Source organism: Mesorhizobium album (assembly GCF_033977205.1).
GTDB classification, from domain to species: Bacteria; Pseudomonadota; Alphaproteobacteria; order Rhizobiales; family Rhizobiaceae; genus Mesorhizobium; species Mesorhizobium album.
In genome coordinates, this window is sequence record NZ_JAVIIW010000042.1 from 1 (window position 1) to 57671 (window position 57671).

A 57671-nucleotide genomic window follows, 5' to 3' on the forward strand; every position below is an offset into this window, starting at 1 on the left:
ATCGCGGCCGGGGCTTTGGTGGTGTTGGCTTGCATGCTGACCTCCAGGTGATGTTTGGCGACTTCACTCTGGCAGAGCGCCGGTCGCCTTCCATCCCCATAGGATCTTCACAAGACTGGTCGTTAGACTTTTTGTGATTGAACGACTGCTTTGCCGAATTCGGTGGCCGCGAACTAACGGGCACCGCAGACCAAATGCAAGGTCCTGCTGATCCATGCTATAGTGCATGTGCATCATAGCATGCGTTACGGGTTAATTGGCCCTGAGCGGCAGCGACGGACGTTGCGGCGTGATCATTGAAGGGACTTATCGACTGGACACAATCAAACGCTCGTATTCCTGCAATCAGCGATAGGCGCCTGAAACGATTCAGCATTGCAGCGGATTCCTCTGCCCGATTTTTCGCCGCTAGAAGCAGTCGAGGGAGGAGAGAAGAATGCTACGGAAACAAGCGATGTTTGCGGTCGCGGCCGCAGTGACTCTGGCCATGGCGTCACACGGCGCCCACGCCGCCGCGAAGATCAAGATCGGCTTCCTGCCGGGTGTCGTCGATCCATTCTATCAGGTCATGCAGGTCGGAGTTGAGGCAGCCGCGAAAGATCTCGGGGTTGACGTCGTCACGCAGGTCCCGCCGACTTGGGGCGTCGATGTTCAGACGCCGATCCTCGATTCCATGGTTGCCCGCGGCGACCTGAACTACATCATTACCGCGCCGACCGACAAGGATCAGATGATCGGCCCATTGAAGGCGGCTGTCGACGCCGGCATCAAGGTCATCACCGTTGACACCTTTCTCGGGGATGGTGACTACGTCAACGGCCCGGTGAAGTTCCCGATCAGTTACATCGGTTCGGACAATACCGAGGGCGGCCGTATTTCGGCGCGCGGGCTCGCGAAGGCGATCGGCGGAAAAGGCACTGTCTACATCAATTCGACGAACCCCAACGTCAGCTCCGTTGAAGGCCGCGAGAAGGGCTTCAAGGAGGTGATGGACAAGGAGTACCCGAATATCAAGGTGCTCGGGCCGGACTACAATCTCGACGACCCCAACAAGGCCACGCAGCAGACCGCCGCGGTGCTCGAACGCGAACCCGCACTCGCTGGCGTGTTCGGCACCAACGTCTTCAGCGCGCAAGGGGCTGGCGCGGCAGTGGTAAATGCGGGGCTCGGCGGCCATGTCCAGGTCGTCGCTTATGACGCGACAAAGCTGGCCATCGAGTTGCTGAACAAGGGGGTGGTTACGCTGGTGCTGGCGCAGAAGCCCTACGACATGGGCTACATGGCGGTGCAATTTGCGGTGGCCGACGCGGCCGGGGTGACCAGCCTGCCACGGCGCGTCGAGACAGGCTTTGCCATCATTAACAAGGAGAACGTAACGGACCCCGCGATCTCTCGCTTCATCTATCAAGTTCCCGGGAAATAAACTGGCCTGGGTGAAGAGAGTCGAGGGTGCTCTTGCACGGCGCCCTCGATTTGATTTCGGTTCCTGTTCACTCCTCCATAGTTTCGAGGAAACCGGTACGTGGTCGATCGCGGGTCGAGAATTGTTTTGCCCGCCGGGGTGAAGCCAGCGGCGATCTGGACGCCTGCGCAGCGTTTCGCCCTGTTGGCCAGCCGCATCTGGGCGTGGCTCTTCCTTGCCCTTATGGTGCTTTTCTTCGTCGTCACAGTGCCGCTAGTCAGCGGCGGCGCGGTCCATTTCCTCACCATCCGCAATTCCCAGAACATTCTGGTCGCGATCGTTCCGGTGCTGCTGCTTGCGCTGGGCCAGACCTTCGTCATCATAGGCGCCGGCATCGATCTGTCGGTCGGATGGGTCATGAGTCTTGCCTCGGTCCTGTCGGCACTCGCTCTGCGTTGGGCGTTCGATAGCGGGATGCCGCTTTTTCCTTCGGTGCTGGTCGGGCTGATCGCGGGCGTGGGCGGCGCGGCGGTGGTCGGCTTCATCAACGGCGTCATCATCGCCAAGCTGAAGGTCCCGGCGTTCATCGTGACGCTCGGTACCTCGTTCATCGTGCGTGGCGTCGCCTACCTCATGTCCGAGAATACGACGGTGATCGGATTGCCGGCGGGAATTCGCGCTTATGGCAATGACGCGCTTCTATACTACATCTGGGGTGAAGGCGGCGGCTTCTATTTCCTCGAACGGCCGGATGTAAGCGGCGATCTGCTGCGCCGGATGGACACGATCCTGCCCTATCCGGTCATCGTGACCGCTTGCGTCGTCGCCTGCGCCGTCTTCCTCCTCCGCAAAACCCAGTTCGGTCGGCATACCTATGCCATCGGTGGCAGCATGCAAGCGGCCTTGCGTACCGGCATACCGGTCGATCGTCACATCATAAAGCTCTACATCCTTTCCGCCTCGACCGCGGGGATAGCCGGCTTCCTGTCGACGCTTCGGTTCACCGCCGGTTCCGCGGTCATCGGCGATCCCCTTCTTCTGTCCTCCATCGCGGCCGTGATCATCGGCGGCGTGAGCCTGTTCGGCGGCGCCGGAACCGTGATGGGGACAGTCATCGGGGCCCTCATCATCGCGGTCCTGACGACGGGGTTGGTGATGCTCAACGTGGAGGCCTTCTTTCAGTTCATCGTGGTCGGAACGGTCGTGATCGTCGCGGTGCTGATCGACCAGTCTCGCGACCTGATTGGCGGTCGTCACCGCAGGAGTGAAGAGACATGACCGAGCCGCTTCTCTCGCTCAGAAACATCACGAAGCGTTTCGGCGGCCTGGTGGCGGTGAACAATCTGAGCTGCGAGATCAATCGCGGCGAAGTCGTCGGCCTGCTCGGCGACAACGGGGCCGGAAAGTCGACACTGGTCAAATGCATATCTGGCGTCTACCACGCCGACGAAGGCGAGATGTTCTTTGAAGGCAAGCCCGCGCAGTTTGCGCATCCGATCGACGCCCGCCGCCACGGCGTCGAGACCATCTATCAGGACCTCGCGCTCGCCAACAATCTCGATGTGGGCGCCAATATCTTTCTGGGGCGCGAGGTGAAAAAGCGCCATTTCGGCGGGCTGATCAAGACGCTCGACGACCAGCAGATGCTGCGGGAATCACGCCGGACGCTCGAGTCGCTGCGGATCCACTTTCCGACCCTCACCGAGCCGATCGAGAACCTGTCCGGCGGCCAGCGCCAGGCGGTCGCCATCGCGCGGGCGGTCTATTGGGACGCCAAGCTGATGATCATGGACGAGCCGACCAACAATCTCGGCGTTCCCGAGCAGCAGAAGGTGCTCGAGTTGATCCGCCGGCTACGCGAGCACGGCGTGCCGGTAATCCTGATCACGCACACCTTGCCCGATGCGTTCGCAGTCACCGATCGCATTATCGTCATGCATCGCGGGCGCAAGGTGGCCGAGAAGGTAACCGCCGAAACGAACACGGAGGAACTCGTGCAGTACATGGTCGGCGCCCGCGACGATACCAAGAAGGGCGTCCTGAACCCGCAGAGGGAAATACCCTTGCCGTAGTGAGTTCGCGGTTCGGATGCAATCTCCAGAAGAAGGGCTTGCGGATTGATCGCGCCACCTCCTCTGCCGCCTGGTTTCCCAGCAATGCCCAGCAAATGTGCAATTTTTGCAGCGTGGCGAACGACCGCAAACGGCCCCCCAAAAAAGTTCCTTCGATCGTTCGTTTTCCTTCCGGCCTTGGTGGCCGAAGGAGAGACATCATCGGACTTTCACAGTACGTTCCCGGAGCGCATGAGCGACGCGCTTGGAATGCAGGAAGGAAGGTTGGAGCCAAACGAGCCCTAAAACGGCGCCCCAGCAGACGATAAACCAGCCGATGATCGAATGCGGCACGACAAAGCTCACCCCAATACCTCCAAGTGCGCCCTATAAAAGTGGAGAAGCGCCGTCAAATGGTGCCAAACTAAGATTCGATGTATTCGCTGTTTCCATTTTCCCTGTGTCTATTCTGCTTCCACTGCAGTGCATAGTCGACGAGCTGGGAGTCTGCTCGCCGGCCCGGCAGCGTCGGTCCGCCCCGTCGCGAGCAGGCAAAATTGGCTTGAACGTACGAGTTCGTACGTTATTCTTGCGATAGCCGCGCGAGATTCGCCGATACGCCGCAAATACCATAGCCAGCATTTTGGCTCACCTGTTTGGTCCGTTTAATGGAAGCATCCGCGATATCGCGCAAACGCCTTTCGCCTGAACGTACCCGGACCAATGACCCCGAGCGAACGAAGGCGGAGCTCCTGGCGGTGGCGACGGAGGAATTTGCCACAATCGGGTTCAGCGGCGCCCGCGTCGACGCCATCGCCGAGCGGACGCGCACTTCGAAACGTATGATCTACTATTATTTCGGCGGAAAGGAAGGACTCTATCTTGCCGTGCTCGAGAAGGCGTATGCCGATGTGCGAGCGATTGAGGAAGGTCTCAATCTGGATGCGTTCGAGCCCGAAGAGGCTCTGCGTCGTCTGATCGAGCAGACCTTCGAAAATGACGACACCCATGTCGATTTCGTGCGCCTCGTCGCGATCGAGAACATCCATCACGCCAAGCACCTCGCGAAGGCACCCTCGATCCGGCAGATCAATCTGCGGGCACTTCAGGTCATCGGCCGTATTTTGGCCCGAGGCCAGGCGACGGGCCTTTTCCGCGATGATCTGGAAGCGGTCGACGTGCACATGGCGATCAGCGCTCTCTGCTTCTTCCGTGTCGCCAATCAGTACACCTTCAGTGAGATTTTTGGCGTCGACCTCTCGGAACCAGGACGACGCGCTCGGCACAAGAAGATGATCGCCGATGCAGTGCTTGCGCTCGTTCGGAAATCGTAGCGAGAAAGCACCAGAGGCTGGCCTATCGCGCGCTGTAACGTGTCACACGCTTCGGCGCTCCGACTGGAGACGAGGGGCAGACCCCTCGTCTTGCATGACCGGCACGCCTACTTCCGGCCGAGCTCGCTCATCGGCGTCTTATAGGTCTCCCGCGCGGTGGCGGCCGACAGCGCCGCGACGATCGCCGTCACGCTGGTGAAGGCCGCGACGGGAATCCAGCCAGCCGGCCCATCGCTAAGCAGCGCCGCGCTGATGGTCGGCGCGAACCCGCCAAGGGCGAAGCCGATCTGCGTTCCGATCGCCATGCCGGAGAGCCGCACCCGGGTGTCGAACATCTCGCCATAGAGAGCGGGCCAGATGCCGTTCGAGGCGCTGTAGACGATGCCCGACAGGAGGATGCCGAGAGCGAAGATCAGCGGGACGTTACCCTGGCTGATTGCCCAAATGTACGGCCAGATTAGAACCGCGCAGCCGACCGCACCAAGGATGAAGATCGGCTTGCGTCCAATGCGGTCGGCAACAATCGCCCAGGCCGGAATCGCGGCCAGAGCCACCAGATTGGCAAGCACCAGAACCGTCAACATGGTCGCCCGATCGATATGCATAGTGTTGACGGCGTAGGAGAGCGTGAACACGCTGAAGATGGTGCTGACCACCGAGATGAGGGCGGCGAAGATGATGCGCAGGACCTCGGGCCAATAATCCTTAACGAGGGTCACGAACGGAAGCTTCGCGGTCTCGTGCTTCTTCGCCTCTTCGAGGAACACAGGCGTTTCCGGCAGCGTCCGCCTCACCCAATAGCCGACGGCAACGACGACGACGCTCAGGAAGAAGGGGATGCGCCACGCCCAGGACAGGAGATCGGCCTCGGGCAGCTTGGAGATCGGAATGAAGACGAATGTCGCCAGGATAAGGCCGGCCTGCGTCCCGCCCAGCGTGAAGCTGGTGAAGAAGGCCCGCCGGTTGGGCGGCGCATGCTCCAGCGTCATCGAATTCGCTCCGGCCTGTTCGCCGGCGGCCGAGATGCCCTGCAGCAGGCGCGCGGTGACGAGGAGGATCGGCGCCAGGATGCCCGCCTGGTCATAGGTCGGCAGGCAACCGATGATGAATGTCGAAAAGCCCATCAAAAGCAGCGTGAAGGTCAGAACCTTCTTGCGGCCGAACTTGTCGCCGATATGCCCGAGTGCGACGGCGCCGAAGGGCCTGGCGATATAGGCAACGCCGAAGGTCGCGAAGGACGCAATGGCGCCCGCCTGGGGATTGGCCGCCGAAAAGAAGATCTTCGGAAAGATCAGCGCCGCGGCGGTGCCGTAGACGAAGAAGTCATAGTACTCGACGGCGCTTCCGATCCAGCTCGCAAGCGCCGCCTTCGTCGGCGCTTTGACGCTGTTCGATTCCGGGCCGGCTCCCCGCGAGTCCGGTGAGTATTCACTAACAGTGGTCATTCAGGTCTCCTCCGTTGCACTGTTGTTGAGGTGATCGCGGGTCAGGCTGCGCTCCTCGCCGCAGTCGAGCCGAGTTCGGTAAAATGGCGCAGCATGCGCTCGGGGTCCGGCGCGACGCCGGTGAACAGGCGGAAGGCTTCGACCGCCTGGAAGACCGCCATGCCGCCGCCATCGAGAGTACGGCAGCCGAGCCGGCGCGCGCCGCGCAGCAACTCGGTTTCAAGCGGGAAATAGACGATTTCCGCCACCCAGAGCTCCGCCCGCAGCAGCTCTTGCGGCAAGGGCAGGCCGGGATACTTGGCCATGCCCGTGGGCGTGCAGTGGACGAGGCCATCGGCCGAGGCCATGTCGGCGGCGAGATTGCGGGACACGCGAACCCGGCACAGCGCGTTGCGGCCGAAGCGCTCGTTAAGCGAGGCCGCAACGGCCTCTGCCCGCGACGGATCGACGTCCGACAAGGTCAGTTCCTCGACGCCCAAGGTCATCAGAGCGTGGGCGACCGCCGCGCCGGCGCCGCCGGCGCCCAGTTGAACGACACGGCCAAGCGATGCGCCGGGCAGTCCGCGCCGGAAGCTTTCGGCGAAACCCCACCAGTCGGTGTTGTGGCCGAAGCGCTTTCCATCACGAAGGACGACGGTGTTGACCGCTCCGAGCGCCGCCGCGTCGGGCGAGAGTTCATCGAGATATGGGATGATCGCCTGCTTGCAAGGATGCGTCACATTGAGCCCGGCAAATCCCATCCGCTCGGCCGCCAGCAGCAGGTCGGGCAAGGCATCGGCGCCAAGGCCGAGCTGTTCGAGATCGATGCGCTGATAGATGAGCCGCAAGCCCTGCGCGTCTCCTTCCCGCTCGTGCATCGGCGGCGTCCGCGACGCCTGGATGCCGGAGCCGATCAGGCCGACGAGAAAGGAGGCTGGCCGTTTGTCCATCATGGGGCTGCCTTTGTGAGGAGTATGGCGAGGCGCCGAAGCGCCAGCGCGTAGCCTTCGATACCGCAGCCGCATATCACGCCCGTCGCGACTCGTGAGACGTAGCTGTGATGCCGGAAGGACTCGCGGCCGTGGATGTTGGTGATGTGCACCTCGATGACCGGACAGGCGCAGGTCGCGAGCGCGTCCATGAGGGCGATCGAGGTGTGTGTATAACCGGCCGGATTGATCACGAGCCCGACAGCACTCTCGCGGGCCTCGTGGATCCAGCCGATCAGCTCGTGCTCGGCGTTGCTCTGCCTGAAGTCGAGGGCGAAGCCCAGCTCGCTCGCGGCATGCCGGCACAGCGCCTCGATATCGGCGAGCGTCTCACGGCCATAGATCTCGGGTTGTCGTTTGCCGAGCAGATTGAGATTGGGCCCGTTGAGAACAACAAGCTGGCCCTTCACCGCGGCGCACGCCCGTCCGTCTCGGCAGCCGCACAGCGGCTTGCCCGCATGCAATCGCAATGCAGTCTTCCTCCCTGGATTTCCTCCGACCCGGCGTTGGATCGCCGGGCCAACTTTGCATTGACATAAAATGTACGAACTAGTACGTTCATGTCAAGAGGGATCGTTGACCTGCCCGACATCAAGACGACCGCGGGCGATCAACGCTCAAAAAATGGACGGGAGGAACTACGGATGCGCAAGTCGATCGCGACTGTGTCGTTGAGCGGCAGGCTGATCGAAAAGCTGGAGGCGATCGCAGCCGCGGGCTTCGACGGCGTCGAGATATTCGAGAACGATCTTCTCTTCCACGATGGGCCGGTCCGCGACGTGCGGCGCTATGCGGCCGATCTTGGGCTGACAATCGATCTGTTCCAGCCCTTCCGCGACTTCGAGGGGGTCAGCGACGAGCAGCACAAGCGCAATCTCGTCCGCGCCGAACGGAAATTCGATCTGATGGGCGAACTCGGCGCGCCGCTGATGCTCGTCTGCTCGAATGTCGGGACCGATGTCGCGGACGACGATGGGCGTGCCGCAGCGCAGCTTTTCGAGCTCGCCGAGCGGGCGGCGCGTCATCAGCTCAAGATCGGCTATGAGGCGCTGTCCTGGGGCACCCGGGTGCGCACCTTCGACCACGCCTGGCGCATCGTCGAGACGGTCAACCACCCTCATATCGGCCTCATTCTCGACAGCTTTCATACGCTTGCGCTGCCCGACGACTGGTCGTCGCTACGGAATTTGCCCGGCCAGCGGATCTTTTTCGTCCAGCTTGCCGACGCGCCGCGGCTTGGGATGACCCCGCTCACCTTGAGCCGGCATTTCCGCTCCTTCCCCGGCCAGGGCGACCTCGACGTCCCTGGTTTCCTGCAGGCTGTTCTGGCCACCGGCTATTCCGGCACGATCTCGCTTGAGATCTTCAGCGACGAGACGCGCTCCGCCCCGCCGCGTCTCACCGCGGAGGACGCGTTCCGCTCTCTGCGCTTTCTGGAAGAGCAGGCGCGCAAGCAGCCAGTACGCCAGGAGAACGCCTCGGAGGCGCGGCGCCGGCGCGTGGAGCTCTTCGATCCGCCGCCACCTCCCGTCATCAGCGGCGTCCGGTTCGTGGAATTCGCCGTCGACCAGCGCAGCGAAAGGCCCTTCGCAGCGCTCCTCGAACAATTGGGATTCCGGCATCTGGGCAGGCACCGTTCAAAAGAGGTTAGCCTGTTCGGCCAGGGTGACATTCGCATCGTCGTCAACCGCGAGCCGGATTCCTTCGCCGCCTCTTATTTCCTGGTGCATGGGCCCTCCGTTTGCGCGCTGGCCCTGGAAACGGACGATGCACTGGCGGCACTTGGTCGCGCCGAAGCCTATGGTGCTGCGCGCTTCGACGGCCGAGTCGGGCCGAATGAACTAGCCATCCCGGCCATCCGGTCGGACGCCGGCAGCGTGATCTATTTTACGGACCGCGAGATCGCCGCCGACTTCGAAACCGATTTCGAAATTGATCCGGACGCGGCAGCGCTGCCGGCTCTCCTTACGCGGATCGATCACATCGCGCAGGCGCTGCCTGACGGCCAGCTCGATCCAAGCGTGCTTTTCTACCGCGCGGTGCTTGGCCTTGAGCCCGAAGCGCCGGTCGTCCTGGCCGATCCCTATGGGCTGGTGCGCAGCAAGGCTGTGTCGAACCCCGAACGCACGTTGCGCATGCCGCTCAACATCTCGGAAAGCCGCAACACGGTCACTGCGCGCTCGGTTTCGAACTATGGCGGCGCTGGCGTCCATCACATCGCGCTTGCCACGAACGATATCTTTGCCGCCGCAACGAGCCTGAAAGCGCGTGGCGCCGTGATCTTGCCTATCCCGGTCAATTATTACGACGACATCCAGGCCCGCTTCGGTCTCGACGACGATCGTCTCGCCATGCTTCGTGACGCTAACATCCTCTACGATCGCGTCGGCGACGGCGAGTTCCTGCACTTCTACACGATGCCGTTCGAGGACCGCTTCTACTTCGAGATCGTGCAGCGGATCGGCGGCTACGACTCCTACGGCGCGCCGAATGCGCCAGTGCGCATGGCGGCCCTGGCGGCAGGCCGGATGAGCGCCAGAGACCTGGCAGAACTCTAGCGCCAGCACCCCGGCAGCGCGAGGGCCGCTGCCGGGGCTCAAACGACCGCGCCGCTTGTTCGGACGCAACGATTTGCCTGAGGGAGGCCACCCGCAATGAACCCCGTCGTCATCGCCGTCGCCATCACCGGTTCGGTGCCGCGCAAGAACGACAACCCGGCCGTTCCGATTACGCCGTCCGAGCAGATCGAGTCGACGCATCAGGCCTATGAGGCGGGTGCCACGCTCGCGCACATCCATGTGCGCAATGACGACGAAAGCTCGTCATCGGATCCAGAGCGTTTCGCCGCCGTGCAGGCCGGTATCATCAAACACTGCCCCGGCATGATCGTGCAGTTCTCGACCGGCGGGCGGGGGCGTGATCCAGGCGCGCGCGGCTCGGCGCTCTGTCTCAAGCCCGACATGGGCTCGCTTTCGACAGGCTCGGTGAATTTCCCGACCATCGTTTACGAAAACCATACGACGCTGGTGACCGACCTCGCGACGAAAATGCGCGACAACGGCATTCGGCCGGAGATCGAGATCTTCGACCTGTCGCATCTGCATGGTGCGCGCCGCCTCGTCGAGACCGGTCTGATGGATGATCATCCCCACGTCCAGTTCGTCATGGGCATACAGAACGCCATGCCGGCGGAGGAGCATCTGCTCGATCTCATGCTCGGCGAACTCCGCCGGATTCTGCCCAAGGCCACCTGGACAGCGGCTGGCATCGGCCGCTTTCAGGCTCCCGTCATGGAATGGGCACTCGAGCGCGGGGCTGATGCCGTCCGAACCGGACTCGAGGACAATATCCGCATCGCCAAGGAACGGCTCGCCGCCAGCAACGCCGAACTCGTCCAGATCGCCGCCGAAACCGTCGTACGCCATGGGCGGCGCCGGGCGACAGCGGCCGAAGCACGTCAACTGCTGGGCTTGCGCGAGACCCATCCGATGGCTCCCTCCGGCGCGGGCGCTCAGTCATGAGTTTCGCCGCGCTCGATTCAGCGCTGCTCGGACCGCTCTTCGCCACAGAGACGATGTGCGCCGTATTTTCGGACGAAGCACGGCTCGCGGCTTTGCTGCGCACCGAAGCGGCTCTCGCCCGCGCCCAGGCCGCAATCGGCCTCGTCCCACCGTCGCTCGCGCCGGCGATCGAGCGCATCGGCCCTGACGCATTCGACATGGACGACCTCGGCGAAAGGACCGCCATCTCCGGCGTCCCCATCATCCCCTTCGTGAAGGCGCTTCAGAGCAAGCTGCCCGACGACCTGGAGCCCTTCCTTCACAAGGGAGCAACGACGCAGGACATCGCCGATACCGGCCTCATGCTGCAGCTGCGCGAGGGGCTCGACCTCGTCGCAGCCGACATACGGGTAGTCCTCGACGCGCTCGCGCGCCTGGCACGGAGGCATCGCGATACGCCTTGCGCCGGCCGCACCTACGGCCAACACGCCGCGCCGATAACCTTCGGCTTCAAGGCCGCTATCTGGGCCGCTGGGATCGCCGATCTCGCCTCTGCGCTGCCCTACATTCGCCAGCGCATCTGCGTTGCCTCGCTTGCCGGACCCGTCGGGACCCTCACAGCCCTTGGCGAAAGAGGGCCAGAGGTTCTCACCGGTTTTGCCGAGGAGCTCGGCCTGGGCGCGCCGTCAGTCTCCTGGCATGTGCGCCGCGCACGGCTCGTTGAGACAGGGACATGGCTCGCAACGCTGCTCGGAGCGCTCGCCAAGATGGCGGCCGATGTCGTGCATCTGTCCTCAACCGAGGTTGGCGAGGTCGCCGAACCTCACATTGCCGGTCGCGGCGGGTCGTCCGCGATGCCGCACAAGCGAAATCCGGTCTCGTCGACGGTGATCCTGGCCGCCCATGCGGCCGCGAAGGGCCATGTGATCACTCTGCTGGACGCCATGGCTGCTCAGCACGAACGCCCTGCCGGGCTCTGGCATGCGGAGTGGCACGCGCTGCCGCCTCTATTCGGGCTCGCTTCCGGCGCCTTGCGTGAGGCCATTGCGATCGCGACAGGCCTGACCGTCGATGCTGAGCGCATGCGGTCAAATCTCGATCTCACACGCGGCCTTCTCTTTGCGGACGCCGCCGCATCCCGGCTTTCCGAGCGTCTCGGCCGCGAGGCGGCGCACGCGCTTGTGGAGCGAGCAGCAGAACGGGTGCGCGCAAAAGGCATCAGCCTGGGCGAGGCGCTTCGCGCCATGACGGAATTCCCCGACACCACCGATCTCGACGCCGCCTTCGATCTCACATCAGCGATCAGGTCGGCTGGACTCTGGACCAGCAACGCCCTGGCCGACCTCGAACGCCTCCAGGCCTCGGCTGAAATTGGAGCGACTTCAGCATGCCCATGATCAAGGCCAACGGCGTCCAGCTCTTCTACGAGCTCTCCGGTCCGACCGGCGCTCCGGTCGTTGCGTTCTCCAACTCGATCGGAACCTCGCTCACGATGTGGGACGCACTCGCGCCGGCATTGCGCGGCCGATACCGGATTCTGCGCTACGACACGCGTGGCCATGGGCGTTCACAAGTGGTGGATCAACCGATCACCATCAACGATCTCGCGAACGATTTGCTCGGACTGTTGGACGCGCTTGCAATCGAGCGCGCTCACATTGTCGGCCTGTCACTCGGCGGAATGACGGCCAAGGCGCTTGCAAGCAGCGCCCCGGATCGAGTGCTGAGCTTGACCCTGATGGCAACAGCCGCATGCGTGCCCAACCCTGACGGCTTCAGGGAGCGCGCCGCTTTGGTGCGGAGCGAGGGCCTGGCGCCTCTTGTCGACACGATGAGACAGCTTTGGTTCACGCCCGAGTTTCTGACCTCGGCGCCCGGCACGGCCGCGCCCATTCTGGAGGCGTTCGCCGGTCTTGACCCGGCAGGCTATGCCGCGTGTTGCGACGCCATCAGCCGAATGGACCTGCGACCATCGCTCGGTCACATCCGTGCGCCCACCCTGATCATAGCCGGACGCGACGATCAGGCGACGCCGGTAGGCTCGTCTGACGATATCGCGATGCTGATCCCGCAGGCCGAGCTCGTCATCCTGCCCAAGGCAGCGCATCTTCTCGCGATCGAGCAGGCTCAGGCGGTCGCGGCGCATCTCCTCGCCTTCCTCGATCGCCATCGCGAAAGCGGGCATGCGCCGGGCGCCGTGTCATTCGAAGCCGGACTTCTCAACCGCAGGAGCGTGCTGGGCGAAGCTCATGTCGAGCGATCGCTCGCCCAGGCCGGAACCTTCGCTCAGCCATGGCAGGATTTCATCACGCGGACAGCCTGGGGCGAGATCTGGGGCGATGAACGCCTGCCGTGGAAGACCCGCTCGCTGGTGACGCTGGCGATGATGGTCGCACTGCACCGCGAGGAGGAGTTCAAGCTCCATGTTGGCCCCGCCCTGCGCAACGGCGTGAGCCGATCGGAACTGCAGGGGCTGCTCCTTCAGAGCGCGATCTATGCCGGTGTGCCTGCAGCGAACGCCGCCTTCCGCTGGGCGCGCGACATTCTCGGCGGCGACCTGGCCGATGATTCGACCGAGGAAAAAGGAAAGGAGACAGATAGATGAAGAAGGTTTACCCCAACGCCGAAACGGCGCTTGCCGGCGTCGTGAAGGACGGCATGACGATCATGGCCGGCGGCTTCGGGCTATGCGGCATTCCCGAAGCGCTGATCGGCGCGATCCGGGCCTCCGGCGCGAAGGACCTGACCGTCATTTCCAATAATGCCGGCGTCGACGGTGTCGGGCTCGGCACGCTGCTCGAGACACGGCAGATCCGAAAAATGATCTCGTCCTACGTCGGAGAGAACAAGCTCTTCGCCCAGCAATATCTTGCCGGCGAACTCGAGCTCGAATTCAACCCTCAGGGAACGCTTGCCGAACGCATCCGCTCCGGCGGCGCCGGCATCCCGGCTTTCTTCACCAAGACCGGCGTCGGCACGCTGATCGCCGAGGACAAGGAGGAGCGCGAATTCAATGGCGAGCGCTACATCATGGAGCGCGGCCTCTTCGCCGACATCTCGATCGTCCATGCCTGGAAGGGCGATACCGAGGGCAATCTCGTCTACCGGAAGACGGCGCGCAACTTCAACCCGATGATGGCGACCGCCTCGCGCTTCACCGTCGCCCAAGTCGAGCATCTGGTGCCGGCCGGCGAGATCGACTCCGATCATATCCACACGCCAGGCATCTTCGTGAAACGCATCGTGCATGTGCCGAACCCGATGAAGCGCATCGAGCAGCGCTCCACCCGCGCCCGCGTGGCAGCATAAGGAGCACGCCAATGGCCTGGACCCGTGAGCAGATGGCCGCCCGCGCCGCGAAGGAGCTGCAGGACGGTTTCTACGTCAATCTCGGCATCGGCATCCCGACGCTGGTCTCGAACTACATCCCGGTCGGGATCAGCGTGCAGCTGCAGTCGGAGAACGGCATGCTCGGCATGGGCCCTTTCCCCTATGAGGGCGAGGAGGATGCCGACCTGATCAACGCCGGCAAGCAAACGATCACTGAATTGCCGACCTCCAGCTATTTCTCCTCGGCCGATTCATTTGGCATGATCCGGGGCGGCCATATCGATCTCTCGATCCTCGGCGCCATGCAGGTGGCCGAGAACGGCGATCTCGCCAACTGGATGATCCCGGGCAAGATGGTGAAGGGCATGGGCGGCGCCATGGATCTGGTCGCCGGCGTCAAGAAGGTTGTGGTGATGATGGAGCATGTGGCCCGGAACAAGGACGGCTCGGCATCGCCAAAACTGCTCGATGCCTGCGACCTGCCGCTGACCGGCGCCCGCGTTGTCGACATGGTGATCACCGATCTCGGCGTCTTCACCATCGATAAGGCTAAGGGCGCAGGCATGACCCTGATCGAGCTCGCCGACGGGGTCAGCGTCGAAGAGGTCAAAGCTAAGACGAAAGCCCGCTTCGCATCACGACTGCAGGAGGCGCCCGCAGGCGTCTAGGCGCATTCATTCTCCGAAAGCCCGGTAATCACCCACAACGAGGAGACGATCCCATGCAGGGCGTTGCCATGCATCAACAAACAAGCAAGACGGCTCTGCCGACCGATGCACCAAGCGAGTTCTATCAGCGCGATCGGTCGATCCAACCCCCGGCGCTGACGCCTGACTACAAGACCAGCATCGCCCGCTCGCCACGGCACGCGCTGCTGTCGATCCAGAATTCCCTGTCCGAGATCACCGGACCGGTTTTTGGCCACAACGAGATCGGCGAGATCGACAATGATCTGATCCGTAACTACGCAAAAACCGGCGATCCGATCGGGGAGCGCATCATCGTGCACGGCCGTGTGCTGGATGAAGACGGCCGGCCGGTGCCCCACACCCTGGTCGAGTTCTGGCAAGCCAATGCCGGAGGCCGCTACCGGCACAAGAAGGACGCCTACCTCGCCCCGATCGACCCGAATTTCGGCGGCTGCGGCCGCTGCCTCACGGATGAGAACGGCCACTACTCCTTCCGCACTATCAAGCCTGGTCCCTATCCGTGGCGCAACTTCGTGAACAGCTGGCGGCCGGCGCACATCCACTTTTCGCTGTTCGGCTTGAGCTTCGCCCAGCGGCTGATCACCCAAATGTATTTCGAGGGCGATCCGCTGATCAAAATTTGCCCGATCGTCAAGACGATTCCCGACCAGGCCGCCATCGATCGGCTGATCGCGCCGCTCGATCTCAACGCCTCCGTGCCGCTCGACACCTTGGCCTATCGCTTCGACATCGTGCTCCGCGGGCGCCGTTCCACCCTCTTTGAAAACAGACTCGAAGGGAACTAACCCATGAATCGGTCTCTCCCCTATCTCGCGGAAACCGCCTCGCAGACGGCCGGCCCGTACGTCCATATCGGCCTGATACCGCACCAGGCCGGCTTCGATATCTTCGACACCGAATTTTCGAACGTGCTGACCACCCCGGAAACGAAGGGCGAGCCTATCCGCATCGAGGGCCGCGTCTTCGATGGAACCGGCACCGCGCTCAAGGATGCGCTGCTGGAGATCTGGCAGGCCAACACCGCCGGCCGTTACAATCATCCCGCCGACCGCCAGCGCGAGAAACCCGTCGATGCCACCTTTCGCGGCTGGGGGCGCTCGGGGTCGGATTTCGAGACCGGACTTTATTCCTTCGAAACGATCAAGCCGGGATCGGTCGTCGGCCGCGAGGGTCACCGGCCGATGGCGCCGCATATCAATGTCTGGATCGCGGCGCGCGGCATCAATATCGGACTGCACACGAGAATGTATTTCTCCGACGAAGAGCAAGCCAATTCCGTCGATCCCGTACTCGGCCTGATCGAGCAGAAATCACGGCGCGACACGCTGATCGCCAAGCGCGAGGAACGCGACGGCGCCGTCGTCTATGTGTTTGACATTCATCTTCAGGGAGAACACGAAACGGTCTTCTTCGACGTCTGATCAATGCTCCACGCGAGTGCGAAGTTGAGCGGTGTGCGGAGCGGGTCGGCTCCGCCCGCCGCGGCCGCCCGCCGAGATTGTCCTGGACCCTGCTGCGCGCCGCGCCCGGCGTCCGCCCGATCTCGCGCGCGCTTACCCGTCGCGGGCAAGCCTCAGCATCTGTCTTATTTGTCTTATGGTCAGCTCTCGTGGCGCCGGCATTCCAATCTCCTCGAACCGTCGAAGAGCCGAATGCCGGAGTTGCTGACCCGCGGAAAAACCTAGGCTCCGAGCGCCGCCCTGTGGCTGGCTTGAAGGCATAGTCCGATGCCATCTTCGAGTTCGGACCTCCCAATACGTTTCGGTGACCTCGAAGGGAACCTGTTCCGGAGCCTACATCGTCTCGTCAGCCATCGGGACCCCGCAAAAGCAAAACCGTAATGGCGATACCTTTTTGCTCATGCGAAAAACAGATCCGTCCCAGTCTGGAGAAAAATCCACCTGGAGGCAGGCCGCGAGCGGGACGGGCGTTTAGCTCGACCTTCGCCGGCGCGGCTGTTGCCTGCTGCGTCGCAACCGCCTAATGCAGGTCCAGCTGCAACAGGCCGCTATAGTCCTCCGTTGTCAGGAAGAAGCCCTCATCGATCGCCTTGGCCTTGAAGGCGGGATCGTCACCGAGGTCGCGGAATTCCGGCTTCAATGTGCCTGAGGCGTTGAAGTAGCGATCCCGATAGGTTGCCCGGTCAAGTCCGGCAAAATCTCCACCCGTGCCGGCGACCGTGCAGGATTTCAGCTCAGCCTGATCCGCAGCCGCAGCCGGGAATGACTTTTTTGCGAAGTCCATCGCCCCGATGTCTGGCGCGATGCTTTCCGGATACTGCGTGACGCATCGGATGGTTTGATCCGCGGCCGCCACCGCCAGGTCGAAGTAGGGAGGCCGCAAGCCCTTCGCCGCAAGGAAAGCGAACGCGCGGACCCGGTTCGCGGCCTTGAGCGTCCCGAGATCGTCCGTCTCGAGAATGTCGCCGTGGATCGTCGGCTTGCCTGCGCCGCCGAGCGCCGCGATCTCCTGTTCGAGCCAGTCGGTGCTTTTGCCGATCCATTTGAGGAAATCGAGTGGCACTGCCTGGGGCTCCTTGAATCGCGGGCTCATCGATTGCGCCGAAGCCGCTGTCGTGGCGACGATTGCCATCGCGGCAAGCATCCGCGCGAGAGGTGAGAACGTTCGCATGTTACTGTCTCCATCCTGTGTCGCGGCCTCTGACTACCAATGCACGCGCGGCTTTATGCCGAGCATGTCGCGCAACTGGTTCTCTGTTATGTCGTCAGGCCGCGACGTGCCGCCGACGCCGATTGTGCGCGCCTCCTCGTTGGGAGAGGTGTAGGACTTGCCGTCGACGCTGGTGTAGGTCGCCGGCGCCCGCCCCGAATGTTGGCCGGCCATGCGGTGCGAGGCGTGGATCTGCTCGTGCGCTAACACGATGCCCGGGTCCGCAGGATTGGAGGCCGTCGTTCCCGTCGATTTGTCGAATTCGACGGATGTGCGCGTCCGCGCCGTCGCCGGGTCATAGCCGATGATCACGTCGCCTGCCGTCGTTTGCGGGTTCACCGTCGGATCCTTGTTGCGTGCCGCGGTGACGCCGGCCTCGTTCTGGATCGTCGTCGTTTGCGGATCGTCGATCACTCGACGGGTCAGGTCGCGGCCCGTATCCATTCCGGTGCCGGGAACGAAGAAGTTCTTGATGTCCAGCCAGACCCCGTGCAGGAAGCTTTGCGAGACCTCGCCGGTCTTGCTGTCGACGCGAGCGGTCGGATCGGTGCGCTGCAAGTCTTCCTCGACCTGCCGCCTGTAGGCCGCGTCGCCCGCCACGATCTCCTTGAGACCGGTTGGGTCGATATAGGCCATCGGGTTGTTGTTGGCATAGGCGAAAAGGTTGCACGAAGTCGGATTGCCCGTGCAGCGCTCGGGATCGCCGACATAGAGGGGATCGGGAGAGATGAAACGCCCGAGCGCCGGATCGTAATAGCGCGCGCCATAGTAGTAGAGCCCGGTATCGTCGTCGAGATATTTGCCGGTGAAACGATGGTGGGTCTTTTCGCGCGGCAGCGCGGCGGCGGCGTCCGTCAGGTGGGTGGCCCAGGCAGGAGCAAGCGACTCGGGCTTATGTTCGGTGCCATATGCCTTGTAGAGCATCTGTTCGACCGGAGTGCCGTCCGAGGCGATGACATAGTCGCTGCTCTCGATGTGATCCTTCAGGTAGTAAAACCACTTGCCGGTGCCGTGTTCGAGGCGAACGAGCTTTGAGTCCGCGACGTTGACGTAGCTCTCATCGCCCTTTGGACCGATCTCGAACGTCTCGACCGGGTAGAGATAGAGCTGCTCTGGCGCTGATCCGTCGACCGAGACGACCTTCTTGTAAAGGCGGCGCCCCGTTTGGTCGTAGCCGTAAAATACTTCGTTGGTTGCCGTCTGGGCGCGGATCAGCCGCCCGTTGATGTCGAAGACGGTTCCAGTCAAGGTCGGCGATTTCGCGAGCTGCGCGAAGCCATCGAAAGCATAGGGCTTGGCTGCCGTGCCCGCCGGAACGAGACCGGTGACCGATGCAGCCGACGACGCCATCATCGTCGCGCCGGGATCGAGTTCGTCGTTGCGGGCAAACGTTCCGGCCGGCGAATACGCGAACTCCGCCTGCTGGCCATAGCGGTCCATGCGGACGAGTTCATTCTTGAAGTTGTAGTGGAACGTTCCGGAACGGTCGACGTGTCCGTCGTTGCCCGCGCTTCCCGCCAACGCGTCGACGATCTGGGTGATTGACCCGTTCGAATTGAAGGTCATCGTCAGATCCTGCAGCGGACTTCCCGCTCGAGACACGATGTGGGTCAGGAAAAGCGTTGCCGGGTCATAGGTCATCTGGGTGAAGGCGCCGAGCCTGTAGTCGATGCGCGCGACGCGCCCTTCCGGATTGTAGGTGATGTTCTCGATCACCTTCTGCGGGCCTGCAAAGTCCGGATGCGACACGGTCACGGACCGCAGGTTCTTGTCGGGGCCGAGCGCGAACCTCGACGCCAGGCCGCGCGGGCCTTCGGACGCATCGATGCGTCCGTCGAGCGTGTGGTGGAAGTGATCGGCGTATTTGGCGCCGGCAATCTCCACTTCGTTGGCCACCATTCGGCCGTTCGCATTGTAGGCGTAGCGTTGAACGGCGTCGAACTTTCCGTTGGGATCGTGGATGACGACCGCCGTCGTCTTGTCGAGCGGCAAGGTGATCGGCGTCTCGAAACCAGCGGCCGACGCGACCTGAACGCCGCGGTCGTAGCGGTATTCGAGGTGCAGCACCCCATCGTTCACCTCCGTCAGTTTGCGGTTGAGGAAGTCATAGGTGAACGTCTGGACCGATGTCTCGCCATTGCTGCCGATGCGCGCGATCGTCGACAGCCGGCCGCGTGAATCGTAGAAGCTGTACCGGTCGCCCATTGCCGGGGTCGACTGCAGCTCGATGTCGCCCACCGAGTTGTAGATCAGCCGCCGCGGCGTCGTCTCGCCCGGCAGCCAGATTTCGCTGAGATAGCCGAAGCTGTCGCGCACGAAGCGCGATACGTGCGTCGTGCCGGCGCCGTCGCTGGCGATGAACGCCGTCACGCCGTTCTCGTTCTTCAGCGAATACTCGCCGCTGTGAACGATACCGTCGAACTGGTCGTTGTAGGTTGTGACCGTGTGCGTGCCCCATGGACCGAAGGTCATGTCGGACACCTTGCCCGACGGATGGGTTTCGCGGACCATACGGCCGGCGGCGTCATAGGTATAGGCGTTGCCGATTTCGTGATCCGGGCGCGGAATGTCGCCGAGATCGAACACCTTTTGCAGGTTGAGATCGTCGACGCCGCCAAAGCTCTTCACCACGAACGGCGTCCAGCGGAAAATCTGCTTTTGATTGCGGTTGTAGAGCGAGAAATTGATAACCCTCACGCCGCCCTCAGCGACGTTCTCCAGATCGGCGATCTGGTCGCCGCGTGCATTGTATGCCGCCAGTTCGGCTATGAACTCGCTTTCGCCTTCCGGCGTCTCGGCCGCGCTCTTGTAGCGGCGCTTCGAAGTGAGGATCAGCGACGGCAAGCCGCCTTCGCCGATTTTGTAGTTGTAGAATTTCTCGGCGCCGTCGGCGGCCGCCTCGTGGATCCGGCGGCCGAGCGCATCGTAGTCGTTAGTGACGACCATGCCGAGCGGCGTCGTCATTGTCCGCACCGCGCCGACCCGGGGGCCATCATAGGTCATGCTTGTGACCTGATTGAGTTCTGGGGCGCCGCCGGCCATCCTGACATGGCTAAGCGGAAGGGTGCCGGTCGCCTCGTAAGTGACGCCCTCCGTCTGCCCGAGGTCGTCCGACATCGAGATTGTGTTGCCGAAGACGTCGTAGGCCATGGTTTTGGCCAGCTTGCGGCTGGCATTGCGGAACGGCTCGAGCGCCGGCGGCAGGGCGCCGAGTCCCGACAGCACTTCAAGCGTTCTCGACCCCATCCGGCCGCCGGAATCCGGCAGATAGGTGAAGTTCTCACGGCTGAGCAGCCGCGTTCCTGCGAGAATGCGCCGCTCGGACGCCGCGTTGACGATGCCTAGGGCCGCCAGGTCGGCGCGCGACTGCACGTAGTCCGTCTGGGTTGTGCGACTGAAGCCCGGAACCGTCAGGCCCTCCGGGCCCGGAATACTACGCACCCTGACGGTCTCCGACGCCGGCATGTTGAACTCGTCAAAACCGGCGTAGGTCTGGGTCTTGACCGGGTCCTTGCATTCGGGATCTGCCGCGTCCTGTTGCTCGGCCTCGCCGGCGGACTCGGTCAGCGTCTCCTTGACCTTCCTGAGATAGGACGAGCCGTCGCCGCGCGAAAACGCTTCCCAGACCGTCGATTCACATTTCAGCATCATGCCGGTCGTCGGCAGCTTCTGGCTGCGCGTGGCGGTCGACAGCGAATGCAGTGCCGCCGCCGACGGATCGAGCGTCTCGGTCGTCTCCGCGCTGGCCACGAGCGTCGCCTCCGGCTTTACTTCATAGGTCTTGCGGATCTTCAGTTTGCCGGCAAGGTTCAGGTCGGCCGCCGTTTCCGCGAAGGTGTAATACTGTTCGCGATCGAGGCTTGACCGCTGCGTGACGCGCTGGCCGGTCGTGTTCTCGTCGCCGTAAGCGACCTTCTCGACCTCCGAGAAGCCGATAAAACGTCGGTTGATCACATCATAGAACGGATTGTGGTAGAAGAATTCGTCCGTCTGCACCTGGGCGCGAACTTGCCCGGGTATGCCCTGCGACGTGACGAGCTGCTTGGCCACGACAACGGGGAAGTGCAGGTTGCGCGTCGGCTGGCCGTTGGCGCGGTCGCGCAGCATCTCGTCGATCGAGGTCGCGTAGCGAATGTCATGCCTGCGGCCGGAATCGAAGTCGACGACCGTGAGCAGGTTGGCCTTGACGAGCTGCATCGTGTCGGTACGGTTGAAGTCGATGACGACGACAGGCTTCACCTCGTCGCCGGACGGCTTCTGGAACACGATGATTTCGTCCTGGCCGTCGCCGTCGATGTCGGCGACGCGTGAAGCGAAGGTTTGCGTCGACGTGCCGACTTGAACCCGCAGGTTGAGCGCGATGGTGAGCGGATCCTTCAGGTAGGTGCCGTCGCCGAAGCCGAGCCAGATGCGCATCTGGTCGGTGCGCTGACCCATCGACGCGAAATCGATGATGCCGTCGCCATTGGCGTCGATGTACCACATCGTGGTGAGGCTATCGCCGGGCTGCATGCCGCCGATCTTCGAGAAGGTGCCGTGACCGCAGACCGGATCGTTGATCGCGGCGTCGCCGAACAGGAGCGCATTCGGATCCGTCGAGAAGATGTTGCCTTGGTTCTCGTAGAGGCAGAAGCCCTGGTCGGCCGGACGGATGACGACCAGATCGGGCAGCCGATCACCGTTGATGTCGACCAGCCGCACATTGTTGCGGCCGAGTATCTGGCCGTCCTGGCTGTTGAACGGAAACGCCTTGGTCAGCGCGCCGAAATTCACGCTGTGACCGCCATCGGCCTCCCGCCGGGTCAGATTGAGGAAAATCCGCCATTCGGTGCGGCCGTTGGCATTGAGGCGCGTCGTGACTATGTCGGACAGGCCGTCCATGTTGAGGTCGGCGAAGCGGCCGTTTCCGCCCGCGAATGTCGTCGGCGACACGCCGGGCAGCGGGATCGAGCGGCCGAGATAGGGGAAGGTCCCGTCGGCCTTGCCGTCATAGACGTGCATCAGCCCGTCTTCGATTTCGACGATGTCGACGAAGCTGTCGCCGAGGATATCGGCAAAGGCGAAGCGGTTGTCGGTGAGCCGCGGCGCGATCTGGCGCATCAGTCCGGCTTCCGTCGGACGCGACAGCACGAGCTGTGTCGTTTCGCCGAAGGCGCTGTTCAGGTCGCCGCTGCCCAGGTGCACAGTCGCGCCATCATCCTTGGTCTGCACGATGTCGACCAGCCCATCCATGTTGAGGTCGGCCAACTCGAAATTCTGCGGCGGGATGTCGCCGGCGAACGCCATCTTCGGCGCTTCAAACACCACGGGGCGCGATGCCAGTTCGGCGCTTGTCCATGACGAATAGCCAAAGTGGATGTCCGGGAACTTCAGCGTCGATTGCGCCAGCGCCCCGCCGCCGGTGTCGCCATAGCGGTAGAGCACGCGAAGCTGGTCGAGCACATTGACCGACTGCGTGTCGATGAGCGGCGTCAGGTCGGCCTGGGCTTTCGCGAGGCAGTCCGGATGCGCCCGGACGACGAACTTCGACGTGTCGCCGGTATCTCGGCCGATATATCCCATGCACCATTGGGCATAGACGGTGTCCTTGAACCGGGCGGTCACCTTGCCGTAGAGCCGGGCGTTCGCCTGTTTGCTGCCGTTGGTGTGGCTGACCAGCGTCGATTGCGTCTCGATCAGGTCGAACTGATAGCTGCTCTGGCCGCCGGCGAAGCTGGCCTTGGTCAGGTAGCTGCGTCCGCCGAAACGCTGGTAATCGTAGCGGACGGCCTCGCGGTTGGCGTTGAGCTGCAGTACCAGCGGCCATTTCGTGACATAGGGCTTGGCGCTGTCGAAATTGCCCTCCGCCACGGAAGGATCGCCGCTGAAGATAAGCCGCGTTCCGTCGGCGTTGGTCACCTCGAAGCCCGAGGGGATGGTGTCGGTGTGCGGGCCGCCCGTTAGGTCGAGCGAAACGACGTCGAACGGGCCGGTGTGGTAGAGGATCTTGACGAAATCCTCGGAGTATTCTGGCTTGTACTCCCAGACGCCGTTCTGGTTTCCGAGAAAGACCAGCCGCGCGCCCATGTAGGACAGGCGGGAGAAGAAATCGCCGTCCGGCTTGGTGCCGGGCACGGCCGTGCCGAGATCGTCGTTGACGGCGATCGCCTGGGTGTTGAACTGCCAGCCGATGCCGAGACCGTTGCCGGTATCGCCCGCGAATTGGCTGTAGGTGAGGCTCAATTGCGGCCCGAACTGGCCGCGCGTCGGCAAGGTGGGCAGCGGTAGGGTGAAGTTCGCCGATCCCGTGTTGTTGTTTAGCGCAAAGCTGCCTTCTTCCTGCGTGACGGTGCCGCCCGCCGCGGGCAACTGCACGATCGAGGTCGCCGATTTGTCTGCGGCGCGGGCCGGGCATCCGAGCAGTGCGGTGCCAGCGGTAAGGGCTACGAGAGTGGCAAAGGTCTTTGCGAACATGGGACTACCTCTCCGAAATGCGGGCATTATTGATGAATGAACGGGCTGACGTTGACGTGGTCCCGGAGCTGGAAGCAGCCGGGTCCCGGACAGACGACCGCGGGCCGGACGGAAATTTCGTCGAACACGTGGATGTTGACATCGATGATGCGCGGCGGCTCGCGCTTGCAGGCTTCGGCGACTTGCGGGAGGAGCGGCTGCGGGAAGGAGCAGACCGGATTGTCGCCGAGATAGGACTTTGCGATCACCGGCTGGACTTGCACGAAGTTCTCGATGCGGTTGCCCCTCAGATCGGCGATCGACAGCGCTGGAAGCGAGCCAAGCGGCAGCGCATTGAAGACCCGGTTGTTGCGCAGATCGACATTCGACAACGCCGGCATGTTCGACAGATTGCCCACGTTGAAGATCTGGTTGTCGTTCAGGTAGATGTATTTGAGCCCGCTCGAGCCGAAGCGCGGGATCGCCGACAGCCGGTTGGTGGCCAGGTTCAGTTTCTGAAGTCCAGTCAGTGACGCGATCGGCGATGCGTCGGTGATCAGATTGTCGAACAGGTTGAGTTCGCCCAGCGCCCGGAAATGGACGACGGGGTTGACGGCGATGATCGACTTCTTGTTCAGCGTCAGGCTGGTCAGTGACTGCGCCCAGTTCTGCGCCGCGCTGCAATCGGCGCTGTCGACATGGTCGGCCTGCATGCGGCTGTCGAGCGCCGCCATGAAGCCGCGCGCGTCGCCGAGCGCAATCGAATCGAACCGGTAGACGATGCAGTATTCGGCGAAGCTGGCGTACTGGAGCGGCAGGTTGCGCATGCCGGCGTCGTCGAGCAGCGGCAGATCCGCCAGCGGCGACACGGATTGGACGTTCGTGTTCGAGAAATAGAGCTTGGTCAGCTTGTTGAGCATACCGATGCCGATCAGGCTCGACAGCGGATTGCCGTCGATGTTCAGCTGTTCGAGGCGGCGCAGTTGCGAGACGCCCTGGATCGAGGGTATCTTGTTGTTGCGGATCCAAAGCTTCGTCAGGCCGGGCACCGTAGATAGCGCCGAGACATCCGACAGCTGGTTGTCGGACAGGTCTATGGAGGTGAGATTGCGCATAACCGGGAAGAGCGACACGCTGGTCAAACCGCGGTTCTTCGCATCGGCGAACTGGCGTGCGCTGAGATCGTCATAGGCTCTGCCGCAGACGGTTTTGCCCGATATCGACAGCAGAGCGTTCACTTCCGCGGCCTGCGCGGGCGTCAGGAAGTCGGTCTGATTGCGCATCAGGCATGCCGAAAGGAAGTCGGTCGCCTGTACGGGATTGTCGGAAACGTCGAGGCTGATCAGGCCGGACAGCGCCGCCAGCGGCCTGACATTGGTGATCGAATTCTTGGAAAGGTTGAGCGTGCCGAGGTTGGTCAGGCCGCTGAGCGGCGTGATGTCGGTGATGGCATTGCTCGACAGGTTGAGCGAGGTGAGTTGCGGCAAGGTGGCGAGCGGACGAAGGTCGCTGACGATTTTCGACGACAGGTCGAGCGCCGTGGTCGCCAGCAGCTTGTTGCCGACAGCCAAGCACGTCCCGCCGCCCTCCAGTTCGACCATGGCGCGGACGGTCTGCCCGAGCGGGGTCGGCGCGTCACGGTGCAGCACGCACAGGTCGACGAAACTCTGCCCGCCGTCGGCGACGATCGGATTGCCGCTGAGTTTGATGGTCAGCGTCGAGGGGAAGCTGCCGAGATTGGCGAAAGTCTCGATCTTGTTGTTGGCGAGGTTGAGGCTGGTCAGACCGCCGAGCGCGCTGAGCGGATCGAGCATGTCGCCCGTTAGTCCGTTGTTGGCGATGGACAGTGTCGAGAGCGCCTGCAGGAACTGCAGTGGCTCAAGGCTCGCGATCTTGTTGTCGTCGAGCGTGAGGTTTGTCAGATGCGCCAGCGCCGACAGCGCGCGGATGTCGGTGATGTCGTTGTCGGAGACGTCGGCCCTTGTCAGCGCGGTCAGCGGCGCCAGCGCGTTGATGTTGCCGACGTGATTGCCGGAAATGTCGAGGAACGTCAGCGTCTTGAGCCTGGTCAGCGGCCCGAGGTCGACGATCGAGTTGTCGGCAATCGACAGGCTGGTGAGGGTCGTCAGCACCGCAATGGGCTCGAGCGACTGCACACCCTTGCCGTTGAGGTTCAGCGCCGTGATCGATTCCAGGAAGGTCTGCGCGGTCGCGCATGCGGCCGGGTTCCCGAGCGCCGAGACCCCACCCGGCGTTGAATCGAGCACCGCCATCACGGTCGCAGTTTCGGCCGGCGTGCGGTCGCCCTTGACGCACCACTTCGCGAAGGTCGTCGGCTTGTCGACCAGCGGCGCGCCGGCGAGGCACGCGATTGTGTGTATCTTGCCGACGAAGAACGGCGTCGGGTCGGCATTCAGAGCCTGGTCGAGATTGAGCTTCAGCTCGGTGACCAGCGGCGCGCAGCCGGGAATATAGAGCCGGTCGGAAAATGTCGACGCGCCGAAGTCGGAGGGGAATTGCAGATAGTAGACGAGGCCGCTGCCATTGTCGTGCGCGAACACCTTGATTGGATATGTCTCGCTAGACGGACACAGCAGCGGATTGGCGGCGGGATCCGCCGCGACGATCGCGCTGTCGACGGCGGTCAGCACCTCGGAGGGAACCGTCGCGAAGCCAAGCCCGCGGATCACCGCTTCCTCATCCGCCTGATCCTTGCAGCGGATACGGAAGCCGCGGCCGTCGGAGATAAGCAGCGGATAATGCAGCCGGTTCGCTTCCAGCGCCGGATCCTCGAACAACACGACCTTGGGCTCGTCCGCGCGGATCGGGCCGGTCCCAGCGCTCACGAGCACGACCAGGGTGAGGAGCAGCGATCGCACGATGCGGTTCATCTGGTTCTCCTTTCGAGGCTCAGGCTGATCGACGCGGTCCGGAACATTGGCTTCCTATCTCTCCTGCGCCTTGATGGTCCAATAGCGCGACGGATCGCGGTCGCAGGTGAACTGCAGCGCCGGGATGTTGTTCAGGTTGCTGACCCCGCCGGCAATGGTCAGGCACTTGCCCGTCTGGACGTTCTCCGCCTGGACTCCGTCGGCGGTCTCGACCAGGTTCCAGCGGCGTGACGGATCGCTGTCGCAGTTGAACTGCAGGGCCGGGACGTTGTTTTCGGTGCTCACCCCGCCGGCAATCGTCAGGCACTTGCCCGTCTGGACGTTCGCCACCTGGAAGCCGTCGGCGGTCTCGGCCAGCCTCCAGCGCTGCCATTGACTGCCGTCGCAATCGAATTGCACCGTCGGCGCATTGTTGTCGGTTCTTCCTTCCGCGACCGACAGGCACTTTTGCGTTTGCCGGTTCACCAGCACGACCTCGGGGTCGGCCGCCCGTATACTCCAGAACCGCGACGGATCGCGGTCGCAGTTGAACTGGAGGGCCGGGATGTCGTCATCGGTCCTCACCCCGCCCGCGATCGTCAGGCATTTCGCCGTCTGCACGTTTTCGGCCTGAAAGCCGTCGCCGGTCGCGGTCAGCTTCCAGCGCCGCGACGCGTCCTGGTCGCAGTCGAACTGGAGGGCCGGAACGTTGTTGTCGGTGCTGACCCCGCCTGCGATCGTCAGGCATTTCCCGGTCTGCACATTCTGCAGCTGAAAACCATCGTCCGCCTCTACTAGCTTCCAGCGGCGCCACCGGTCGCCGTCGCAGTTGAACTGGACGGCCGGCGCGTTGTTGTCGAGGCGCCCCTCGGCGACGGCCAGGCACTTGCCGGTCTGCATGTTTGCCAGCACCACGTCGGCCTCCTTTATGCCCGTGATGCAGGCTTCGAAAATCTTGCCGGAGGCCGCGGTTGATTGCTCGGGCCGGCTGATGCAGACCGGATTGCCGTCCAGCGCAGGATTGTAGCGCAGTATGCCGCTGACCGACTGCACCGTTGCCAAGCGGTTCGCGCGCAGGTTCGGAGCGGTAAGCTTGGTCAGGTCCATCAGCGCGCGCGCATCCGCTATCCGGTTCTTAGACAGGTCGAGCGTGGCGAGGTCTTGCAGAAACCGCAGCGGCGACACGTCCGTGATCTTGTTGTTGGCCAGAACCAGCCGCGTCAGCGCCCGCGCCGAGGCGAGCGGCCGAAGGTCGGCGATCTGGTTGAAGCTGAGGTCGGCGTCGGTCAGCTTTTTCAGCGCCGCCACCACGTTGATGTTGTTGATCTTGTTTCGCGACAGATCGAGGAACGTCAGTTCGGTCAGCTTCTCCAGATCGCGCGTGTCGGAGATTTCATTGTCGGACAAGGTCAGGCTGCTCAGATGGGTGAGCGTCGCCAGCGGCTCGAGGTTTGTCAGCCGTCGTCCGGCAAGGTCGAGCGTCGTGCTCGACGCGAGAAAATCCTGTGCGCTCGCGCACCCCGCCGCATTGCCCAGCGCGGAGGCGCCGCCGGGCGTGAGGTCGAGCAGCTCCTCTACCGTCGCTCGCTGGGCCGGATCAAGGTCATCCTTGATGCACCAGCTGGCGAAGGTCGGCGGCCTACCGGCAACAGGTGCGCCCGCCACGCATGCGATGGTATGGATCTTTCCAGCGAAGAATGGGCTGGGGTCGGCGTCGATGGCCTGGTTGAGATTGAGCTTCAGTTCCGCGACAAGCGGCGCGCAGCCGGGAATGTAAAGTTGGTCGGAGAAGGACGTCGAGCCGAAATCGGTCGGGAACTGAAGGTAGTAAACAAGCCCGCTGCCGGCGTCGTGCGCAAAGACCTTGATCGGGTAGTTCTCCCCGGACGGACACAACAGCGGATTGGCGGTGGGGTCGGCCGCCACGACCGCGTTGTCGACGGCGCTCAGCACCTGAGACGGGACGGTGGCGAAGCCCAGTCCGCGGATCACCGCTTCCTCGTCCGCCTGGTGGTCGCAGCGTATACGGTAGCCACGGCCTTCGGAGATGAGCAGCGGATAGTGCAGGCGGGTGGCGTTCAGCGTCGGGTCCTCGAACAGGACGACCCTTGGCTCCTCGGCGCGGGCCGGAGCGACGGCGCTCACCCAAAAAAGTGCCAGCAGCAGAAGCAGCGATCGGGCGATACGGTCCACCGGCTGTTGTCCTTTCCGATCTATTCGACCAAGCTGAAGCGGCCCGGCCCGCAGGCCCGGCTGGTGTTGTCGCGCGCGATGTCATTGCCCGGCAGCAGGAAACTGGCGCTGGAGGCGGCGTCGGCGAAACTGACCGCGCAGCGGAAGCCGGATACCGTCGAGGTGGTCAAGCTCGAAGACGACCCGCGCTCGAGCTGGATGGCGGAGCCAACCACAAGGCCCGCCGCCGCCGGCGCGAGCCCGTCGGAGCGGCCCGCCACGATCGCTCCGCGCAGCACCAGCGGATTGGCCGCGGCGATGTCTGTGAAATCCATCCGCATCAGGCTGTCGGAGGTTAGCACCGCGCCGAAGCGCGCGCGCGCTATGGTGGAGCGGGCCGGCGCCTTGGCCGAGATCAGCAACCGTGCCCGAACGCCCTGGATCGCCAGCATGTCCGCTTCAACTCTGAGCCCGCGCGCATAGAGATCGGCCAGGCACAGCGATGCGCCGCGCGCCATCGGCGACAGTCCGTCCGCTACGGTGCCGATCGTCACGTCGTCGAGTGCGACCGCGCCGTTTTGCGCGATCACGGCGACGACCTCGTCGGTGGTTTGATCGGCCGCCCGCGCCAGGTCGATCCGCTCGAGTTCGAGCCGCGGCAACGCGTCCGCGACGATGATGACGCCGGTCGCGGACAGGATGCACGACGACGTGCCGGCCGGCACCCTGCTGGCGGTGCCGACGAGCCGCGTGCGCGCGACGCCGGGGGCCGGCGCCATATGCACCGTCCTGAACGGCAATCCCTTCAGGATCAGCGTCTGTTGCGTCTTGACCGATGCGGGCAGTTCGAGCCTGAGATTTGCCCGCCCCGCGCAATCGCCCTCGGCGGAAAATTGCGCCAACGTCAACGTGCCGCCGTCATTGATGCGGCGAACGCAGGTATCGCTGGCCGAACCCCGGCAGTCGAAGCCGGTACCCGGCGGCGGAGCGGCGCTCAGCGCGCGATCCGTCTCGCCCATCCAGTTGCCGATGCCGGGGGCGGAAAGGCCGAGCGCCGAAGTCAGAAGCGGGCAGCCGGTGAAGGACAGGCTCCGCCCTTCCGCGAAGGTCCAGTCCAGCCGTGCATTGCCGAGAGGGTCGAGCGAGGTGATGGACCGGCCGGCGAGCAGCGGCGACAGGCCGAGGTCGATGCCCGGCTGCGCGAAGGCCGCGTGCTGGCGCTGATAGCCATCGCAATTCGACAGACAAAGGTCAACGAAGGGCGCCGAACGAAGCGCCGCCACTGCATCGGCGCCGAGCAGGGTGACGGCCTCGGCCTCGGCGATGCCGAAGAATGCCCGCAGCTTCGTCTCGGCCGCTTCCGCTGCCGCCGCATCGACGATGATGTCGCGCGTCGCCTTGCCGTCCAGTCGCAAGATCGGAAGGTAGGAAGGCTGCGCGCCCTCGCCCGGCGGCGTGTAGCGCGCGACATAGACCGTGTCGCCAATGCTTTCGGCGCTGAGGAAGGTTTCGAACCGGTGCAGGCTCCAGCGGGCCACGCCCGTCGCCGCTGCGTCCGATGGGCCGCCGAGATCGCCGCGCCCGCAGTCGAGCACGAAGGGTCTGCCGACGTCGGGCGGCGCGGAAAATCCCTTAAGCACGCCCGGCAGTTGCAGCCGCTCGCGGATGGCGAGCGCCGCCTTGATCTCGGCGCAGGCGGTGGGCACGGCGAAATAGCCGCTGCCCGAGGGGGAGGGGAGATAGTAGTTGCCCGATGCCTCGACATCGGCCCAGATCGCGGTCGTCGCCGGCCAGTCGATATCGAATGCCGTGCCGGAGCACGGCAGCCGCGGCTGCCCACCGAAGCTGTTTTCAGCTTGCAGCTTGGCCAGCGTCGCCTCCGCGATGGCGGCGGTGTCCGGCAGGTGCAGCATGCGCTTGGCCTGACCCGGGCTGGCGCAGCCGGCGAGTTCCACCGCCTTGCCGTCGAAAAGCGCGACAAAGACATCGGTGTTCTGGTTGGTGACGAAAGCGGCGAGCTGCGGCTCGGCGCGGGCCGCCGAAGCGCCGGCGAGAAACAGGGTGAGGAGGGCGGCCGCCTGTCTCATCGCAATTCGCTCAGGCAGCTTGCGGCGCGGGCGGGGTCCATGTTGACCTCGGTCATCAATGGATCGAGGCCGGCCGACTGGCACAGCTCCTTGACCGGGATCGAGTGCGACCCCTGGAAATCGACGGTCAGCGTTCCATTGGTGATCTGCCCGTTCTGGCCGACGCACAGCGGATTGTTGGCGAGCGCCGGCCGGCGGCAGGTGCGGATGACGTCGGCCATCGCGCGACGGTTGGTCAGTTCGCAGAAGTAGATGCGGCACAGGGCGGCGACCGCAGCGCGGTTCTCGGAGTCGGCATTGATGATGCGCTTGATGTCGGCGACCAGCGCGCTCGCCTTGGCGTCGAAGGCGAGGCCCTCGACGCGCGTCTTCTCGCCCAAGATCTCGCCCGACCGCTCGACAATTTTTGGCATCAGATTGATGTTTTCAGAGGTTATGAACAGCCCGCCTTTCCAGCGGTCGAACTCGTCGAGGATCGAGGTCGCCCTCAGGATCGCCTCGCGATAGGCGCTGTAGATCGGGCCCATCTTCGTGTCGCGCGCCGCCTCGTAGACCTGGTTCAGCGCGGCGTATTCCTTGTTGACGGCGTCTGCGCCCTGCTTGATGTCGTCGATGCCGGCGCGCGAACTCTGCACCAGGCCCTCGGCGCGCTTCAGCTTGCGCGAAAACATCGCCGTGATCGGGCTCTCGACGCCGGCGAAGTAACTCTCGATCACCTTGCCGGCCGCCGCGTCGGCGAAGGCGTCGATCTCGGTGTCGGACAGGTTGGAGATCAGGCCGCACTGGGCGTCGAAATCACTGCTCAGCGGCCCGGCCTGGCAGGCGCTCATCTCGGCCAGGCGCTGGTCGAGCGTCCGGCCCGAACCGAGCCCGTCGGCATACTCGAACAGGGCATGGTTCCACTCGATCGCGTTCAGGTCGGCCTGGCTGTGGCGGCGGTCGCGGCAGAACAGCGTCTGCTCCATCCGGCTCTGGTTGCCCGAAGCGCGGTAGGCGTCGAGATGACGCGTGGCTTCCGCGCAGTTCGCCAGGCCTGAAACCAGCCCGGCGAGTTGCTGGTGGACGGGCGGCAGTCCGCGTGTCTGCGCCTCCTGCATCAGCTTGGCCGCGCGTTGGCTGTCGTCGGGACTGCGGGCCGGCCGGTGAAAGACGCAGAGGCCTTGCTCGAAGGTCTTCAGCGCGCCGTCTGGAATGCCTGGGCCTTCGCAGTTGGGCGCGTCGAGAACACGCGATTCGATCGTATAGCCGGCGAGATTGTCGACGAAGAGGTCGCGCGCCGCCGCTCCCGTCGAGTCCAGCGCCAGAATGAGCGCAGCCATGGCGGCGATGGCTCTCATGGCGCGCTCGCGAAAATGAAATAGAGGGTGAACACGGCGCCGTCGAACGGGCAGTCGCTCGGCTGCAGCGACAGCCGGTACGAGCCGATCAGCGGCGCGCCGAGATAAGGCAGGATCAGGCTGGTGTCGTTCGACGGTCCGGGCGCGCGCGGGAATTTGCGCGCCTGGTAGCGGTCCTGCACCCAGTAGCGGATGATCCGGCTAATCTCGTCGCCGCTGTCGGCCTGGTTGAAGAAGGTCTGCAATGCCACCCGCTCCGGCCCGACCGAGATATCGGCGCGGACCTCGCTCGCCCCTTTGGTCAGCGGCTTGAAGACGAAGCCGCTGCCGCGGTGCTGCAAGGCGAAGCGGTTCCACTGCGCCCCCGTGCACTGGTAGTCGGTGCCGACGAAGACATCGATCAGCGTCAGGTTCTTGCGCTCGCGGAATTTGTTGGGCGCCCACAGCGAGAAATATCCGTTTGCCTTCATCAGCGCGTCGGTCGATGCGAAGGGCGAAACCTCGAACTCGACGTTCTCGTCGAGTGCCAGCTTGCGGGCGAAACCGGAATTGGCGGGCACGACGATCTGGGCGACATCGATATTGATCTGCCGCTCGTCGAAGAAGCGCTTGGCGACGATGTCGTCGATCATCGCCTGGAGCTGGGTTGCGTTGCGCACATAGACCACGGGCACGGTCGTCGTCTCGCCGGTGAAGGCCTGCACCACTTCGAAGCGGCGCCGCATCAGGTGCATCAGCCGGTTGGCGGTTTCGAGCACGCGCCGCTTGGTCACAAGATATTCGGGGATGCCCTTCATCAGGTCGGCGACGGTGTCCTGGGTCGCGATGAACAGGTTCTTGCGCGTCGCCGGATCGTCGATCTGGGTGACGAGCTTTGTCATGTCGTCCTGCTGCTTGGTCACCTCGGCCTGGATGTTGCCCTGGAATTTCAGGATGCTGTCCTGCAGCGCGCGGCTCTTCAGGCCGAGATCCTTGGCCTTGTTCAGGCCCGCGACGAGTTCCTCGGTATTGCCGCGCGACTGTGTGATGCGCTGCTCGACGAAGGCGAGCTCGGCATCGTTGAGCGCCAGCATCTTGTCCTTCTGCCGGTCGCGCAGTTCGTTGATCAGGTTGGTCGAGGCGTTGGATTCCTCGGCAAGGCCGGCCACCGTCGTCTGCGCGGCGCGCACGCGCTCGATGCGGCCGTTGGTTGCCGCGACCAGTTCGGCGACGCGCGCATTGTCCTGGTTGAGCTGGGCCTCGGACAGAGACAGCTTGTCGAGTTCCAGATTGAGGATCGCGATCTCGTTGGTCAGCCTGTCAATCGTGCGCTGCTGGTCGGTGATCTGGAAACTCAGCAAGTCGTTCTCGCGCGCCTGAAGATCGAGCCCGGCGAGGATGCGTTCGTGATCGGACTTGAGCCTCGCCACCTGCTCGTCGATGCCGAGATCTTGGCTCTGGCAGTCGACCGCGGCCATCGAGCCTTGCAGCGCCAGTTCCTTGATGTCCTCCGCCCCTTGCGCCAGCCGGCCGGCCAATTGGAAATGCGTGTCGACCAGCGCCCTCGCTTTGAGCGCCTTGTCGAGGTCGAGCTCCTCGATCACCTGGCGCAACTGCGTGAGGCGCTGTTTCAAGCTATTGATTTCGTTGATGTTCGCCTGCGTGATTTGCCCGGTGGCGATGATCGTCGACAGGATCGATTGGGCCGCTTCCAGGGCTGCCCTGACCGGTTTGGACGCGTCCACCTTTGTCCCGACGCCGCTGGCCAGGCCACACGCGCAGGCGATGATCTCGGGAACCGCGGCGGCGGCCGAGTAGGCGGCATGCACCGACGTCAGGATGATCTGTGCGGCCTGGGTGGTTCCGTTGAACGCCGCGAACCAGCCAATCACTTCCGTCAGCTGTCCGTCGACCTGATCGCGCGCCTCCTCAAGGTCCGCCTTCTTCTTCGCATAGACGTCCCGCTCGGCTTCGTAGAGTTTCTTGGCGAAGTCGGTTTCCGTCTGGGAGAAAGAACCACAACTGACGTTCGCCAGTTCCTGCGGCAGCGAGATGTTCGACGTGATCATTTGCTGGTCGGCCATCAGCGGCTCGACGTCGGCGAAGTCGGCATCACCGATGACGCATTTCATCAGGAACGCCCTGGCCTGGGTCTGCGTGTTGACGAGCTGAGCGCGCAGGCCCGACTGTCCGTCCGGGCCGCACATCTGGGCAACGTATTGTTTGCGCGTGAAGGCCGGCGTCACTGTCTGGCACGGCTGTTCGCCCGCAACCAGCGGCGTGAACGGATGGTCGGCCGTCTCTCCGACCAGGGCGAGCTGGTTCTCAATGCCGCAAAGCTGCTCGCGGTCGACAGCCCGGCGGCGCTTGTAGAGGTCGGTCTGGCGTAGCTGCAGTTCGGTGATCGCGTCGTTGGCGCGGGCGATCGCACTCTGGTTGTTGGCGATCTGTGTCTGCAGGATCTGCCGCTGTCGGACCGATTGTTCGAGCTGGTTGGCGTTGCGCTCGCTCTGGCGTGCATATTCAGTGATCTGGCTCTGGAGCGAGGAAATCTGCAGATCGAGGTTCATCTGCGTCATTTCCCAGTTCAGCAGCCAGCGCAGCTCGTTTCGCCGCTCTATTTCGGCCTCTTTCGACAGCACGATCAGATCGAGTTCCTGCCTGTCGTTGATCTGGCGGCGCTGATTCTCGAACTCGGCGATCTTGGTGGCCAGCTCGATCTCCAGCGTCCTGATCTGTTGGCGATAGCCGAAGGTGTCCTTCTCGGCGTCGACCGCGCTGATCTCCTGCTGGACCGTGGTGGCGAAGGTTTGCGCCTCGTGCTCCAGCTTGCCGATTTTGTGGGCGATCAGGTTGACTTCCTGGCTGCGGACCGTCCGCTCCTCGTCGAGAGCGCGGGTCGCTTCGCCCTCCTTGTTGGCATACCAGCGCTCAACCAGCGTCTCGACATTGCGCTCGACCTCGGCCAGCCGCTGTTCGCTTTCGGTCAGTGCCTGCTGCAGTTCCTCGAACGGGATCGTTGTAAACTGCATGGGGTCGATGTTGAGGAACAGGAAGCCCTTTTTCACGCTGTCCATGCGCGCGTCCAGGTCGCTCTGTTGCAAGAGCAGGTCGGCGCGCAGGTCGTCGTAGGTGGACTCGCTCGGAATATCCATTTGCGTCTCGACCAGCACCCACATCGCGGCCTCGTAATTGGTGTAGGCCTTGGAAAGGTTGGGTTGGCTGTCGAGGCCGGCGCCTCCGACAGCGCCCAGGCTGTCGCTCACCAGGAAATCGAGCGCCTTGACGCGCGCCTCCGAGACGGTCTGGTACCAGACGTCGCCGGTGTTCATCAAAAGCTGGATCTTCAGCGAGGACAGCGCCGTCAGCTGCCGCACAAAGGTGCGGCAGCTGGCATCCTCGCCCGCCGCGGTGCCGTGGTCACCGCCTTGTTGTCGGGCCAGGATGCGCAGCCCCCGATCGACAATCTCGATGCCTTGCCGGCCGAATTCTTGCGCCGCCTGCGGCGAAACCGGCGTATCGTTGCGGCTGACCCCGCTTGCCGACGACAGGAAAGGCATGTCGGCGGCGAGGAACAGGCGGTAGCGTCCGAGCTGCAGGTGGCAGTCGAAATCGCAGACGATCGCCAGTCGCCCGGTCGCCTCGTCGCCGCAGGTCGTCAGGAACTGTTCGAGTTCGGTGGCGACCGCTCCCATGTATTTTACGTCCGCGCGGAAGTTGGCGATCTTGAGCAGGGTGGTCAACTCGCCGGCATGGCCGGCCGCCGCGTCGATGTCGAGCGCCATGCAGTCTTGGGCGCGCGCCGTTACGGCGGTGCCGAGGACGATACCTGCGATCAGTCCGCAAAGCAGGAAGAACCGCCTCATGGTTGCCTCGTCGCCAGAAGAACCTCGGAAATCTGGCGCACCTGCCGGGCAAGTTCGGCCATCTGCGCCTTCGAAAGCGATGGATTCTGGAACCGCGCGACGATCGCCCGCGCATGGTTGATGCACTCTTCGTATGGACCGTTGATCTTTGCGCTCAGCGTGCCGGTGTCGAGCGTGAGGTCGAGCGCCGAATACGCTCCGGCCAGTCCTGTGCAGGACGAAAGCTCTGCGGTGATCGCCGGATCGTCGACGACATGCCCGAGGCCGGACAGGGCTGACATCACGCCTTCGATCTGCCCGACGATCTGCCCCATCCTTGCTTTGCCGTCTTCGAACTCCTTCAGCGAATCCGGCTGGTTGAGGCTGGAAAGATCAATGGCCTGCAGCGTGGCGATCGTCTCGGCCGCTTTCAGCTGATCTTCCTTGACGAGCACCATGTTGGCCTGCGCGTTGCCGAGTACGCGCTCCAGCTCCATCACCTCGGCCGATTTGATCGACACGTCCATCTCGTTGACCAGCGACTGGTACTCGGTCGACGTGGCGTTCATCAGGCTCAGCGTATCGTCGACCTTGGTCCTGACCGCCTTGACGATCTGCTCGCGCACCCGCGTCTCGATCAGCTTGGTCGTCTCGGCTCGCCCGCGCACCGGCTTGGCCGAACAGACCAGCTTGGCCAGCGCATCCGAGCCGAGCCGCGCGCGCACGGCCTCGACGATCGGGAACAGCGGGCGCCAGGCGGCGGGCAGCGCATCCGCGCGCGCGCCTGACAACGGCCCTGCATCGATCTCGTTCATTCGTGTCAGATGCCGGCATTTCTCCGGCAGGTCGGCCCCGGAGAAGTAGAGCCGCCCGGTAATCAGATAGGCCTCGACGCCGGCGGCGTATTGGCGGCCGGCGAGGGCGGCGAGCTCTTCGGCGCTATCGGTCGAGACCGGGGCGAAGAACCGGTAGCGGCTGAGGTAGATCTCCGCCCAGGCGAGGCGTCGCACCAGCACCGAGGCGTCGTCGGCAGAAAGCGGGATGACCGGAAAGCCGATGTTGCGGCTGCCTCCGGAGGCAGCCGACGCCTCACCGATCACTTCGCCGCCGAAGGGCAGGCCGAAATCGGGTTGCCTCGCCTCGTAGCTCGGTTCGACGGCGCCGGGACCCGGCGCGAGCAGATTGAAACGGCTGGCGTCGGGCGTCGCGTTCGAAAGCGTAGCGTTCCAGAAGCCGTCGAGTTTCTCGGATGTGTAGGCGCGCTCTAGAATCGAGGCGGCGTTTGCCGTGCCGGCCACGCCGCAACCGACGATTAGGCACCACGCGACGTTTCGCATCCTGATCATCGGCAGTACCATACCCTGTCGGCCGCGCCCGCCTGGGCGCAGATCCCGGTCGCAACGCCGTGTGCCTTCCAGTCGGCCTTGATCTTGGCGAGATCGTTGAACGCGCCCTGTGCCGCGTTGTCGGCATGGACCTCGGCGTCAAGCCGCCAGAACGGCTTTGCCGTATCGGTCGGCAAAAGCACCCCGATCATGTTGATGTGGAAAGCGGAGACCTTGAGAAAATCCTCGGCGCTGGCGACCGTGTCGCGATTGAGGTTGGCGTATTGCTCGGGCGTGACGTTGCCCAGCGCCCGCTTGAACTCTGCCTCGGAGACCTCGACCGAGCGAAGCATCTGCTGCGTCTTCGTCGCCAGCCCGTCGAGAATCGCGGTGTTGGCGACCAAGGTCGCGCCGGCCCCGGTCACCGGCCCGAAGATCTCGGCGAAAATGGCACGGATCGCCTTCAAATGCGTATCCGCCGACTTGATCTCGACACGGCGGAGCGCGATGCCCGTTTCGAGGTCGGACGCCCGGCTGACAAAGCTTCTCAACGCCAGCTGTAGTGTGCCGAACGCGGAACGGGCTTCCTCGGGCGGCTGCAGGAACACCGAGCGTGCGTAGCGGACGGCCTCGCTGCGGGCAATGTCCTCGACGGTGGCGCGCGTAAGCGCCGATTCCGGGCACCCTGTGACGTCGCCGAGGTCGGTCAGCATCTTTGCGGCGTGGTAGATCTGATCCATCTGCCGCATCGTGCCGAACGAGCCGCTGGTGGTGAACTCGGCCTCGGCGCCGGACAGGTAGTCGGTCAGGTATTCGCGCGAAAACTTCACCATCTCGCACTGCACGCCGGCGGCGCGTTCGCGGATATGGCGGCCGTAGAACGATGCGCCGACGAAGTATTTCTGGTCGGGCGTCGGTTCGAACCGCTCGACGAAGAGGGATTGGATAACGGTGTCGTACTCGCCGCACGCGTAGGTGCGTTCCAGGCACGCCGCGTCGGACTGCAAATCGCAACCGGCAATTGCGGCGCCGCATATCTGTTGCCCAGCCGCTGGCAAGATACCACCAGACGTTGCAAGTCCAGCGGCAGCAGGCACTAGAAATATTGTGAGCTTATCTAAGTGCTTGAAAAAGCTTGACACAGCAAGCCCCCCCCGCTGCTCAGTGCAACGCGAATATGTATTTGCTGACTAACTTCTGTAAAGTAGGTAGAATAGGATATTTTAGCGATAAATGCAATGCGTGTGACATTTTTATTTATCGTTAACTGAAGTTGCGATGTAGTTAACTGTTCGTTAACGTCTGGGCTTTCTCGCGTCGGCACCGTGAGACCAGCTTTGGGCGTGCAGACTCTGTTCGTCGACCGATTGAGCGTTCGCGACACAAGCATCCGCCAGACGATGCGTCTTTTGGGCCACGGTGAAAACGGTGACTTGCGAACGCTGCCGCTTTAGCTATTGGAGCCTCCATTTGTCTGAATGGACTATTCCGTAAGCTATTAATTTGTTTACACCTTCAATTCTATTACAACTAAAGTTGAGTGCCTTGATTTTGTCTTGGAAATTCCATCATCTGCCAAGAAAACAATTATATTGTTGCTCAAATCGGACCATATCAGAATCCATCACCAAAAAAGCGCCGTTCGAAAACAATGCTGGAATAAAATCAGCTATTTACGTCGATATATTACTGACCGGTTCCCAGCATCCACAACGTGACGCGCTTGACGCCTTGCATCGCTGGGATGTCCGTGCCGACAGCCTTGTTCAGGCTGGCCAGATCATCGCATCCGATCTGGACGACCATCTCGTTTGGCCGGAAGCTGTGAGGCAGTCCTTTGCACTGGTCGAAGCCCCAATTTGTGTCGACGGCAGCGCCGGGCAGGGTCTCGACAAGGACATAGGCATCAGTAGTCGCCATTGCCGGAGCGGCGAATGCCGTGGCGGCAAAAATTGCACTGCAGACAAACGAGATCCGCATCTGTTCGCTCCAGGTTCAAACTGCATTATAAAAACGCGGAGGCTGATCGAAATTACAGGTGTCGGTTTCCGCAGGTCACATTTGTGCCGAACCCTCTTCATCGTCTGTGAGGGGGTTCACAGAGATGGTGGTCAAACGTCGCCATCACGCAAGTGGTTCATTCGTGATTTTCAGACGACCCACTGCGCGGCCGGCGGAGTCCGCGCGAGAGACGCTCGACCTCTTTCAGAGTAAACCCATGCTGGAGGGATCCCTCTTGGCAAGGCAAACCTGTGCGGCGTTAGGACTCGCTTGCAGGCGACGCGACAACTGGAGCGGTGCAAGGCGGCAACGTTATCGGGGCTGGGCCAAGGAATTGCCTTCGAGTATCCGCACACTGCCGAGGCGCTGAACGAACTCGTCGACGACTACGAGTGGCAAGCCAAACGAACGGATGATGACTCCCAGCAGCGCGACTGATTTCCTGCTGAACCTACGGAAACGACCACACGAGGTGGTCGAGAACCAGATCATATCGCTGAACCCTGATCGTGGTGGGCAAAACCGGTCGGATGATTGCCTCCAGCAATTGGCCAACCGACAAAAGGCAATTCCATACTCCGCATTGTGTCGGCTCACGACAATGCATGCAGGGCGCCTGACGGTCTGCTTTTGACTATCCGAGCCTCGAAGCCGCCAGTCCGCTCGGCCCCAAAGCGGAACGCAAGCTTTGTTCACGATGTCAGCCGTAGAGGGCAACTCTGCCGGTGCCTGAAAGCAGACATCCCTGACGACCCACCGGGAGGTCGTAGTTGCGCCAACTCCGGACATTGCCTTGGACGCAGCGAAGGTCGCGATCCGACCCAAAGCGGAAGTCCCATCACGACGGGTATGCTCATTGTGGGCGGGTCAGACTGGCGGCGCGGCCTCGCGCATGGCGATCGTCGCACCATCATCGGAAGTAAGGCTCCAGATTCTTCCGAATGCGGTCCAGCACCGTCGCGCCGGAAAGATCGGGGACGAAGACTTTCCCGGTGATGGCTTCGTAGGCTTGTATATAGACTCGCGACGTCTGCTCGATGAGCTCGGCTGGGATTTCCGGAATCGGGTCCTTGTAAGGATCGCAGCGCGCCGTCACCCAGGCGCGGATGAAATCTTTGTCAAAGCTGCGCGGCCGCTCGCCTTTTTTGAAACTCTCCTCGTAGCTTTCTGCAAGCCAGTAGCGGCTGCTGTCAGGCGTATGGATTTCATCGGCAAGAACGATCGTCCCGTCCTTATCCGTGCCGAGCTCGTATTTCGTGTCGACAAGGATCAAACCGCGTTCGGCGGCGCGCGCCTGGCCGCGCGCGAACAGCGACAGCGCATAGCGGGAGACAACGTTCCATTGTTCTTCCGTCAACAGGCCCTGCGCGAGGACTTCGGTTGGGGACAACGGTTGGTCATGGCCACCATCGAGAGCCTTACTGGTCGGTGTGATGATCGCCTCGGGAAGTTTCTCATTATTGCGAAGGCCCTCCGGTAGGCGGATACCGTACATGTCGCGTTCGCCGCTCTTGTATTTCGTCAGGATCGATGTGCTGGTGGTGCCGGCGAGATAGCCGCGAACGACGATTTCGACCGGCAGAATGTCGAGCCGGGTACCGACGACGACATTGGGGTCCGGATAGTCGAGCACATGGTTCGGGCAGATGTCGGCGGTTTCTTCGAACCAGTAGCGAGCCGTCTGGGTCAGAAGCTCTCCCTTGAACGGAATCGCGGTCAAGATGACATCGAAGGCACTCAGGCGATCAGTGGCGATGATGATCCGGCGGCCGTCCGGCAGATCGTAATTCTCGCGGACCTTGCCTCTGTAGTGGTTCGGGAGTTCGGGGATGAAGGCATCTGAAAGAACGCGCAGGGCTCTCATCTGGGCCTCATCTTTCGTTGGCGTATGTCGTCTACAACCGCTAGGGCGGTAGTAGCCCACGGGTCAAGCGAGATCGGACATTTCAGGCCACAGAGAGCTTTCGTCGGCGTGCCGAAGGCGCGAAGTCCGCAGATCGCGGGCTCGGCCGCCTATGCCGTGGCGGAGATGTTCCGCTGGCCGGAGGGCCTCGATCGGCGCCCGCGCGAGGCCAAGGCCTTCTATGCCACGATTGCCGCAGCGACCCTCGGCAGCATCGCTCTCAGCTTCACCGCGCTCTATCCGATCCGCGCCCTCCACTGGAGCGCTGTCATCAACGGCATCCTCGTTACGCCACTGATGGCAATGATGGTGATGATGGTCAGGAGCCCGCGCATCACGGGTCGGCTGACAGCGCCCTGGTGGTGGCAGCCATGGCACTCGCAACGATTGGGTTCTTCGTGCTCTAGCCACAGCGGAGGGGCCGCGCCGGCCCGTCATGCCCCGCTTGCGCGGACCGGCGCGATCCGATGACGATGGTTCAGACCATCTTTGCAATGATCTTCTTCATTTCCTCGGCATCGAACGCTCTCAATGTCTGAGTGCGGACATTGCCGAGCGACGCGAGTGAAAGGCTCAGCGCCGTGGCAGTGTTATCATCGGGCGCCTCGGCGACCGCGACCATGTCGTACTGGCCAAGCGTCCAGAAGAGCGCCTGCACCTTCACTCCGCTCTTCTCCGCCATTTGCCGAAATGCCTCAGACCGCTTCACGGTGTCCTTGGCTGCCTTGGCACCCTGATCCGTAAAGTCGGCAAGCAGCACATAGTGGGCCATTTCATCCTCCCTTGAAAGGAAGGCGTGCGGGCCGCTCGGCGCGACCCGCCGTTTCTCCCGCCTCAGAGTCTAGCACAGGGCGCTGTGCCGAGATATCGTCGCTCCGACGAATCGGTTGCCCTCGACAGGCGGTTGGGGCCCGGGCGCTCGTTGCAGCAGTCGGCGCACCCTAGGTCCCAAATGTGGAGTGGAACGTCCTGTTTGCCAAGACCAGACCGACACTCGAGCGGTCGCTGACCGTATTCCAGTTCCTTGACATCATGAACACGCCTCCGCTGGTGCCGAGGTCGCTTCGCCAGGTGCTTCGGCTGACGGTGCGCGCAGCGGTCGACGTCGTTCCGGATCACATCCGCCTGATGCCTGGTCTCGAGCACGCAGGATTGTCCTCATGCAACGTCGCCTGGTCAAAACTCGCAGGACAGATTTCAGATCGCGTGCCGATCAGGGCTCCTCCGGCACAGGCATCGATCAGAATGGGCCGAGATCCGATGTTCCTGTGTCGCCAGGCCAGCGCACGCCACTAGAAAGAAACGGCACAGCCACCGCCGGAGTGCTTCCCCGAGCCTCCACTTTCCAACCCGACCCAGTCCTCCGCTTCGTGCCAAAACTGCGCGTTCACGGGCGAATTAGTTTGCTACCAGCGGGCTGGCGCGAGCAGTTCTCTCTTTTTGTCCCGGCCATGTTTCCGGGACAGCCTTAGGAATCGGTGATTTCGATGTGGTGGCTCACCAAAGAGGATGAAACTGAGAACTGGAGCATCAAGCTCTCGGCTTGACGCTCTGGGCTGCATCCAGGCCGCAAATCAAGGTTAGCGCACGAGACAGAATCCGTCGCCACGGCATGCTTACGCCAGTACCTGCAATTGGTCGATGGCATCCGCAGTCACGTGTGCCGGAGCATCAGAGTGAGCCCTAATGCTAAAGGTCGGCGCCTGCGCCATGTGCTGTGACGATTTCGGGTACCAAAGCGTCGGATTTTCGCCACTAGCCTGGCCAAGCCCTTTGAGCACCGCAACGGTGTCGGTGATCTTCGTTCAGGCTCTGCCGCCAGTTTCTGCTCCTAATGATTTGACGCGGCCCGCCCGGCCACCATTCGGGCGTTACGGCGATGCAGGCCATCGGGCGAATGCACCACCGAAGTCCGAGAGACACCAACCACGCACCCCGCAGCTGTGCGGCCGTCCGGAGGGCGTCCGGAATCGCCGGCCGCGTTCAGGTCTTGAAACTTGCGGCCTCTTCAGACCCGCGCGTCGCATCTCCCGCGGTGTAGGCGTGCGCGCCGGCGCCGGCGAGCTTGCCGCCGGCGACGATCAGATATTCCTCGCGGATTGGCTTGCCTTCGAACCAGCATTCCAAAATCTCGCGAGTGCCGGCGGCATAACGCGCCTGGGCGGACAGCGATGATCCAGAGATGTGCGGCGTCATGCCGTGATGCGGCATCGACCGCCAGGGATGGTCTTTAGGCGGAGGCTGCGGGAACCAGACGTCGCCGGCATAGCCTGCAAGCTGCCCGGTCTCGAGAGCGCGGGCAACCGCGTCCCGATTGCAGATCTTGCCGCGTGCGGTGTTCACCAGATAAGCGCCGAGCTTCATCCTGGCGATCATCTTGTCGTCGAAGAGGTTTTCCGTCTCCGGATGCAGCGGCGCGTTGATGGTAACGACATCGCAGATAGGCACCATTTCCGCCGCCGTCTTGTGGAATGTGACACCGAGTTCCTTTTCGACCGCCTCGGGAAGCCGGTGGCGATCAGTATAGTGAAGCTTGACGTCGAACGGCTTCAGTCGGCGCAGCACTGCGCTGCCGATCCGCCCGGCACCGACTGTACCGATCTCCATCCCCTCGACATCATAGGAACGTGCGACGCAATCGGCGATGTTCCAGCCGCCTTTCACGACCCACTGGTAGGAAGGGATGTAGTTCCGCACGAGGCTGAGGATCATCATGACCACATGTTCGGACACGCTGATCGAGTTGCAATAGGTTACCTCCGCAACCGTGACGTTGCGGTCCATCGCGGCCTGTAGGTCAACGTGGTCCGACCCGATGCCGGCCGTGATTGCGAGCCTCAGCCTGTTTGCCTTGGCGATGCGTTCCGCGGTCAAATAGGCGGGCCAGAAGGGCTGCGAAATAACGATCTCGGCATCCAAGAGCTCACGTTCGAACACGCTGTCGGGACCATCCTTGTCCGAGGTCACCACCAAGCTGTGGCCGTTGCTTTCGAGGAATTTCCGTAGGCCCAGTTCGCCGGACACGCTGCCGAGCAGGGCGCCCGGCTGGAAATCGATCGCCTTCGGCGCGGGAAGCGTCTGGCCGCCCGGATAGCGCTTGAGCTTCGGGAGGCCGCCCCGCGCATAGGTGGTCGGATATCCGTCGACCGGATCGTCATAGAGGACACAAACAACCTTTGCCATTTCCATCTCCCTTCATCTGAAAACGAAGAAGAAGACGCTCGGCTCCAGCAGGGCGATTTGCGCTGTTGAATTGTCTGTGGTCAGCAGGCTCATGGCCTGGCGCTTCCACGTTCGCGAAATTGGCACGCTCTAAAAGTGGAGGAGCCAGACGCGGTTTCAAGTAGAGTGGCCGGGCTGGCGGCCGGACGTCCGCAAGCTGGGCGGTCAGCATGGCAGGGCTCTTGGTACGCGCCGGGTTGGCTTCAGAGGAATTCGGGTCAGGGCTTGCCGTAGGACCTCTCAACGGGAAGGGCAGAGAAGGGTCATAGCTTCCGGTTCCGGAAGGACGTCCTCGCGCCAATTCTTGACATCGGCATCCCGCGGAGCGAGCGTTCCGATCCGACCGTTTTCGAGTCATTCGGGGTAGGACAAGCTATAATGCAAGTGGGTCGTTCGGCCCGACCAGTCGGATAACCTGGCAGCGCCACCGAAACGGGTGGTCTAGCAAAGTACCCGTTGGGCCAATTGCAAATCCGACGTCGCAAATCCTTCGGTAAAACCTGGGCTGGGTCGGTCCCTTGTCGAGCGATCGCGCGCAGCGCGGTGATCGCGGCGAGCAGTTTACGGCGGTGTCGTACTGAAACCACGCCGAGCCCAATCAGGTCCTCGGCCGTAAGATCCCGAAGAACTTCCGGATCGATGTCGTTTTGGCGGAACGCTTCCTCGTATTGTCCCAGCCCTTGATCACGCAGCCAGGCACCAACGTCCATGGCTCCTCCTCCGTCCACTCGGAGCCCAAGGTTCCGCAGCATAACCCAGAAGCCTCAGAGCGGCACCAAGAAAGCCTGCCAAAAAGGCCATGAAGGAAATGCGCCGTTCGAGTCGACGGCTGATGGAAACGGCTACTTATGGGGGACCGGAGCTCGCGAATGTCCCAAGGCGTAACCCTACTGCGACGTTCGAACTTGTGGCGCGCTACGACCGAAATGGGTCAGGTCACGACGACGCGCTCGCCGACCGGAATGTCCGCTCTTGAAGATCTCCAGTCCGAAGCTGCCATGCCGCTCCGACCCAAACAGGACGCTGACCTCTTCGATGTTGAGCGACGCCATGGCGGACTATGGGGATTCCTGACCGTTTGTTAGACAGACTAACGACGCTTCGACCTTGAAGCGCTCCTATGAGCTAACTAACTATTTGAAATAATTGACTTATTAGAAAAATTCTGGCGGAGAGAGCGTCTTTCGATCTTAGGCCTATAACGTTGAAAATATTCAGCTTTTTGTTTGTTTTGTTACGCGGTTTGTTACACGGCCGGGGCGACAGGTCACGGTTTCTATAAGCTCGCTGCTCCGAATCCGTCCACCCATTTTGAGCGGTACTGCGCTAGCCGCGTTGCACGCTAAGGCGGGCCGCGTCCGCGCCCTCTCCGACAAGGAGGTTCCTTGCTTCGGTTTCGGCGAAGCAAAGGACAGAAAAAGACTTCTTTTTGCGATCCGGCCCGGATGCTCTCTTGCCGACCCTAGAACAGATAAGGCTCGCCTGGGAGGCGACGCATAACAAGAGAGCGGCTGCCGAAACACCGCTTGGCTTTGGCCAGTGAATGAGCCGATGCCGGCAACAGCCATGGGGAACCACGACAATGAAGACATTCCGCAATTGCCTGATGACCGCGGTCGGCGCGGGCTTGCTCGGCCTGGGGCTTGCCGCTCCCGCCGACGCCGGTGCCATTCGCCTCGGCATGACCACCTGGGTCGGCTACGGGCCGCTGTTTCTCGCCCGCGACCTCGGCTACTTCAAGGAAGCCGGCGTCGATGTCGACCTGAAGGTCATCGAAGAATCGGCGCTTTACATGGCGGCGGTGGCCGGCGGTGATCTCGACGGCGCCGCCTCCACCGTCGACGAACTGATGAAGTACCGGTCGGACGAGCTTTGCTTTAAATATGTCGTCGCGCTCGACGACAGCCACGGCGGCGACGGCGTCGTCACGCAGGCTGACGTCAAGTCGCTCAACGACCTGAAGGGCCAGCCCGTCGCCCTGAACGAGGGCTCCGTTTCCGAATTCTGGTTCAATGTGCTCCTGAAAAAGGAAGGCATGACCGAGAACGATGTCAGCGTCACCAACATGACCGCCGATGACGCGGCGACCGCCTTCATCGCCGGCCAGGTTCCGGCCGCCGTGACCTGGGAGCCGCACCTCACCGAAGTCCGCAAGGGCGGCAAGGGAAAGGTGCTGATCGATTCCACGACGACCCCCGGCCTGATCGTCGATGTGATCGCACTCAAATGCGACCTGATCGAGAAGCATCCCGAAGATGTGAAGGCCCTCATCAAGGGCTATTACAAGGCGGTCGAATACATCAAGACCAACCCGGAGAAGGCCTATGAGATCATGGCCAAGGGCATTGGCGGCTATCTCGAGAAGCCTGAGGATTTCGCGGCTGGCGCCCAGGGCGTTCGCTACTACGACCGCGCCCGCAACCTGGAATTCTTCGGCGCCCCGGAGAAGAGCGAGGCATCCGACCTGGTGAACTTCGCGCAGGATATCTGGGGCAAGGCCGGCAAGCTCAAGATGACGATCGACGCGAAGACCATTCTCGACACCGATTTCATCAAGGAACAGTGAGCCTTCGAAATTAACAGGGTCGGCCCCCCGGGGCCGATCCCCGTTTTTCCGAAAGCCAGAGCTGGTCGGCCTCTCGAGGCCGGCCCGTTTCTCGAAGCCACAGCTTCGCACTTAAATCAACGGAGGCCATCTTATGGCACAAAGGCGGACGGCGTGGACACGCCTGACGACCCCCTTCGCCAACATTCCGGCCAGCACGGCAACCACGCTCGCGCTGGCGATGTGGATCATCGTGATCGGCGGCTGGGCCTTGCTGTCCTACGGCCGCGTCGTGCCGAACATGTTCCTGCCGACGCCCGGGACCGTGCTCGAGACGACCTATCGCATGTCGCTCGACGGCAGCCTTTTCTACCATACTTTGACCAGCGCCAAGGTGGTGATCCTGGGCTTCATCGTGTCCTCGCTTATCGCCGTGCCGCTGGGGCTTTGGATGGGCACCTACCGGGCGGTGCAGGCGCCGCTGGAGCCACTGGTCAATTTCATCCGCTATCTGCCTGTCACCTCTTTCGTGCCGCTGTTCATCCTTTGGATCGGCATCGGCATCGAGCAACGCATAGCGGTGATCTTCTTCGGCACATTCTTCCAGCAACTGGTGATGATCTCCGACTGTGCGCGCAGCGTCTCCAGGGATCTGGTCAACGCCTCCTACACTCTGGGCACCAAGCGCTCAGAGGCGGTGTGGCATGTGATCTTTCCCGCCGCGCTTCCCTCGATACTCGACACGCTTCGCGTCACCATGGGCTGGGCCTGGACATATCTGGTCGTCGCGGAGCTCGTCGCGGCGTCGAGCGGCCTCGGCTATATCAGCCTCAAGGCGATGCGCGGCTTCCAGGTCGATGTGATCTTCATGGCGATCGCCGCGATCGGGCTTCTCGGCCTGATCACCGACACCGCATTCCGCATTCTCCGGGCAAGGGTTGCGCCATGGGCACCTTGATGTTGAACGCTTCCTCGCAAACCGCAGCCGGATCAAGAGTAGTGATGACCGAAACCGTCAAGGCGAACAATCCGGCCGGCATGGCCCATGCAGCCGGCGATCCGCATTCGGCCGGCACCACTATGGCCATCGAGGACGTGACATTACGCTATGGCGACGCCAATGGCGTGCTGGCGCTGGACGATGTGTCGCTGAAGGTGGCCAAGAACGAATTCTGCGTCATCGTCGGTCCTTCGGGATGCGGCAAATCCAGCCTGCTCTACCTCGCGGCCGGCCTCAATGACGCGACATCGGGCAGCATCAAGGTCGACGGCTGGGAGGTGATCGAGCCCGGTCCCGACAGGGGCATGGTGTTCCAGAGCTACACCTTGTTTCCTTGGCTCACGGTGTGCGCCAACATCGAATATGGACCGAAACGCAAGGGCCTGCCGGCGGAGCAGCGCAAGCAGATCGTCGACCAGTATCTCAACGAGGTCGGTCTTGCGCCTTTCGCGGACCATTATCCCGCGCAGCTTTCCGGCGGTATGAAGCAGCGCGTGGCGATCGCGCGCGCCCTTGCCAACGACCCGGCCGTGTTGTTGATGGACGAGCCATTCGGCGCTCTCGACAGCCAGACGCGCGGCACCATGCAGAAGCTGCTCCTGCGCGTCTGGGAACGGCAGCAGAAGACGGTGCTCTTCGTCACCCACGACATCGACGAGGCACTGGTGCTGGGCGATCGCGTCCTGGTGATGACGGCCCGGCCCGGCAAGATCAAGGCCGAGATCAAGGTCGATATCCCGCGGCCGCGCTCGATGGACGTCATCCTCGAGCCCGACTTCATCGCGCTCAAGCGTCGCATCCTCGGCCTCCTGCACGACGAGATCGACGAGGATCACTAATGCATGTCGCCCAAAAGTGCGCAGCGGTTTGGGCGAACGACATGCATAATCAGAGGCGTAAAGCCCATCACGCGCTTTGAGAGCAATCTCAAGCGATCACAAATGGTTGGGCGCAGTTCTGCGTATAAACGCTGAACTGCCCCTCAAACGTCAAAGGCCGAGGCGATCCCTACCTTTGGCCGTTGCGAGCCGCGCCGAGGATCATCTCCGAGGCCTTCTGGCCGATCATCATGCTTGGCGCATTGGTGTTGCCGCCGATTAGCTTCGGCATGACCGAGGCATCGGCGACCCGGAGCCCGTCCACGCCACGCACCTTGAGCGTCGCCGGATCGACGACAGCCATGTCGTCCGTTCCCATCATGCAGGTTCCCACCGGGTGATAGACGGTCAGCGCCTCGGCGCGCAGATAGGCGAGGATCTCGTCGTCGCTGCGGACATCCTTGCCCGGCAGCATCTCCTTGCCGCGCACCGCGTCGAATTCGGGTGAGGCAAAAATCCGGCGCGCAATCTTGATGCCTTCGACCAGCACCATGGCGTCGTCTTCATGCGTGAAGAAGCGGTGGTCGATGAGGACGTCGCGGCGGGAACTGTCGCGCGACAGCCTTATCTCGCCCACGCTTTTCGGCCTGAGCACGCAGGTGTGGATGGCGTAGCCGTGGCCGTATTCGATCAGCCTGCCGCGATGGCTGCGATAGCCCGGCACGAAGTGGAACTGGATGTCGGGAAGCCCGTTCGCGTGCCTGGTTTTGGCGAAGCCGCCGGCTTCGACATAGTTGGTGGTGAGCATGCCCTTGCGGCGCGCGAAATACTGGAAGGGCGCGGCGGCGATGCGCGGCAGGTTGGCAAGCGACAGGCCGAGCGTCCTGGTGCTTTTGGAGCGCACGGTGATCATGCCGTCGACATGGTCCTGCAGGTTCTTGCCGACGCCGGGCAGGTCGAGGACCGGCGCGATACCGATCGCTTGGAGTTCGGCAGCGGGACCGATCCCCGAGGCCATCAGGATCCTGGGCGAGTTGACGGCGCCGGCCGACAGCACGATCTCGCGGCTGGCCGAGAGTGTCTTCTGCTGGCCCTGATGCTGCACGCGCATTCCCGCGGCGCGCCCTTCGGCGATGACAAGGTCGATCACTTCGCATTCGCTGAGCAGCGTCAGGTTCCTGCGATGAAGCACCGGACGCATGAAGGCGCTGAAGCTGCTGAAGCGCTGCCCGCGGTTCTGCGTGACGTTGTAGATGCCGAGGCCGAACTGGCTCTCGGCATTGAAGTCGCTATTGGTGGGCAGGCCGGCGTTTTTCCCGGCCTTGACGAACATGTCGGAGAGCACGTTCGGATCGCGCGGATTGTCGACCAGCAGCTCGCCGTCGCTGCCATGATAGCGCGGGTCCTGGCCGAGCAGATTGCGCTCCAGTTTCCTGAACACGGGCAGCACGTCGCTATAGGCCCAGCCGGCGCAGCCGAGCCCGGCCCACTCGTCATAGTCCTCGGCCGCGCCCCGAATATAGACCATCGAGTTGATCGAGCTCGATCCGCCCAGCGCCTTGCCGCGGTTGACCGGAATCCTGCGGTTTTTGAGATGGGGCTGCGGCACGCCGACGAAACAATAGTCGTAGTTCGGATTGCCATAGAGCGACAGGATGCCGGCCGGCACCTTGACCCGCAGGCTGTTGTCGCTGCCGCCGGCCTCGATCAGGCACACTTTCATCGATGGATCGGCGCTCAACCGATTGGCGACCACGCAACCAGCCGAACCCGCGCCGACGACGATGTAATCATATTCCGGCGCTTCCATGCCAACCCCCAAAAGACGCGATCCTAGATCGCGGGTTCTTCCCAAACCGACTTTCCGCCGACCACTGTTTTCAGCACCTTGATATCCGCGATCTTGTCCTGCTCGACCTGCAGCGGATCATCGGAAAGGACGATGAAGTCGGCGAGCTTCCCCGTCGCCAGACTGCCCTCGTCGTCTTCCCGGTGGCCGGCAAAGGCTGCCCCCAGCGTATAGGCATGGAGCGCCTGCGCGACGGTGATCCTCTGCCGCGGGACCCAGCCGTCTTTTGGCTGGTGGTCCCGGCTTTGGCGCAGCACCGCATTGCGTATGCCGATGAGCGGATTGAGATCGACGATGGGCCAATCGGTTCCGAACGCGACGGGGCCGCCGGCTTCCAGGATGGAGCGAACGGGAAAGGCTCGCGGCAAGGATTCGGAGCCGACCCGCACTTCCCAAAGCCCTTCCATTCCGAGCCATTGGTCGCGTGGGTAGATCATGGCGGGCTGGAAGCTCGCTATCGCTCCTATCCGGCCGAAACGCTCGATGTCGCGCGCAGTGGGTATTTCGCAATGCTCGACCCGTGGCCGGCGCTGCCTTGAGCGTTCCCCGTCCGCGGCATATGCGTCGAGCGCCATTTCGATGGCTCCGGTACCGATCGCGTGCGTCCAGACTTGAAATCCTTCCTGCTGGGCACGGCTGACGGCGGCGTTGTAGGCCGATGCCTCCCATAGGCATGTTCCGGTTTCTCCCGGTTTGTCGGCGTAGCCCTGAGGCATGAAGCCGGTGTGGGATTCCAGGACGCCGTCAAGAAAGAATTTGATGACCCGCCCTTCGAGAAAGGCGGAATCAAGCTCGTTCCTCCAGCCGGATACGCGCGCGATCACGTCGCCGAGGTTCGAATCCGGATTGACAATGCTCGAAAGCGTGAACCTCAGGCTCAGCTCGCCGTTCGCGAATATCTCAGCCAGCAGGGGGACTGCTTCGTCATCCATTCCTGCGCTTTGGACCCGCGACAATCCCAGGCGGTTTGCTTCCTTGATGGCACGGAGCAGCGCCGCTCGCATATCGGATTTCGAAGATTGGGGGACCAGAGTTTCAAGCTGGGACCACGCTCTCTCCTTCAACCACCCGGTCGGCTCACCGCTTGCATCTCTTACGATCTCGCCACCTTCGGGATCCGGCGTGTTGCGCGTGATACCGGCAAGTTCCAACGCCTTGCTGTTCACCCAGGCCGCGTGAGCCATGCCGGAGCGGAAGAAGACGGGGCGATCGGCAACAACTTGATCGAGAAGCGATTTGTGGAAGCCCCCTCCGGGGAGGTCGGGATAGCCGTAACTGAATTCGCTGCCCACAATCCACGTGCGATCGGGATGCGCTTGCGCATACGCCCTCAGGCGGGCAAGGACCTCGCCGAAGGTCTTTGCCTCGCGCAGCTGCACTTCATCGAGGTATTTGCTTCCCCAGGCAAAATGGAGGTGGGAATCGATGAAGGCCGGCATCGCGAACCGGCCTTGAAGATCGACAATTTCGGCGTCCGCGGAGGCTCGCGACTGGACGAAGGACCACGAGCCGACAGCCGCGATCCGGTCGCCGCGAACCAGCATTGCCTCTGCATGGGGATTTGCCGCGTCGACCGTGTATAGCGAGCCGTTCGCGTAAAGGGTCTCCTTCGCCATTTCTCTCTCAGGGATCGTCGCTCTCATGCGGGTGACGGATGCAGGGAACCACCAAATCCGAGGCGGAAGAATTACTTTTTCTGGTACCCGTGCTTAGGGTTTGCCTAAGCCTCGTCGAGGTTAGCAGGTCGTTGCCCCGACCTTGATCGCGGGGAGTTTCGCATCCGCTCTGCGACCCGCTCCAGCGTTTAGGGATAAGCTAAGCACTGACACATGAAATCATAATTTTCGTCCCTCCGGCCCGTCACTTAAAAGCAAACCGGACCTCCATCACAGCGGCGAAAGCCCTCACCCAGAGCTACAAAGAGACGTGGATATGTCGATTGAGAAAGTAGACACGCTCGTCGTCGGCGGCGGCCAGGCCGGGGTGGCTATGAGCGAGCACCTGAGCAAGTGCGGGGTGCCTCATCTGGTCCTCGAACGCGGCCGGATTGCCGAGCGCTGGCGCTCGCAGCGTTGGGACTCCCTGGTTGCCAACGGTCCGGCCTGGCATGACCGGTTCCCGGGCATGGAGTTTCCGCGCACGGGTCCCGATGACTTTCCCTCCAAGGAGGAGGTTGCCGACTATTTTGTCGCCTACGCAAAGCAGATCGATGCGCCGATCCGCTGCGGAGTGGAGGTCAGGCGTGTGCAGAGAAATGTCGGCCGGCCCGGATTCCTCGTCGAGACGTCGGATGGCGTGATCGAGGCCAACAGCGTCGTCGCCGCGACCGGCCCTTTCCAGGTGCCTGTCATCCCGCCGGTTGTCCCCAAGGACGCAGGCGTCCTGCAAATCCATTCCGGCGCTTACCGCAATCCGGCGCAGTTGCCGAAAGGCGCAGTCCTGGTGGTTGGCGCGGGATCCTCGGGCGTGCAGATCGCGGACGAACTCCAGCGCGCCGGCAGGCGCGTCTATCTCTCGGTCGGCCCGCACGATCGCCCGCCGCGAGCCTATCGCGGGCGCGACTTCTGCTGGTGGCTGGGCGTTCTCGGCAAATGGGACCTCGAAACCCCGGGACCCGGCACGGAACATGTCACGATTGCGGTGAGCGGCTCACGCGGCGGTGAAACGATCGATTTCCGCCGCCTGGCCGCGCAGGGGCTTACGCTGGTCGGCATGACAAAGACGTATCAGGACGGCGTAATGACTTTCGCGCCTGACCTTGCGAAGAACATTGCCCGCGGCGACGCCAATCTGATGTCGCTGCTGGACGAGGCCGACGCCTATGTCGCGCGCAACGGCCTCGACCTCCCGGAAGAGCCCTCCGCCCGCCGGATCGACCCGGATCCGGAATGCGTGACCAATCCGATCCTTGAGCTCGATCTGGCCGACGCCGGGATAGCGGCGATCGTCTGGGCGACGGGCTTTGCCGTCGATTACAGCTGGCTGAAGGTCGACGCTTTCGACGAGAAGGGCCGGCCAAGGCACCACCGCGGCGTCTCGACGGAGCCCGGGATCTATTTCCTGGGTCTGCCCTGGCAGTCGCGAAGAGGGTCGAGCTTCATCTGGGGCGTCTGGCACGACGCCAAGCACGTGGCCGACCGCATTTCGACGCAGCGCAAATATCTAGCCTACCACGCTGCGGCGAAGCGAGAGACCGTGGACGCCTGACCAGAGCCGACGACGCTGCGAACCCGACCTGATGGAGACCAAGATGGCGCATACGCGAATTCGCAAATTCAACACCAAGGACACCTATCCCGAGCAGAAGCTCGACAATGATCTCTGCCAGGCGGTCGTCACGCGCGGCGGCCGCACCGTCTATCTGCGCGGCCAGTGCCCGCAGGATCTGGACACCGCCAAGAACATCGACAGTCACGATCCGGTCGAGCAGACCCACAAGGTCATGCAGAACATCGAGCAGCTCATCGAGGAATGCGGCGGCACGATGGAGCATCTTGTGAAGGTGGTGATCTATCTCACCGACGTCCGCCATCGCGAAGCCGTCTACCGGACGATGGGCGAATACATCAAAGGCGTGCATCCGGTTTCGACCGGGCTGGTCGTGTCGGCCCTGGCGCGGCCGGAATGGCTGGTCGAGATCGACGGCACCGCCGTCATTCCGGACTGAGCGCCATGACCTTCTCCATTGTCGCCCGCTGCCGGCGCACAGGCATGTTCGGCGTGGCGGTGTCGTCATCGTCTCCCGCGGTCGCTGCCCGGTGCGCCTACGCGCAGGCGGGCGTCGGCGCGGTCGCCAGCCAGAACGTCACCGACCCGACGCTCGGGGTCCGGGCCTTGGAGCTGATGGCGCGCGGCGCCTCCGCAGCCGAGGCCGTCGCGATCATCAAGCGCACGGCGGCCTTCAGTGAATACCGTCAGGTGCTGGCGGTCGACGCGGCCGGCGGCAGCGCCATCCATTCCGGGCCGAAAGCCCTCGGCATCTGGGCCGAGGCGCGCGGCGAGGACGTCGCCTGCGGCGGCAACCTGCTCGCCAACGACGGAATTCCACAGGCCATGGTCGACGCGTTCCTCGCCTCCGAGGGCCATCTCGGTGACCGGCTGATCGTCACGATGCGCGCTGCGCTGAGAGCGGGGGGCGAAGCAGGGCCCGTTCGCTCCGCCGGCATGAAGCTGGTGCGCGATGTCTCGTGGCCCGTCGCCGACCTGCGCTGCGACTGGACGGAAGCCTGCCCGATCGAGCAACTGGCTGGGCTGTGGGAGATCTACAAGCCCCAGCTCGATGCCTATGTCACCCGCGCCCTCAATCCATCCGACGCGCCGAGCTACGGCGTTCCCGGTGACGAGTAAGCCCCGGCAGTCTGGAGCAAGCATGAGCGAACTTAGCCATAAGGACTGGATCGGCAGGGCGTCGGCGATCCGGTTTCGCGACAAGGCGTTCATCGACGGCGAGCCGGTGCCGGCGCGCTCCGGCCGGACCTTCGCCAGCATCAATCCGGCAACGGGAGCGACGCTCGCCAAGGTCGCCTCCTGCGGGGAGGAGGACATCGACCTTGCCGTCGCCGCGGCGCGACGCAGCTTCGAGGCCGGCGTCTGGTCGCGAACGAGCCCGCAGCACCGCAAGGAGGTGCTACTGCGGCTGGCGGAACTGCTGCGCGAGAACCTGCAGGAACTCGCGCTCTTGGAATCGCTGGACATGGGCAAGCTGGTCAAGGACGCCGCTACCATCGACGTGCCGGGCTCGGCGGCGATTTTCCAGTGGTACGCCGAAGCGATCGACAAGTGTCTATGACGAGGTGGCGCCGACGGGCCAGGGTGACCTCGCGCTGGTGCGGCGCGAGCCGCTCGGGGTGGTGGGTGCCGTGGTGCCATGGAATTTCCCGCTCGACATGGCAACCTGGAAATGCGCGCCGGCGCTGGCGGCGGGCAATTCGGTGATGCTGAAGCCGGCCGAGCAATCGCCCTTCTCGGCGCTCAGGCTGGCGGAGCTTGCGATGGAAGCAGGCCTGCCCGCCGGCGTGCTCAATGTGGTGCCCGGCCTCGGCGAGACGGCCGGCCAGGCGCTTGGCCGCCACATGGATGTCGATTGCCTTGCCTTCACCGGGTCGACCGCGGTCGGCAAGATGTTCCTGCAGTATTCCGGCCAGTCGAACATGAAGCAGGTCTGGCTGGAGACCGGCGGCAAGAGTCCCAACCTGGTGTTCGCGGATTGCGCCGACCTCGACGCGGCGGCCGACATGGCGGCCTTCGGCATCTTCTTCAACCAGGGCCAGGTGTGCTCTGCCAATTCCCGGCTTCTGGTGGAGCGCAGCATCAAGGATGCGCTGGTCGAGAAGCTGGCGGAACGGGCGGCGGCGACCCAGCCCGGCGACCCCCTCGACCCGGCATCGAGGATGGGCGCGATGGTGAACGCCAGGCACGCCGCAACCGTCATGCGTTTCATCGACGGCGGCAAGAAGTCGGCCCGGCTGGTGACCGGCGGCGGCCGGGTCGCCGTCGACGGGCGTGGCAGTTTTGTCCAGCCCACGATCTTCGACAATGTCCCGCCGGACGTTCCGCTTGCCCGCGACGAGATATTCGGTCCGGTGCTGTCGATCATCGCGTTCGATACCGAAGACGAGGCGCTGCGGATCGCCAACGACAGCGTCTACGGCCTGGCTGCATCGCTGTGGACTGACAGCCTGTCGCGGGCGCATCGCATCGCGGAGCGGCTTCGGGTCGGCACGGTGTCGGTGAACACCGTCGATGCGCTGAGCCCCATGACGCCCTTCGGCGGCTTCAAGCAGTCCGGCTTCGGGCGCGACCTGTCCCTGCATGCGCTCGACAAATACACCGCGCTGAAGACCACCTGGATCAAGTACTGAGGAGCGGACACGACTTGATCACCGGGTGCAAACCGGCAACATAGAACGATGGCGCTCCGCTTCACGCTCAGACAACTCGAATACTTCGTTGCCGTCGGCGAAGCCGGTTCGATCGCCAAGGCGGCCGAGCAGGTGAACGTCTCGCCGCCGTCGATCTCGGCGTCGATCGCCCAGCTCGAAGCGGAGTTCGGCGTCCAGCTCTTCGTGCGCAAGCACTCGCATGCGCTCGCGCTGACCGCGGGCGGGCGCCTCTTCCTCAAGGAAGCCGCGCGCCTGCTCAACGACGCGGACGCGCTGCACGACATTGCCGGCGATATCGCCGAGAAGGTGCGCGGACCGCTGGCGATCGGCTGCCTGCTCACTTTCGCGCAGATCGTGCTGCCGGCGCTGCGCCGGAAGTTCGAGGATGCCTATCCGGACGTGCGCGTCAGGCAGTTCGAGCGCAACCAGGGGCAATTGTTCGAGATGCTTCAGCGCGGCGAGATAGACGCCGCACTGACTTACGATATCGAGCTGTCGCAGGACATGACCTTCGAACCTCTGATGCAGTTGCCGGCCTATGTGATGCTGCCGGCCGCGCATCGCCTGGCGACAAGGGCCGGCATCACGCCTGAGGAACTGGTCGACGAGCCGATGGTGCTGCTCGACCTGCCCTATAGCCGCGAATATTTCCTCTCGGCATTCCAGACCAACGGACTGCGGCCCAAGATCGCCGAGCGCACGGGCGATATCGCCGTGATGCGCTCGATGGTCGCCAACGGCTTCGGCTACGGCATCGCCAATATGCGGCCGCTCAACACCATGTCGCCGGACGGCAAATTGCTAGTCTTCGTTCCGCTGCTGGGCGACATCAGGCCGCTGACCATGGGAATTGCGCTGCCCAACGCCGAGCACCGTACGCTGACGGTGCAGGCTTTCATCGACCATTGCCGCCGCTTCGTCGTCGAGCAGGGTGTCTTCGGCACCGAGCGCATCGTCAAGTAAGATTCACGGCCAGCCGTCGGCGAGCCGCGTC

40 protein-coding genes and 2 pseudogenes (1 of these 42 running past the window's edge) are annotated in these 57671 nt (G+C 63.1%); 22 read left to right on the top strand and 20 right to left on the bottom strand.

Annotated elements, in window-relative coordinates:
* The first annotated feature begins 454 nt into the window (after positions 1-454).
* The 4 genes from RFN28_RS26930 (at position 455) to RFN28_RS26945 (ending at position 4787) form a co-directional block, all read left to right on the top strand.
* Entirely contained in the window at positions 455-1423 is a 969-nt protein-coding gene (locus RFN28_RS26930; protein WP_320290212.1) for an ABC transporter substrate-binding protein, read from the top strand.
* 222 nt (positions 1424-1645) lie between these two features.
* Entirely contained in the window at positions 1646-2680 is a 1035-nt protein-coding gene (locus tag RFN28_RS26935) for an ABC transporter permease (RefSeq protein WP_320290246.1), read from the top strand.
* Positions 2677-3474: an ATP-binding cassette domain-containing protein gene (locus RFN28_RS26940; RefSeq protein ID WP_320290213.1), complete on the top strand. Its 798-nt coding sequence runs from the start codon at positions 2677-2679 to the stop codon at positions 3472-3474. Before RFN28_RS26935 ends, RFN28_RS26940 begins: the two co-directional genes overlap by 4 nt.
* A 737-nt stretch (positions 3475-4211) precedes the next feature.
* On the top strand, positions 4212-4787 hold the full coding sequence (locus tag RFN28_RS26945) for a TetR/AcrR family transcriptional regulator (protein WP_430678970.1): 576 nt from the start codon (positions 4212-4214) through the stop codon (positions 4785-4787).
* A gap of 107 nt (positions 4788-4894) precedes the next feature.
* On the opposite strand, the gene RFN28_RS26950 is transcribed toward RFN28_RS26945, so the two are convergent.
* From RFN28_RS26950 to aroQ, 3 genes are read right to left on the bottom strand one after another with little or no spacing between them, the layout of a single operon-like run.
* Entirely contained in the window at positions 4895-6232 is a 1338-nt protein-coding gene (locus RFN28_RS26950; protein WP_320290215.1) for an MFS transporter, read from the bottom strand.
* Between the two features lie 41 nt (positions 6233-6273).
* The gene (locus tag RFN28_RS26955; protein ID WP_320290247.1) at positions 6274-7161 is read right to left on the bottom strand and encodes a shikimate dehydrogenase; all 888 of its coding nucleotides are present in this window, start codon (positions 7159-7161) and stop codon (positions 6274-6276) included.
* The gene (gene aroQ, locus RFN28_RS26960; RefSeq protein WP_320290248.1) at positions 7161-7610 is read right to left on the bottom strand and encodes a type II 3-dehydroquinate dehydratase; all 450 of its coding nucleotides are present in this window, start codon (positions 7608-7610) and stop codon (positions 7161-7163) included. Before aroQ ends, RFN28_RS26955 begins: the two co-directional genes overlap by 1 nt.
* 234 nt (positions 7611-7844) lie before the next feature.
* Between aroQ and RFN28_RS26965 the strand changes: the two genes are divergently transcribed.
* The 8 genes from RFN28_RS26965 (at position 7845) to pcaG (ending at position 16161) form a co-directional block, all read left to right on the top strand.
* Positions 7845-9758: a bifunctional sugar phosphate isomerase/epimerase/4-hydroxyphenylpyruvate dioxygenase family protein gene (locus RFN28_RS26965; RefSeq protein ID WP_320290216.1), complete on the top strand. Its 1914-nt coding sequence runs from the start codon at positions 7845-7847 to the stop codon at positions 9756-9758.
* A gap of 96 nt (positions 9759-9854) precedes the next feature.
* Positions 9855-10721, top strand: coding sequence for a 3-oxoadipate:acetyl-CoA acetyltransferase (locus tag RFN28_RS26970; protein WP_320290217.1), 867 nt, complete (start codon positions 9855-9857; stop codon positions 10719-10721).
* Positions 10718-12097 (top strand): class-II fumarase/aspartase family protein, encoded by a 1380-nt coding sequence (locus RFN28_RS26975; RefSeq protein WP_320290218.1) that lies wholly within the window; start codon positions 10718-10720, stop codon positions 12095-12097. The genes RFN28_RS26970 and RFN28_RS26975 overlap by 4 nt, the downstream gene beginning before the upstream one ends.
* Complete coding sequence (pcaDC, locus tag RFN28_RS26980; RefSeq protein WP_320290219.1) at positions 12088-13305, top strand: bifunctional 3-oxoadipate enol-lactonase/4-carboxymuconolactone decarboxylase PcaDC; 1218 nt, start codon at positions 12088-12090, stop codon at positions 13303-13305. The genes RFN28_RS26975 and pcaDC overlap by 10 nt, the downstream gene beginning before the upstream one ends.
* Positions 13302-14009 (top strand): CoA transferase subunit A, encoded by a 708-nt coding sequence (locus tag RFN28_RS26985; RefSeq protein WP_320290220.1) that lies wholly within the window; start codon positions 13302-13304, stop codon positions 14007-14009. Before pcaDC ends, RFN28_RS26985 begins: the two co-directional genes overlap by 4 nt.
* An 11-nt stretch (positions 14010-14020) precedes the next feature.
* Entirely contained in the window at positions 14021-14698 is a 678-nt protein-coding gene (locus RFN28_RS26990) for a CoA transferase subunit B (protein WP_320290221.1), read from the top strand.
* Positions 14699-14766: 68 nt separating this feature from the next.
* Positions 14767-15525 carry a protocatechuate 3,4-dioxygenase subunit beta gene (gene pcaH, locus RFN28_RS26995; protein WP_320290249.1) on the top strand — a complete coding sequence of 253 codons (759 nt, stop codon included), beginning with the start codon at positions 14767-14769 and terminating at the stop codon, positions 15523-15525.
* Between the two features lie 3 nt (positions 15526-15528).
* A complete protein-coding gene (pcaG, locus tag RFN28_RS27000) occupies positions 15529-16161 on the top strand; it encodes a protocatechuate 3,4-dioxygenase subunit alpha (protein ID WP_320290222.1) in 633 nt (210 codons plus the stop codon).
* 559 nt (positions 16162-16720) lie between these two features.
* Here the strand turns inward: pcaG and RFN28_RS27005 are convergent.
* From RFN28_RS27005 to RFN28_RS27050, 10 genes are all read right to left on the bottom strand, one after another.
* A complete protein-coding gene (locus RFN28_RS27005) occupies positions 16721-17371 on the bottom strand; it encodes a hypothetical protein (protein WP_320290223.1) in 651 nt (216 codons plus the stop codon).
* Positions 17372-17404: 33 nt separating this feature from the next.
* The gene (locus RFN28_RS27010) at positions 17405-23863 is read right to left on the bottom strand and encodes an RHS repeat-associated core domain-containing protein (RefSeq protein WP_320290224.1); all 6459 of its coding nucleotides are present in this window, start codon (positions 23861-23863) and stop codon (positions 17405-17407) included.
* A 26-nt stretch (positions 23864-23889) separates the two neighbouring features.
* Entirely contained in the window at positions 23890-26733 is a 2844-nt protein-coding gene (locus tag RFN28_RS27015) for a leucine-rich repeat domain-containing protein (RefSeq protein ID WP_320290225.1), read from the bottom strand.
* Positions 26734-26787: 54 nt separating this feature from the next.
* Positions 26788-28905: an RICIN domain-containing protein gene (locus RFN28_RS27020; RefSeq protein ID WP_320290226.1), complete on the bottom strand. Its 2118-nt coding sequence runs from the start codon at positions 28903-28905 to the stop codon at positions 26788-26790.
* Between the two features lie 20 nt (positions 28906-28925).
* The gene (locus tag RFN28_RS27025) at positions 28926-30971 is read right to left on the bottom strand and encodes a hypothetical protein (RefSeq protein WP_320290227.1); all 2046 of its coding nucleotides are present in this window, start codon (positions 30969-30971) and stop codon (positions 28926-28928) included.
* Positions 30968-32308, bottom strand: a complete 1341-nt coding sequence (locus RFN28_RS27030) for a hypothetical protein (RefSeq protein ID WP_320290228.1) — start codon at positions 32306-32308, stop codon at positions 30968-30970. The genes RFN28_RS27025 and RFN28_RS27030 overlap by 4 nt, the downstream gene beginning before the upstream one ends.
* On the bottom strand, positions 32305-36153 hold the full coding sequence (locus tag RFN28_RS27035; protein WP_320290229.1) for a hypothetical protein: 3849 nt from the start codon (positions 36151-36153) through the stop codon (positions 32305-32307). The genes RFN28_RS27030 and RFN28_RS27035 overlap by 4 nt, the downstream gene beginning before the upstream one ends.
* Positions 36150-37478: a hypothetical protein gene (locus RFN28_RS27040; protein WP_320290230.1), complete on the bottom strand. Its 1329-nt coding sequence runs from the start codon at positions 37476-37478 to the stop codon at positions 36150-36152. Before RFN28_RS27040 ends, RFN28_RS27035 begins: the two co-directional genes overlap by 4 nt.
* A complete protein-coding gene (locus tag RFN28_RS27045) occupies positions 37475-38464 on the bottom strand; it encodes a hypothetical protein (RefSeq protein ID WP_320290231.1) in 990 nt (329 codons plus the stop codon). The genes RFN28_RS27040 and RFN28_RS27045 overlap by 4 nt, the downstream gene beginning before the upstream one ends.
* Positions 38465-39143: 679 nt before the next feature.
* Positions 39144-39437: a hypothetical protein gene (locus RFN28_RS27050; protein ID WP_320290232.1), complete on the bottom strand. Its 294-nt coding sequence runs from the start codon at positions 39435-39437 to the stop codon at positions 39144-39146.
* Between the two features lie 291 nt (positions 39438-39728).
* Here RFN28_RS27050 and RFN28_RS27055 point away from each other — a divergent pair, with 291 nt between their 5' ends.
* Positions 39729-39896, top strand: a complete 168-nt coding sequence (locus RFN28_RS27055) for a hypothetical protein (RefSeq protein ID WP_320290233.1) — start codon at positions 39729-39731, stop codon at positions 39894-39896.
* A 472-nt stretch (positions 39897-40368) separates the two neighbouring features.
* Here the strand turns inward: RFN28_RS27055 and RFN28_RS27060 are convergent, their stop codons facing one another.
* The gene (locus RFN28_RS27060; RefSeq protein WP_320290250.1) at positions 40369-41313 is read right to left on the bottom strand and encodes a phosphoribosylaminoimidazolesuccinocarboxamide synthase; all 945 of its coding nucleotides are present in this window, start codon (positions 41311-41313) and stop codon (positions 40369-40371) included.
* Between the two features lie 117 nt (positions 41314-41430).
* Here RFN28_RS27060 and RFN28_RS27065 point away from each other — a divergent pair, with 117 nt between their 5' ends.
* Positions 41431-41832 (top strand): divalent metal cation transporter, encoded by a 402-nt coding sequence (locus RFN28_RS27065; protein WP_320290234.1) that lies wholly within the window; start codon positions 41431-41433, stop codon positions 41830-41832.
* A gap of 7 nt (positions 41833-41839) precedes the next feature.
* Here RFN28_RS27065 and RFN28_RS27070 read toward each other — a convergent pair whose 3' ends face one another.
* The 3 genes and pseudogenes from RFN28_RS27070 to RFN28_RS27080 all read right to left on the bottom strand — a co-directional run.
* Positions 41840-42133: a GYD domain-containing protein gene (locus RFN28_RS27070; protein WP_320290235.1), complete on the bottom strand. Its 294-nt coding sequence runs from the start codon at positions 42131-42133 to the stop codon at positions 41840-41842.
* A 1211-nt stretch (positions 42134-43344) separates the two neighbouring features.
* Complete coding sequence (locus RFN28_RS27075; RefSeq protein ID WP_320290236.1) at positions 43345-44544, bottom strand: NAD-dependent formate dehydrogenase; 1200 nt, start codon at positions 44542-44544, stop codon at positions 43345-43347.
* Between the two features lie 542 nt (positions 44545-45086).
* Positions 45087-45293 (bottom strand): annotated as a pseudogene (locus RFN28_RS27080) (SAM domain-containing protein); the annotation flags it as partial.
* Positions 45294-46165: 872 nt separating this feature from the next.
* On the opposite strand from RFN28_RS27080, the gene RFN28_RS27085 reads away from it, so the two are divergent.
* From RFN28_RS27085 to RFN28_RS27095, 3 genes are all read left to right on the top strand, one after another.
* Positions 46166-47149 (top strand): ABC transporter substrate-binding protein, encoded by a 984-nt coding sequence (locus RFN28_RS27085; protein ID WP_320290237.1) that lies wholly within the window; start codon positions 46166-46168, stop codon positions 47147-47149.
* Between the two features lie 133 nt (positions 47150-47282).
* Positions 47283-48086, top strand: a complete 804-nt coding sequence (locus RFN28_RS27090) for an ABC transporter permease (protein WP_320290238.1) — start codon at positions 47283-47285, stop codon at positions 48084-48086.
* A gap of 80 nt (positions 48087-48166) precedes the next feature.
* Entirely contained in the window at positions 48167-48967 is an 801-nt protein-coding gene (locus RFN28_RS27095; protein ID WP_430678983.1) for an ABC transporter ATP-binding protein, read from the top strand.
* A 169-nt stretch (positions 48968-49136) separates the two neighbouring features.
* On the opposite strand, the gene RFN28_RS27100 is transcribed toward RFN28_RS27095, so the two are convergent.
* Positions 49137-50756, bottom strand: a complete 1620-nt coding sequence (locus RFN28_RS27100; RefSeq protein ID WP_320290239.1) for a GMC family oxidoreductase — start codon at positions 50754-50756, stop codon at positions 49137-49139.
* Between the two features lie 23 nt (positions 50757-50779).
* Complete coding sequence (locus tag RFN28_RS27105) at positions 50780-52411, bottom strand: amidohydrolase (RefSeq protein ID WP_320290240.1); 1632 nt, start codon at positions 52409-52411, stop codon at positions 50780-50782.
* Between the two features lie 316 nt (positions 52412-52727).
* Between RFN28_RS27105 and RFN28_RS27110 the strand changes: the two genes are divergently transcribed.
* The 5 genes and pseudogenes from RFN28_RS27110 (at position 52728) to RFN28_RS27130 (ending at position 57640) form a co-directional block, all read left to right on the top strand.
* On the top strand, positions 52728-54002 hold the full coding sequence (locus RFN28_RS27110; RefSeq protein WP_320290241.1) for a flavin-containing monooxygenase: 1275 nt from the start codon (positions 52728-52730) through the stop codon (positions 54000-54002).
* A 43-nt stretch (positions 54003-54045) separates the two neighbouring features.
* Positions 54046-54462, top strand: a complete 417-nt coding sequence (locus tag RFN28_RS27115) for a RidA family protein (RefSeq protein ID WP_320290242.1) — start codon at positions 54046-54048, stop codon at positions 54460-54462.
* Positions 54463-54467: 5 nt separating this feature from the next.
* Positions 54468-55142 (top strand): DUF1028 domain-containing protein, encoded by a 675-nt coding sequence (locus RFN28_RS27120; RefSeq protein WP_320290243.1) that lies wholly within the window; start codon positions 54468-54470, stop codon positions 55140-55142.
* A 22-nt stretch (positions 55143-55164) separates the two neighbouring features.
* A pseudogene (locus tag RFN28_RS27125) lies at positions 55165-56656 on the top strand (aldehyde dehydrogenase).
* Between the two features lie 48 nt (positions 56657-56704).
* Complete coding sequence (locus tag RFN28_RS27130) at positions 56705-57640, top strand: LysR family transcriptional regulator (protein ID WP_320290244.1); 936 nt, start codon at positions 56705-56707, stop codon at positions 57638-57640.
* 3 nt (positions 57641-57643) lie between these two features.
* Here RFN28_RS27130 and argE read toward each other — a convergent pair whose 3' ends face one another.
* Positions 57644-57671, bottom strand: the end of a protein-coding gene (gene argE, locus RFN28_RS27135; protein ID WP_320290245.1) for an acetylornithine deacetylase. 1130 nt of this gene lie beyond the right edge of the window; only the last 28 of its 1158 coding nucleotides appear in the window; the start codon falls outside the window, past its right edge; it ends in the stop codon at positions 57644-57646.

Coding starts and splice junctions, on each gene's coding strand:
- RFN28_RS26930 (WP_320290212.1), top strand. CDS start 455: ATGTTTGCGGTCGCGGCCGCAGTGACTCTGGCCATGGCGTCACACGGC.
- RFN28_RS26935 (WP_320290246.1), top strand. CDS start 1,646: ATGGTGCTTTTCTTCGTCGTCACAGTGCCGCTAGTCAGCGGCGGCGCG.
- RFN28_RS26940 (WP_320290213.1), top strand. CDS start 2,677: ATGACCGAGCCGCTTCTCTCGCTCAGAAACATCACGAAGCGTTTCGGC.
- RFN28_RS26950 (WP_320290215.1), bottom strand. CDS start 6,232: ATGACCACTGTTAGTGAATACTCACCGGACTCGCGGGGAGCCGGCCCG.
- RFN28_RS26955 (WP_320290247.1), bottom strand. CDS start 7,161: ATGGACAAACGGCCAGCCTCCTTTCTCGTCGGCCTGATCGGCTCCGGC.
- RFN28_RS26965 (WP_320290216.1), top strand. CDS start 7,845: ATGCGCAAGTCGATCGCGACTGTGTCGTTGAGCGGCAGGCTGATCGAA.
- RFN28_RS26970 (WP_320290217.1), top strand. CDS start 9,855: ATGAACCCCGTCGTCATCGCCGTCGCCATCACCGGTTCGGTGCCGCGC.
- RFN28_RS26975 (WP_320290218.1), top strand. CDS start 10,718: ATGAGTTTCGCCGCGCTCGATTCAGCGCTGCTCGGACCGCTCTTCGCC.
- pcaDC (WP_320290219.1), top strand. CDS start 12,088: ATGCCCATGATCAAGGCCAACGGCGTCCAGCTCTTCTACGAGCTCTCC.
- RFN28_RS26985 (WP_320290220.1), top strand. CDS start 13,302: ATGAAGAAGGTTTACCCCAACGCCGAAACGGCGCTTGCCGGCGTCGTG.
- RFN28_RS26990 (WP_320290221.1), top strand. CDS start 14,021: ATGGCCTGGACCCGTGAGCAGATGGCCGCCCGCGCCGCGAAGGAGCTG.
- pcaH (WP_320290249.1), top strand. CDS start 14,767: ATGCATCAACAAACAAGCAAGACGGCTCTGCCGACCGATGCACCAAGC.
- pcaG (WP_320290222.1), top strand. CDS start 15,529: ATGAATCGGTCTCTCCCCTATCTCGCGGAAACCGCCTCGCAGACGGCC.
- RFN28_RS27005 (WP_320290223.1), bottom strand. CDS start 17,371: ATGCGAACGTTCTCACCTCTCGCGCGGATGCTTGCCGCGATGGCAATC.
- RFN28_RS27010 (WP_320290224.1), bottom strand. CDS start 23,863: ATGTTCGCAAAGACCTTTGCCACTCTCGTAGCCCTTACCGCTGGCACC.
- RFN28_RS27015 (WP_320290225.1), bottom strand. CDS start 26,733: ATGAACCGCATCGTGCGATCGCTGCTCCTCACCCTGGTCGTGCTCGTG.
- RFN28_RS27025 (WP_320290227.1), bottom strand. CDS start 30,971: ATGAGACAGGCGGCCGCCCTCCTCACCCTGTTTCTCGCCGGCGCTTCG.
- RFN28_RS27030 (WP_320290228.1), bottom strand. CDS start 32,308: ATGAGAGCCATCGCCGCCATGGCTGCGCTCATTCTGGCGCTGGACTCG.
- RFN28_RS27035 (WP_320290229.1), bottom strand. CDS start 36,153: ATGAGGCGGTTCTTCCTGCTTTGCGGACTGATCGCAGGTATCGTCCTC.
- RFN28_RS27040 (WP_320290230.1), bottom strand. CDS start 37,478: ATGATCAGGATGCGAAACGTCGCGTGGTGCCTAATCGTCGGTTGCGGC.
- RFN28_RS27050 (WP_320290232.1), bottom strand. CDS start 39,437: ATGCGGATCTCGTTTGTCTGCAGTGCAATTTTTGCCGCCACGGCATTC.
- RFN28_RS27070 (WP_320290235.1), bottom strand. CDS start 42,133: ATGGCCCACTATGTGCTGCTTGCCGACTTTACGGATCAGGGTGCCAAG.
- RFN28_RS27075 (WP_320290236.1), bottom strand. CDS start 44,544: ATGGCAAAGGTTGTTTGTGTCCTCTATGACGATCCGGTCGACGGATAT.
- RFN28_RS27085 (WP_320290237.1), top strand. CDS start 46,166: ATGAAGACATTCCGCAATTGCCTGATGACCGCGGTCGGCGCGGGCTTG.
- RFN28_RS27090 (WP_320290238.1), top strand. CDS start 47,283: ATGGCACAAAGGCGGACGGCGTGGACACGCCTGACGACCCCCTTCGCC.
- RFN28_RS27095 (WP_430678983.1), top strand. CDS start 48,167: ATGGCCCATGCAGCCGGCGATCCGCATTCGGCCGGCACCACTATGGCC.
- RFN28_RS27100 (WP_320290239.1), bottom strand. CDS start 50,756: ATGGAAGCGCCGGAATATGATTACATCGTCGTCGGCGCGGGTTCGGCT.
- RFN28_RS27105 (WP_320290240.1), bottom strand. CDS start 52,411: ATGGCGAAGGAGACCCTTTACGCGAACGGCTCGCTATACACGGTCGAC.
- RFN28_RS27110 (WP_320290241.1), top strand. CDS start 52,728: ATGTCGATTGAGAAAGTAGACACGCTCGTCGTCGGCGGCGGCCAGGCC.
- RFN28_RS27115 (WP_320290242.1), top strand. CDS start 54,046: ATGGCGCATACGCGAATTCGCAAATTCAACACCAAGGACACCTATCCC.
- RFN28_RS27120 (WP_320290243.1), top strand. CDS start 54,468: ATGACCTTCTCCATTGTCGCCCGCTGCCGGCGCACAGGCATGTTCGGC.
- RFN28_RS27130 (WP_320290244.1), top strand. CDS start 56,705: ATGGCGCTCCGCTTCACGCTCAGACAACTCGAATACTTCGTTGCCGTC.